The organism is Pokkaliibacter sp. MBI-7 (genome assembly GCF_029846635.1).
GTDB lineage: Bacteria > Pseudomonadota > Gammaproteobacteria > Pseudomonadales > Balneatricaceae > Pokkaliibacter.
Genome location: NZ_JARVTG010000001.1, coordinates 715001 through 772671, shown reverse-complemented (window position 1 = coordinate 772671; position 57671 = coordinate 715001). Strand labels below are relative to the sequence as shown.

Genomic DNA, 57671 nt, shown 5'->3' with positions numbered 1-57671 from the left:
CCAGCGCAGACGACAACGAAGCGAGCTTCAAATTCGCCTTTGCTGGTCTTGACGACATGGTTGCTGCCCACTTTCTCAATATCGATAACTTCTGCGCCCAGCATCAGTTCGATATTTTTGCCTTCAATTTTCTTGACTTCGCTGACGAACGATTCTGACAGAGCCTGATAATCTGCAGCAGAATAAGCGTCGACAGTGCCGGTAGCGACGATTTCGTCTTTACGCAGTTCGCCGTTGATCATGGCAACGTTGGGTTCAATCTTGGCGATGTCTTCTTTTTCCAGCAGTTCCATTTTGGGGAACAGCTCTTTGAACTCGGTGTAACGTTTGCGGATATAGTCGCATTCCGTCTTGCCAACACCCAGTACCATCTTGGGCATTTTGAAGATGATCTTGTCGCGCTCTTCAGCCGGGAGACGAGTCGCATAGTGAACGATCATGTCTGCAGTGCGCTTCACTGTTCGCGCTTTATCGACCGTATAGTTGGTTTCGATATCGCCGCAGTGAATGGTCTGGCTGTTGTTATGGCCGTGAGAGTTTACCTTCGCAATGCCATCGTATTTCTCGACCAGGCCGAGGCTGGTCAGATCGGTATACTTGGCCAGTTCATACAGCAGGGCAGTGCCGGATACACCGCCGCCGATGATAAGGACGTCAAACTTTTTATCAGGCATAATCGCTACACTTTATCGGTGGTCAGACTTATCGACCTCATGGGTGGTGAGGCCTCCTGCATGCGCTCTTGACGCAGGCGTGGTGTCCAGTAGGAATGCGTCATCAAACCTTAATACGGCTCTGGTATTCCGCTGGTTTTTTTGATGCGGCGCATTATAAAGTAAAGCCACTTTGATGCCCACTGAGTCCTTGGTCGTATGTCGACAATTTTTGTGGGAAACATCATGCTCCACAAACCTTCAGCAGCCATCAAACATATTGTTGTACTGACGGGCGCGGGTATTTCCGCTGAGTCAGGAATTCCTACCTTTCGCGCCGCAGATGGCTTATGGGAGAACGAGCCTGTAGAGCTGGTGGCGACTCCTCAGGGGTTTGCTCATGACCCTGCCCGCGTGCACCGGTTCTATAACGCCCGGCGTGCTCACCTGCAACGACCTGAAGTGCAACCAAATGTTGCGCATCTGGCATTGGCCAGACTGCAGCGTGAATTTCATGGAATAGTCACGCTTGTTACGCAGAACGTTGACAATTTGCATGAACGTGCGGGGTCACAACAGGTTCTTCATATGCACGGTGAGTTGAACTCGATTCGATGCGTGCACAGTGGACGACGATTCTTCTATACCAGCGACCTTGATACAGATAGTTGCTGTGCCTGTTGTCAGCGATCAGCTACGTTACGCCCCGATATTGTCTGGTTTGGCGAGATGCCAATGCATATGGATGACATCTATAACGCACTTGCACAGGCTGACCTTTTTGTCTCTATCGGGACTTCCGGGCATGTTTATCCGGCAGCGGGGTTTGTTGAGGAGGCCAGAGCGACGGGAGCCAGGACGCTGGAGCTGAATCTGGAGCCAAGCAAGAATCACCACGCTTTTGATGATGGAGCCTATGGGCCCGCATCGAGGGTAGTGCCAGACTGGGTTACTGCTGTCCTGCAGGCAGGCTGAGTGTTATTGCGTGAGTAGGGTCTCAGTCGTAAACGTATTCAGAGTTTCAGTTTCAAGTGACATACATATAAAGGGTGCAGAGGCACCAGATAGCAATTAGGAGACGCTATGTCGTGGGATTCTCCCTCCGTCAAATCTGGAATGGTGGAGTTGATAGTCAGTGATCTGCTGTCCGCCACTATTTTGAAAAAAGCCATGCTGCCGTTTGTGGTTGGCTTCGTTGTAGCACTGTGCGCACTGATGTGGGCCGGCCTGTTCGTGTTTAGCTGGGGCAGTGGCATGCTGACAGGGGGGGAGTCATCCGTGGATGGCCTCATTCAGCATGTACAGCAGTGGTTAGATGGCGTTCCTCTTATTGGTGTGGCGCTTGCGCTGGTGGCTAAAGCGATATTGGGGATGCTGTTTTCTTTTCTCGGCGTATTCATGCTGGGAGAGGGCATGATTCTTGTTGCTATGTTGATTACTGCCTTCCTGACTCCAGGCATTGTCAAACACATTCACAACAAGCACTACGCTGATGTCCCATTGCAGCAACACGGTGGTCTGGTCGAGTCGATAGTTAAGGTGCTGCTCAAAACCTGTGCTCTGGCCGCTGTAATGGTATTTTCCTTGCCAATACTGTGGATTCCGTTAATCAATATTGTCTGGTTCAAAGTCATTTTTTATGCCTATTTTCGTAGCCTGCTGGCGCAGGATGTGGGCGAAAATACGCTCGATGAGATGACGTTCAAACAGGTTAATCGCTGGTCAAACATGCCGCTGTTCTGGCTAAGTGCAGTGGCGTATTGCCTGAGCTTTCTGCCTTTTATCAACCTGTTCGTCCCGATAATAGGTGTGGTTGCGTTGACTCACCTCTTTCTGCAGCACGGCCAGCGTCATCGCTGGCAGGGTGATATGTTTGAGAATCTCCGCGATGGGCGTAGCGGTCCTCCAGCGGCGCGCTGACATCTTCTCAACTCTCTGATTTTGCTTGCCTTTACTGCATCATGGGGGCATTAATTCAGTGGTGGTATGTCGGCAGTGGACTGATGCCGGTCACTGTAGCTTTGTAATGCTGCCGACAGCTTAAGCCTGAAGACCGATCCGGTGGCTCGGTCATGTGTTTTTAAGGGGGCTATATGCTGGATAAAGTTGTTCAGAATAAAGTGGCTAAGGCAATTGTTACCCCTGAAGGTGACATGGATGTGCTCTCTCTGGCTGAGGTTCAGCGCCTGCAGGACATCAGTGATGGTGGCCTGCATAAAATCTTCCGTCAGTGCTGTCTGGCAGTCCTCAACTGCGGCAGTAACATGGATGACGCAGAGGAAGTGCTGAGCAGCTTTGCTGATTTTGATGTACACGTCGTTCAGCAATATCGTGGCTTGAAACTAGAAATTGATAACGCGCCCGCCAGTGCATTCGTTGACGGCGAAATGATTGTGGGGATCCGCGACAACCTGTTCTCGGTGCTGCGTGATATCGTTTATATCCATGGTGAATTGTTGGGTAACTGCGCCCTGGATCTCTCCAATTCTGAAGGTATCACCAACGCGGTATTCCACATTCTGCGCCATGCCAATGTGCTGCGTCCAAGGATCAAGCCTGACACGGTAGTGTGTTGGGGTGGTCATTCCATCAATAGTTATGAGTATCAGTACACCAAAAAGGTGGGGTATGAACTGGGCCTGCGCCACCTGAATATTTGTACCGGGTGTGGTCCGGGTGCGATGAAGGGGCCGATGAAAGGAGCAAACATTGCACATGCCAAGCAGCGTGTCAGTGATGGTCGTTACATCGGTATAACCGAGCCGGGCATTATTGCTGCCGAGTCCCCCAATCCTATCGTTAATCAGCTGGTTATCATGCCGGATATCGAAAAGCGTCTGGAGGCGTTTGTTCGTCTGGGGCACGGTATTATCGTGTTCCCGGGGGGGGTGGGAACAGCAGAGGAGATTCTTTATCTGCTTGGTATCCTGTTACATCCCCGCAATGCAGATCTGCCGTATCCGCTGGTGTTTACCGGTCCGGCAAGTGCTGCTTCTTATTTCGGTCTGATTGATGAGTTTATTGCTGAAACGCTCGGGGAGGAGGCTCGTTCTCGCTATCAGATCATCATTGATGATCCCGCTGCTGCAGCGCGGGCAATGAAACAGGGCATGGAAAAGGTCACCGCATTTCGCAAGCTGCATAGTGACGCATATCATTTCAACTGGGTGCTGCACGTTGATGATCATTTCCAGCAGCCATTTGAACCTTCCCACGAAAACATGGCCAGTCTGAATCTGCACCTGGGGCAGGAGCCCTGGAAGCTGGCTGCCAACCTGCGCAGGGCGATGTCTGGTATCGTTGCCGGTAATGTAAAGGCCAACGGAATTCAGGCTATCAAGCAGCATGGTCCTTATCACATCAGCGGTGACACCGGCTTGATGCAACGCCTTGATGCGTTGCTTGAAGCCTTTGTTGAAGAAAAACGCATGAAAATCAACGCGTCACGTTACGTCCCCTGTTATCGGGTAATCCGATAACTTCACAATGTGGAATAATTGCACGGCCATCCAGATAGCCGGACCAGTGTGGTCCGGCCTGGGTTCCATGTTTCTCTCCAGAGCCTGCCTGATATTTCTGTTCAATCTCTTCGCTTTAAGTTCGTGATTGGGTACTTAAGTACCTTGTTGCCAGGAATGGATTGGTCTTTTATTGATCCAATTCATTTCAAACTGTGTTCAAGCACGGGAGATAGTCATGGCAACTGCAATCGGTCGGGTTACATCCCTGGTGGGTCAGGTTACGGCGAAAGATGTCAATGGACAGGTTCGTACGTTAGCCTTGGGCGACACCATTTACGCTGATGATCAGGTACAGACCGGAGACGGCTCGTCTCTGGTTATTACCTTCGCGGATGGATCTCGTACCGCATTGGGTGCCAATGATGTAGCCCTGCTTGATAGTACTGTTTCTCCTTCCGGTGGTGATCAGGATGCGAGCCAGAATCCTGCTGATCTGGCTGCGGGAACAACACCCGAAAGTGCTACCAGTGTAGATGCGATCCAGCAAGCGATTCTGGCCGGTGTTGACCCGACTCAGGTGCTTGAAGCGACTGCCGCAGGTGGTGCTCCAGGTGCGGGTGGTGCAGGTCCCGACGGTGGTGGCTTCACTGTTGTAAGTATTGATCGTATCGGGCTGGAGTCAGAGCCCACAGCAGGTTTTGATACCACCGGGCCGACCAACGCTACGGCTGGTACTGAAGATGATGTTATTCCGCTGTTGCCGGTGTCTGTATCCATTTCTGGTCCTGATTCCGTCCAGGAATCGGACGGTACCGTCACCTTTACATTGACGCTGGATAACCCCAGCACCACTGACCTGACTATTGTTGTGCAGTTAGGTTCCTCTTCCGATACGGCGACCGGCGAAGGTGTAGACTACAGCCAGCCCGGCGTAACGACCGTCACCGTTGTAATCCCTGCTGGCAGTACAACCGGTACCTTCACTGTGCCCATCACCGATGACAACATCAGTGAAGGGGCTGAAACACTGACGGTCACCGTGATCTCTGTGGATGGCGGTGCGCAGATTTCTGATAACGGCAGCTTCACCACAAATATCGTCGATAACGACAACATCACCGTCTCTGTGACTGCGGTGCAACCACAGGCCACTGAACCTGCAGCTGATGGCAGCCAGACCAATGCAGTATTCACTATTGATCTGAGCAACCCAAGTGCTACAGATACCACCATGACTGTCAATGTGACGCCGAGTGGTACGAATGGCATTGAGCAGGGGGATGTTCAATCCATCACGGTCAACGTTAGCGGCACGGATTACACCCTGACCTGGGACAGTAATAGCGGCTCTTTCACTGGCAGTATTACAATCCCGGCTGGTACGACCAGTGCCGAGCTCACCATCGTTGCGGCGGATGACAATGTTTACGAAGGCGTGGAAGGCTACACTGTCAGCGTGACGGATGCGCAGACCAACGGCCAGTCCCTGAACGACGCCAGTGCTGACGGTACCATTGCCGATGAAGACGGTGATGTGCCTCAGGGCGGCGATATTCCCACCGTCTCGGTCACTGCCGTACAACCGCAGGCCACTGAACCTGCCGATGATGGCAGTCAGACCAATGCGGTATTCACTATTGATCTGAGCAATCCCAGCGAATACGCCACTACTATGACCGTCAGTGTTGCCCCCAGTGCGACCGACGGTATTGAGCAGAATGACGTACAGACCATTACGGTCAGCGTCGATGGCACCGACTACACCCTGACCTGGGACAGTAACGCTGGCGCCTTCACTGGCGATGTCACTCTTCCAGCGGGTACTACTACTGCTGAGCTCACCATCGTTGCGGCAGATGACAATGTTTACGAAGGCGTTGAAGGTTTCACTGTCAGCGTGACGGATGCGCAGACCAACGGCCAGTCCCTGAACGACGCCAGTGCTGACGGTACCATTGCCGATGAAGATGGTGATGTGCCTCAGGGCGGCGATATTCCCACCGTCTCGGTCACTGCCGTACAACCGCAGGCCACCGAACCGGCGGCCGATGGCAGCCAGACCAATGCCGTGTTCAGCATTGACCTGAGCAACCCCAGCGAATACGCCACTACTATGACCGTCAGTGTTGCCCCCAGTGCGACCGACGGTATTGAGCAGAATGACGTACAGACCATTACGGTCAGCGTCGATGGCACCGACTACACCCTGACCTGGGACAGTAACGCTGGCGCCTTCACTGGCGATGTCACTCTTCCAGCGGGTACTACTACTGCTGAGCTCACCATCGTTGCGGCAGATGACAATGTTTACGAAGGCGTTGAAGGTTTCACTGTCAGCGTGACGGATGCGCAGACCAACGGCCAGTCCCTGAACGACGCCAGTGCTGACGGTACCATTGCCGATGAAGATGGTGATGTGCCTCAGGGCGGCGATATTCCCACCGTCTCGGTCACTGCCGTACAACCGCAGGCCACCGAACCGGCGGCCGATGGCAGCCAGACCAATGCCGTGTTCAGCATTGACCTGAGCAACCCCAGCGAATACGCCACTACTATGACCGTCAGTGTTGCCCCCAGTGCGACCGACGGTATTGAGCAGAATGACGTACAGACCATTACGGTCAGCGTCGATGGCACCGACTACACCCTGACCTGGGACAGTAACGCTGGCGCCTTCACTGGCGATGTCACTCTTCCAGCGGGTACTACTACTGCTGAACTCACCATCGTTGCGGCGGATGACAGTATTTACGAAGGCGTGGAAGGCTTCACTGTCAGCGTGACGGATGCCCAGACCAACGGCCAGTCGCTGAACGATGCCAGTGCTGACGGTACCATTGCCGATGAAGACGGTGATGTGCCTCAGGGCGGCGATATTCCCACCGTCTCGGTCACTGCCGTACAACCGCAGGCCACTGAACCTGCCGATGATGGCAGCCAGACCAATGCCGTGTTCAGCATTGACCTGAGCAACCCCAGCGAATACGCCACTACTATGACCGTCAGTGTTGCCCCCAGTGCGACCGACGGTATTGAGCAGAATGACGTACAGACCATTACGGTCAGCGTCGATGGCACCGACTACACCCTGACCTGGGACAGCAGTGCCGGCGCCTACACCGGCGACGTCACCTTCGCGGCGGGCACCACCAGTGCCGCACTGACCCTGGTGGCGGCCGATGACGCCACCTACGAAGGCGTGGAAGGCTTCACCGTCAGCGTCAGCAACGCCCAGACCAACGGTCAGGCGCTGAACGACGCCAGTGCCGACGGCTCCATTGCCGACGACCGGGCACCGGATCAGCCGCCGAGCGAGCCGCCCTATGGCGACCTGCCCAGCGTCAGCGTCACCGCCGTGGTGGCGCAGGCCACCGAACCGGCGGCCGATGGCAGCCAGACCAATGCCGTGTTCAGCATTGACCTGAGCAACCCCAGCGAATACGCCACCACCATGACCGTCAGCGTGGCCCCGGGCAGCAGCGGCAACCCCATCGAAGAAGGCGATGTGCAGACCATCACGGTCAGCGTCGATGGCACCGACTACACCCTGACCTGGGACAGCAGTGCCGGCGCCTACACCGGCGACGTCACCTTCGCGGCGGGCACCACCAGTGCCGCACTGACCCTGGTGGCGGCCGATGACGCCACCTACGAAGGCGTGGAAGGCTTCACCGTCAGCGTCAGCAACGCCCAGACCAACGGTCAGGCGCTGAACGACGCCAGTGCCGACGGCTCCATTGCCGACGACCGGGCGCCCGATCAGCCGCCGAGCGAGCCGCCCTATGGCGACCTGCCCAGCGTCAGCGTCACCGCCGTGGTGGCGCAGGCCACCGAACCGGCGGCCGATGGCAGCCAGACCAATGCCGTGTTCAGCATTGACCTGAGCAACCCCAGCGAATACGCCACCACCATGACCGTCAGCGTGGCCCCGGGCAGCAGCGGCAACCCCATCGAAGAAGGCGATGTGCAGACCATCACGGTCAGCGTCGATGGCACCGACTACACCCTGACCTGGGACAGCAGTGCCGGCGCCTACACCGGCGACGTCACCTTCGCGGCGGGCACCACCAGTGCCGCACTGACCCTGGTGGCGGCCGATGACGCCACCTACGAAGGCGTGGAAGGCTTCACCGTCAGCGTCAGCAACGCCCAGACCAACGGTCAGGCGCTGAACGACGCCAGTGCCGACGGCTCCATTGCCGACGACCGGGCGCCCGATCAGCCGCCGAGCGAGCCGCCCTATGGCGACCTGCCCAGCGTCAGCGTCACCGCCGTGGTGGCGCAGGCCACCGAACCGGCGGCCGATGGCAGCCAGACCAATGCCGTGTTCAGCATTGACCTGAGCAACCCCAGCGAATACGCCACCACCATGACCGTCAGCGTGGCCCCGGGCAGCAGCGGCAACCCCATCGAAGAAGGCGATGTGCAGACCATCACGGTCAGCGTCGATGGCACCGACTACACCCTGACCTGGGACAGCAGTGCCGGCGCCTACACCGGCGACGTCACCTTCGCGGCGGGCACCACCAGTGCCGCACTGACCCTGGTGGCGGCCGATGACGCCACCTACGAAGGCGTGGAAGGCTTCACCGTCAGCGTCAGCAACGCCCAGACCAACGGTCAGGCGCTGAACGACGCCAGTGCCGACGGCTCCATTGCCGACGACCGGGCGCCCGATCAGCCGCCGAGCGAGCCGCCCTATGGCGACCTGCCCAGCGTCAGCGTCACCGCCGTGGTGGCGCAGGCCACCGAACCGGCGGCCGATGGCAGCCAGACCAATGCCGTGTTCAGCATTGACCTGAGCAACCCCAGCGAATACGCCACCACCATGACCGTCAGCGTGGCCCCGGGCAGCAGCGGCAACCCCATCGAAGAAGGCGATGTGCAGACCATCACGGTCAGCGTCGATGGCACCGACTACACCCTGACCTGGGACAGCAGTGCCGGCGCCTACACCGGCGACGTCACCTTCGCGGCGGGCACCACCAGTGCCGCACTGACCCTGGTGGCGGCCGATGACGCCACCTACGAAGGCGTGGAAGGCTTCACCGTCAGCGTCAGCAACGCCCAGACCAACGGTCAGGCGCTGAACGACGCCAGTGCCGACGGCTCCATTGCCGACGACCGGGCGCCCGATCAGCCGCCGAGCGAGCCGCCCTATGGCGACCTGCCCAGCGTCAGCGTCACCGCCGTGGTGGCGCAGGCCACCGAACCGGCGGCCGATGGCAGCCAGACCAATGCCGTGTTCAGCATTGACCTGAGCAACCCCAGCGAATACGCCACCACCATGACCGTCAGCGTGGCCCCGGGCAGCAGCGGCAACCCCATCGAAGAAGGCGATGTGCAGACCATCACGGTCAGCGTTGATGGCACCGACTACACCCTGACCTGGGACAGCAGTGCCGGCGCCTACACCGGCGACGTCACCTTCGCGGCGGGCACCACCAGTGCCGCACTGACCCTGGTGGCGGCCGATGACGCCACCTACGAAGGCGTGGAAGGCTTCACCGTCAGCGTCAGCAACGCCCAGACCAACGGTCAGGCGCTGAACGACGCCAGTGCCGACGGCTCCATTGCCGACGACCGGGCACCGGATCAGCCGCCGAGCGAGCCGCCCTATGGCGACCTGCCCAGCGTCAGCGTCACCGCCGTGGTGGCGCAGGCCACCGAACCGGCGGCCGATGGCAGCCAGACCAATGCCGTGTTCAGCATTGACCTGAGCAACCCCAGCGAATACGCCACCACCATGACCGTCAGCGTGGCCCCGGGCAGCAGCGGCAACCCCATCGAAGAAGGCGATGTGCAGACCATCACGGTCAGCGTCGATGGCACCGACTACACCCTGACCTGGGACAGCAGTGCCGGCGCCTACACCGGCGACGTCACCTTCGCGGCGGGCACCACCAGTGCCGCACTGACCCTGGTGGCGGCCGATGACGCCACCTACGAAGGCGTGGAAGGCTTCACCGTCAGCGTCAGCAACGCCCAGACCAACGGTCAGGCGCTGAACGACGCCAGTGCCGACGGCTCCATTGCCGACGACCGGGCGCCCGATCAGCCGCCGAGCGAGCCGCCCTATGGCGACCTGCCCAGCGTCAGCGTCACCGCCGTGGTGGCGCAGGCCACCGAACCGGCGGCCGATGGCAGCCAGACCAATGCCGTGTTCAGCATTGACCTGAGCAACCCCAGCGAATACGCCACCACCATGACCGTCAGCGTGGCCCCGGGCAGCAGCGGCAACCCCATCGAAGAAGGCGATGTGCAGACCATCACGGTCAGCGTCGATGGCACCGACTACACCCTGACCTGGGACAGCAGTGCCGGCGCCTACACCGGCGACGTCACCTTCGCGGCGGGCACCACCAGTGCCGCACTGACCCTGGTGGCGGCCGATGACGCCACCTACGAAGGCGTGGAAGGCTTCACCGTCAGCGTCAGCAACGCCCAGACCAACGGTCAGGCGCTGAACGACGCCAGTGCCGACGGCTCCATTGCCGACGACCGGGCGCCCGATCAGCCGCCGAGCGAGCCGCCCTATGGCGACCTGCCCAGCGTCAGCGTCACCGCCGTGGTGGCGCAGGCCACCGAACCTGCCGATGATGGCAGTCAGACCAATGCGGTATTCACTATTGATCTGAGCAACCCCAGCGAATACGCCACTACTATGACCGTCAGTGTTGCCCCCAGTGCGACCGACGGTATTGAGCAGAATGACGTACAGACCATTACGGTCAGCGTCGATGGCACCGACTACACCCTGACCTGGGACAGCAGTGCCGGCGCCTACACCGGCGACGTCACCTTCGCGGCGGGCACCACCAGTGCCGCACTGACCCTGGTGGCGGCCGATGACGCCACCTACGAAGGCGTGGAAGGCTTCACCGTCAGCGTCAGCAACGCCCAGACCAACGGTCAGGCGCTGAACGACGCCAGTGCCGACGGCTCCATTGCCGACGACCGGGCGCCCGATCAGCCGCCGAGCGAGCCGCCCTATGGCGACCTGCCCAGCGTCAGCGTCACCGCCGTGGTGGCGCAGGCCACCGAACCGGCGGCCGATGGCAGCCAGACCAATGCCGTGTTCAGCATTGACCTGAGCAACCCCAGCGAATACGCCACCACCATGACCGTCAGCGTGGCCCCGGGCAGCAGCGGCAACCCCATCGAAGAAGGCGATGTGCAGACCATCACGGTCAGCGTTGATGGCACCGACTACACCCTGACCTGGGACAGCAGTGCCGGCGCCTACACCGGCGACGTCACCTTCGCGGCGGGCACCACCAGTGCCGCACTGACCCTGGTGGCGGCCGATGACGCCACCTACGAAGGCGTGGAAGGCTTCACCGTCAGCGTCAGCAACGCCCAGACCAACGGTCAGGCGCTGAACGACGCCAGTGCCGACGGCTCCATTGCCGACGACCGGGCGCCCGATCAGCCGCCGAGCGAGCCGCCCTATGGCGACCTGCCCAGCGTCAGCGTCACCGCCGTGGTGGCGCAGGCCACCGAACCGGCGGCCGATGGCAGCCAGACCAATGCCGTGTTCAGCATTGACCTGAGCAACCCCAGCGAATACGCCACCACCATGACCGTCAGCGTGGCCCCGGGCAGCAGCGGCAACCCCATCGAAGAAGGCGATGTGCAGACCATCACGGTCAGCGTCGATGGCACCGACTACACCCTGACCTGGGACAGCAGTGCCGGCGCCTACACCGGCGACGTCACCTTCGCGGCGGGCACCACCAGTGCCGCACTGACCCTGGTGGCGGCCGATGACGCCACCTACGAAGGCGTGGAAGGCTTCACCGTCAGCGTCAGCAACGCCCAGACCAACGGTCAGGCGCTGAACGACGCCAGTGCCGACGGCTCCATTGCCGACGACCGGGCGCCCGATCAGCCGCCGAGCGAGCCGCCCTATGGCGACCTGCCCAGCGTCAGCGTCACCGCCGTGGTGGCGCAGGCCACCGAACCGGCGGCCGATGGCAGCCAGACCAATGCCGTGTTCAGCATTGACCTGAGCAACCCCAGCGAATACGCCACCACCATGACCGTCAGCGTGGCCCCGGGCAGCAGCGGCAACCCCATCGAAGAAGGCGATGTGCAGACCATCACGGTCAGCGTCGATGGCACCGACTACACCCTGACCTGGGACAGCAGTGCCGGCGCCTACACCGGCGACGTCACCTTCGCGGCGGGCACCACCAGTGCCGCACTGACCCTGGTGGCGGCCGATGACGCCACCTACGAAGGCGTGGAAGGCTTCACCGTCAGCGTCAGCAACGCCCAGACCAACGGTCAGGCGCTGAACGACGCCAGTGCCGACGGCTCCATTGCCGACGACCGGGCGCCCGATCAGCCGCCGAGCGAGCCGCCCTATGGCGACCTGCCCAGCGTCAGCGTCACCGCCGTGGTGGCGCAGGCCACCGAACCTGCCGATGATGGCAGTCAGACCAATGCGGTATTCACTATTGATCTGAGCAACCCCAGCGAATACGCCACTACTATGACCGTCAGTGTTGCCCCCAGTGCGACCGACGGTATTGAGCAGAATGACGTACAGACCATTACGGTCAGCGTCGATGGCACCGACTACACCCTGACCTGGGACAGCAGTGCCGGCGCCTACACCGGCGACGTCACCTTCGCGGCGGGCACCACCAGTGCCGCACTGACCCTGGTGGCGGCCGATGACGCCACCTACGAAGGCGTGGAAGGCTTCACCGTCAGCGTCAGCAACGCCCAGACCAACGGTCAGGCGCTGAACGACGCCAGTGCCGACGGCTCCATTGCCGACGACCGGGCGCCCGATCAGCCGCCGAGCGAGCCGCCCTATGGCGACCTGCCCAGCGTCAGCGTCACCGCCGTGGTGGCGCAGGCCACCGAACCGGCGGCCGATGGCAGCCAGACCAATGCCGTGTTCAGCATTGACCTGAGCAACCCCAGCGAATACGCCACCACCATGACCGTCAGCGTGGCCCCGGGCAGCAGCGGCAACCCCATCGAAGAAGGCGATGTGCAGACCATCACGGTCAGCGTCGATGGCACCGACTACACCCTGACCTGGGACAGCAGTGCCGGCGCCTACACCGGCGACGTCACCTTCGCGGCGGGCACCACCAGTGCCGCACTGACCCTGGTGGCGGCCGATGACGCCACCTACGAAGGCGTGGAAGGCTTCACCGTCAGCGTCAGCAACGCCCAGACCAACGGTCAGGCGCTGAACGACGCCAGTGCCGACGGCTCCATTGCCGACGACCGGGCGCCCGATCAGCCGCCGAGCGAGCCGCCCTATGGCGACCTGCCCAGCGTCAGCGTCACCGCCGTGGTGGCGCAGGCCACCGAACCGGCGGCCGATGGCAGCCAGACCAATGCCGTGTTCAGCATTGACCTGAGCAACCCCAGCGAATACGCCACCACCATGACCGTCAGCGTGGCCCCGGGCAGCAGCGGCAACCCCATCGAAGAAGGCGATGTGCAGACCATCACGGTCAGCGTTGATGGCACCGACTACACCCTGACCTGGGACAGCAGTGCCGGCGCCTACACCGGCGACGTCACCTTCGCGGCGGGCACCACCAGTGCCGCACTGACCCTGGTGGCGGCCGATGACGCCACCTACGAAGGCGTGGAAGGCTTCACCGTCAGCGTCAGCAACGCCCAGACCAACGGTCAGGCGCTGAACGACGCCAGTGCCGACGGCTCCATTGCCGACGACCGGGCACCGGATCAGCCGCCGAGCGAGCCGCCCTATGGCGACCTGCCCAGCGTCAGCGTCACCGCCGTGGTGGCGCAGGCCACCGAACCGGCGGCCGATGGCAGCCAGACCAATGCCGTGTTCAGCATTGACCTGAGCAACCCCAGCGAATACGCCACCACCATGACCGTCAGCGTGGCCCCGGGCAGCAGCGGCAACCCCATCGAAGAAGGCGATGTGCAGACCATCACGGTCAGCGTCGATGGCACCGACTACACCCTGACCTGGGACAGCAGTGCCGGCGCCTACACCGGCGACGTCACCTTCGCGGCGGGCACCACCAGTGCCGCACTGACCCTGGTGGCGGCCGATGACGCCACCTACGAAGGCGTGGAAGGCTTCACCGTCAGCGTCAGCAACGCCCAGACCAACGGTCAGGCGCTGAACGACGCCAGTGCCGACGGCTCCATTGCCGACGACCGGGCGCCCGATCAGCCGCCGAGCGAGCCGCCCTATGGCGACCTGCCCAGCGTCAGCGTCACCGCCGTGGTGGCGCAGGCCACCGAACCGGCGGCCGATGGCAGCCAGACCAATGCCGTGTTCAGCATTGACCTGAGCAACCCCAGCGAATACGCCACCACCATGACCGTCAGCGTGGCCCCGGGCAGCAGCGGCAACCCCATCGAAGAAGGCGATGTGCAGACCATCACGGTCAGCGTCGATGGCACCGACTACACCCTGACCTGGGACAGCAGTGCCGGCGCCTACACCGGCGACGTCACCTTCGCGGCGGGCACCACCAGTGCCGCACTGACCCTGGTGGCGGCCGATGACGCCACCTACGAAGGCGTGGAAGGCTTCACCGTCAGCGTCAGCAACGCCCAGACCAACGGTCAGGCGCTGAACGACGCCAGTGCCGACGGCTCCATTGCCGACGACCGGGCGCCCGATCAGCCGCCGAGCGAGCCGCCCTATGGCGACCTGCCCAGCGTCAGCGTCACCGCCGTGGTGGCGCAGGCCACCGAACCGGCGGCCGATGGCAGCCAGACCAATGCCGTGTTCAGCATTGACCTGAGCAACCCCAGCGAATACGCCACCACCATGACCGTCAGCGTGGCCCCGGGCAGCAGCGGCAACCCCATCGAAGAAGGCGATGTGCAGACCATCACGGTCAGCGTCGATGGCACCGACTACACCCTGACCTGGGACAGCAGTGCCGGCGCCTACACCGGCGACGTCACCTTCGCGGCGGGCACCACCAGTGCCGCACTGACCCTGGTGGCGGCCGATGACGCCACCTACGAAGGCGTGGAAGGCTTCACCGTCAGCGTCAGCAACGCCCAGACCAACGGTCAGGCGCTGAACGACGCCAGTGCCGACGGCTCCATTGCCGACGACCGGGCGCCCGATCAGCCGCCGAGCGAGCCGCCCTATGGCGACCTGCCCAGCGTCAGCGTCACCGCCGTGGTGGCGCAGGCCACCGAACCGGCGGCCGATGGCAGCCAGACCAATGCCGTGTTCAGCATTGACCTGAGCAACCCCAGCGAATACGCCACCACCATGACCGTCAGCGTGGCCCCGGGCAGCAGCGGCAACCCCATCGAAGAAGGCGATGTGCAGACCATCACGGTCAGCGTCGATGGCACCGACTACACCCTGACCTGGGACAGCAGTGCCGGCGCCTACACCGGCGACGTCACCTTCGCGGCGGGCACCACCAGTGCCGCACTGACCCTGGTGGCGGCCGATGACGCCACCTACGAAGGCGTGGAAGGCTTCACCGTCAGCGTCAGCAACGCCCAGACCAACGGTCAGGCGCTGAACGACGCCAGTGCCGACGGCTCCATTGCCGACGACCGGGCGCCCGATCAGCCGCCGAGCGAGCCGCCCTATGGCGACCTGCCCAGCGTCAGCGTCACCGCCGTGGTGGCGCAGGCCACCGAACCGGCGGCCGATGGCAGCCAGACCAATGCCGTGTTCAGCATTGACCTGAGCAACCCCAGCGAATACGCCACCACCATGACCGTCAGCGTGGCCCCGGGCAGCAGCGGCAACCCCATCGAAGAAGGCGATGTGCAGACCATCACGGTCAGCGTTGATGGCACCGACTACACCCTGACCTGGGACAGCAGTGCCGGCGCCTACACCGGCGACGTCACCTTCGCGGCGGGCACCACCAGTGCCGAACTGACCCTGGTGGCGGCCGATGACGCCACCTACGAAGGCGTGGAAGGCTTCACCGTCAGCGTCAGCAACGCCCAGACCAACGGTCAGGCGCTGAACGACGCCAGTGCCGACGGCTCCATTGCCGACGACCGGGCACCGGATCAGCCGCCGAGCGAGCCGCCCTATGGCGACCTGCCCAGCGTCAGCGTCACCGCCGTGGTGGCGCAGGCCACCGAACCGGCGGCCGATGGCAGCCAGACCAATGCCGTGTTCAGCATTGACCTGAGCAACCCCAGCGAATACGCCACCACCATGACCGTCAGCGTGGCCCCGGGCAGCAGCGGCAACCCCATCGAAGAAGGCGATGTGCAGACCATCACGGTCAGCGTTGATGGCACCGACTACACCCTGACCTGGGACAGCAGTGCCGGCGCCTACACCGGCGACGTCACCTTCGCGGCGGGCACCACCAGTGCCGCACTGACCCTGGTGGCGGCCGATGACGCCACCTACGAAGGCGTGGAAGGCTTCACCGTCAGCGTCAGCAACGCCCAGACCAACGGTCAGGCGCTGAACGACGCCAGTGCCGACGGCTCCATTGCCGACGACCGGGCGCCCGATCAGCCGCCGAGCGAGCCGCCCTATGGCGACCTGCCCAGCGTCAGCGTCACCGCCGTGGTGGCGCAGGCCACCGAACCGGCGGCCGATGGCAGCCAGACCAATGCCGTGTTCAGCATTGACCTGAGCAACCCCAGCGAATACGCCACCACCATGACCGTCAGCGTGGCCCCGGGCAGCAGCGGCAACCCCATCGAAGAAGGCGATGTGCAGACCATCACGGTCAGCGTCGATGGCACCGACTACACCCTGACCTGGGACAGCAGTGCCGGCGCCTACACCGGCGACGTCACCTTCGCGGCGGGCACCACCAGTGCCGCACTGACCCTGGTGGCGGCCGATGACGCCACCTACGAAGGCGTGGAAGGCTTCACCGTCAGCGTCAGCAACGCCCAGACCAACGGTCAGGCGCTGAACGACGCCAGTGCCGACGGCTCCATTGCCGACGACCGGGCGCCCGATCAGCCGCCGAGCGAGCCGCCCTATGGCGACCTGCCCAGCGTCAGCGTCACCGCCGTGGTGGCGCAGGCCACCGAACCGGCGGCCGATGGCAGCCAGACCAATGCCGTGTTCAGCATTGACCTGAGCAACCCCAGCGAATACGCCACCACCATGACCGTCAGCGTGGCCCCGGGCAGCAGCGGCAACCCCATCGAAGAAGGCGATGTGCAGACCATCACGGTCAGCGTCGATGGCACCGACTACACCCTGACCTGGGACAGCAGTGCCGGCGCCTACACCGGCGACGTCACCTTCGCGGCGGGCACCACCAGTGCCGCACTGACCCTGGTGGCGGCCGATGACGCCACCTACGAAGGCGTGGAAGGCTTCACCGTCAGCGTCAGCAACGCCCAGACCAACGGTCAGGCGCTGAACGACGCCAGTGCCGACGGCTCCATTGCCGACGACCGGGCGCCCGATCAGCCGCCGAGCGAGCCGCCCTATGGCGACCTGCCCAGCGTCAGCGTCACCGCCGTGGTGGCGCAGGCCACCGAACCTGCCGATGATGGCAGTCAGACCAATGCGGTATTCACTATTGATCTGAGCAACCCCAGCGAATACGCCACTACTATGACCGTCAGTGTTGCCCCCAGTGCGACCGACGGTATTGAGCAGAATGACGTACAGACCATTACGGTCAGCGTCGATGGCACCGACTACACCCTGACCTGGGACAGCAGTGCCGGCGCCTACACCGGCGACGTCACCTTCGCGGCGGGCACCACCAGTGCCGCACTGACCCTGGTGGCGGCCGATGACGCCACCTACGAAGGCGTGGAAGGCTTCACCGTCAGCGTCAGCAACGCCCAGACCAACGGTCAGGCGCTGAACGACGCCAGTGCCGACGGCTCCATTGCCGACGACCGGGCGCCCGATCAGCCGCCGAGCGAGCCGCCCTATGGCGACCTGCCCAGCGTCAGCGTCACCGCCGTGGTGGCGCAGGCCACCGAACCGGCGGCCGATGGCAGCCAGACCAATGCCGTGTTCAGCATTGACCTGAGCAACCCCAGCGAATACGCCACCACCATGACCGTCAGCGTGGCCCCGGGCAGCAGCGGCAACCCCATCGAAGAAGGCGATGTGCAGACCATCACGGTCAGCGTCGATGGCACCGACTACACCCTGACCTGGGACAGCAGTGCCGGCGCCTACACCGGCGACGTCACCTTCGCGGCGGGCACCACCAGTGCCGCACTGACCCTGGTGGCGGCCGATGACGCCACCTACGAAGGCGTGGAAGGCTTCACCGTCAGCGTCAGCAACGCCCAGACCAACGGTCAGGCGCTGAACGACGCCAGTGCCGACGGCTCCATTGCCGACGACCGGGCGCCCGATCAGCCGCCGAGCGAGCCGCCCTATGGCGACCTGCCCAGCGTCAGCGTCACCGCCGTGGTGGCGCAGGCCACCGAACCGGCGGCCGATGGCAGCCAGACCAATGCCGTGTTCAGCATTGACCTGAGCAACCCCAGCGAATACGCCACCACCATGACCGTCAGCGTGGCCCCGGGCAGCAGCGGCAACCCCATCGAAGAAGGCGATGTGCAGACCATCACGGTCAGCGTTGATGGCACCGACTACACCCTGACCTGGGACAGCAGTGCCGGCGCCTACACCGGCGACGTCACCTTCGCGGCGGGCACCACCAGTGCCGAACTGACCCTGGTGGCGGCCGATGATGACACCTACGAGAACATTGAGAGTTTTGTAGTCAATGTCACCAATGCCCAGACCAATGGCGAAGCACTCAATGATGCCAGCGCAGACGGTTCCATCGCTGATGAAGATGGTGATGAGCCAGGAGATCACGAAGGGGATGTGCCGGTACTGGATGTTGCTGCTGTAGTCGACACAGCGGTCGAAGGTGGGCAGGATGCCAGCTTCACGGTCACTCTGAGTAACCCGAGTGAGTACGAAACCACCATGACTATCAGTGTGGCTCCTGGGTCGACTGATCCGATTGAGGAGGGTGATGTTCAGACCATTACGGTGGATGTGAACGGAACGGATACCATACTGGTCTGGGACAGCAGTCTTGGCGCATTTACTGGTGATATCACCATGGCTGCGGGGCAAACAGAGGCAACCCTTACTTTAGTGGCTGCGGATGATGATCTGTATGAGAAGTTGGAGAACTTCGTTGTTACCGCGAGCAATGCCCAGACCAATGGCCAGGCTATTAACAGTGATAGCGCTGATGGCAAGATTCGCAGCAATGACATGCCAATGTTGGTCGCAGCTGCAGCAATCGTCTCCGAAGAGGGGCTGGTCGATGGTATCAAGGACAATGTCGGTAATGTCGACACGACCGACAGCGCTGAGGACTCTGGCAACGTTGGCCTTGCTAATGCCAGTGTTGCCGACTTTACATTCAGCCTGAGCGCTCCTACTGATACCCTGACGTCTGATGGTACTGCGCTGAGCTGGAGCCTCTCTGGTGATGGCCATACGCTCACGGGCAGTGCTAACGGTGCTGATATCGTTGTAGTGACTATCGATGACAACGGCGACTACGACGTCAAACTGACGGGGCACCTTGATCACGCGGATACAACCAGTGAAGACAACCTGTCATTCAATGTGGGGGTCGCGGCTACGGATGGCACTGCAACAGCCAACTCCACTATCACTGTAACCGTAGAGGATGACTCGCCCGTCGCTACTGCCCATCAGCTGACCGCGTCTGTCACTACTGGTGATGTCAATCTCATGATCGTGTTGGATATGTCGTTGAGTATGAACGACGATCCGGGCGTGGCGGGTTATGCCAGTACCCTTGCACTGGCCAAGGCTGCCATCAATGATCTTCTGACTTATTACGGTGAAAATGCCAATAACGTCAAAGTCTCCATTGTGACCTTTGATTCTGACTCGCAGCAGCAGGGAACGGCATGGATGGATCTGTTGACGGCCAAGTCAATTGTGGACGGGTTAACGGCAGAAGGCGGTACTGACTATGATGCTGCTATTGCGGCTTTACAGTCTCTGGTGAACTCGAATACGAGTGGCATGATTGAGGGTGCCAGCAACATTCTCTACTTCATCTCTGATGGTGTGCCGAACGAGGACAACGGTACCGGATCGCTTGGTCTGGATGCTACTGAGCAAGCTGCATGGCAGACCTTCCTCGCCGACAACAGCATTACGGCTTATGCCATTGGGCTGGGCAGTGCCGCAAGCAGTGATTATCTGGATGCCATTTCTTATGACGGTGCGACGGCAACAGATAGCAGTGCCATCATCGTCACTGACCTGTCACAGCTTTCTGGCGTGCTTCAGTCTACTGTTGTAGTGGAAACGGCCACCGGAACAACTGATGGCTCTGGTTTTGGTGCAGACGGTGGTCATATTCAGTCGATCGGGTATGACGGTGTCACCTACACTTATGATGTTGCGACTAATGCTGTGACAACCAGTGACGGCAGTGATGTTGATTTCGATACTGCTACGACGACACTTTCAATCGATACGGAGCACGGTACGCTGGTGGTCAATCTGGTCAGCGGTAGCTACTCCTATACCCCAGACAGTGAGCAGGATGCGCTGCAATCTCAGGAAAACTTCACCTACACCCTGATCGACAATGATGGCGATACGTCCAGCTCTACCCTTACAGTCACTATCAACGCCAACCAGTCTGAGCTCTATGTGGGTGATAATGACGACAATACTAAAACGTCTACCTTAGGCAGCGATGTATTGATTGGCGATGTTGCCGGGGTTGTCGTCACTCCGGGAGAAGCGCCAAACTATAACGTATCCCTGATACTTGATATTTCAGGAAGTATGGTGGGGGATCGCCTGACAAATCTAAAAGAGGCGGTAAATACTCTGCTGTCGCAGCTAGCGGATTTTGAAGGCACCATCAATCTGCAAATTGTCGCATTCAACGGTAGCGCAACAACTGTCTATAGCATTGATGGCTTTGATTCGAACGAATTGTCGGATGCTCAGACTGCAGTGAGTGCGCTGACGGCTGATGGTACTACCAACTATGAGGCTGCGTTCAATGCAGCCAGTGATTGGTTCAGTACAGAAACAAGTGCTGGCTATGACAGTGGGGCCGACTACAGCAATATCTCCTTCTTCCTGTCTGATGGTGAGCCACGAAGTTACTATGACGACAGTGGTAAGTTGCAATATAGCGACAGTGTTGGCTACACCGAAGGCTTGGAGGCCTATAACAATCTTGTCAGCAATAATCAGGTTACTGTCAGTGCCATTGGTCTAAATATTGACCCTGACAGCACGTTTGGTCAGCAACTGACCAATTTTGATAGTGATGGTAACCCTGATTACGTTGAAGATTCTGCGGATGCTGATGCTTTGACAGCTGCACTGCAGGGGGCTTTGGATGATCTGACTGAAGTACCATTAGGTAATGACACCCTGGTTGGTACCGCCGGTAATGACGTCATCTTCGGTGATACCGTCAACTCCGACAGTCTCAGTTGGGATGGTTATGCGGCGGGTACTCATGACGGACTTGGTTACACAGGCCTGCTTGAGTATCTGACCCAGCTCAACGGAGGTACTACACCTACTGATGCCGAGATCCGTAACTACATCATCAACAATGCTGATGCGCTAAATGATGACACTGATACTCGTGGTGGCAATGACATCCTGATTGGCGGTGATGGCGATGATCTGATCTTCGGCCAGGGCGGCGATGATCAGATCACCGGTGGAGCAGGGGATGACATCATGCATGGTGGCCAGGGACAAGACACCTTCATATGGCTATCGGGAGATCAGGGCGCTGTCGGAGATCCTGCCAGCGACGTGGTTGCTGACTTCCACATCGCAACCAGTAGCTCGGATAGCAATGCTGATGTACTGGATCTGTCGGATATGCTGCCAGATACATCAGGACAGGATCTAAGCAACTACCTGCACTTTGAGACAGACTCCAGTAGCGGCTCTACCGACACTGTTCTCTATGTCAGTACATCTGGTCAGTTTACTTCGGGTGATCACAGTCAGGCTGATCAGGTCATTACCCTTAAAGGTGTTGATCTGTCATCTTCAGGCAGCAGCGATACTGAGATCATCAATAATCTGATCAACAGTCATCAGCTGGTGGTGGATCACAGCTAACGTGTGATGTAAGTCCAAACAAAAAGCCCATGCTCTGCATGGGCTTTTTTGTGCCTGCCGGAAACATAAAGCAGTCAGACTCGTTCTTTATATTTGGAGGCGAATAGTGGGATCGGTGTACTACACTTCAAAATCATAGGGACTTCTTAAGTTTTTATTCAGAGTTCCGTTAACTCATTTTGTAATCATGTGTTTACTTGTTTTATTGACACTGTTTGTGTTGCAAATGAACGCATTGTTTTCTAGTCTAGCGATGCTGTTTATTTATTAATTCAAATGTAAATAAAAGTAATTGAGAGTAATTATATGTTGTTGGATGAGCGTGAAGTAGTCGCTAATATGGCCAGCACTGACCCGTTGCTCGAGTGTCTGATGATATTTTGTCGTCTGCTTGGCGTATCTAAGTCAAAAGACCAGCTTATTGCAGGCCTGCCTATGGAGGGAAACCGCATAGGTATCAACCTGCTTCCACGTGCTGCGGCCCGAGCAGGGCTGGCATGCAAGATCATGCAAGGTGATCTTGGTCAGATTAGTCAGTTGGTGCAACCGACGCTATTGCTCACTCAGGATAATTCAGCCTGTATTTTGGTAAGAAAGACCGCCGAGGAGGCTATCTTACTTTTTCCGGAAGATCCGCAAATGGAAGTTGTTGTTCCACTTGCTGAATTGCAAAAAAGTTATGCTGGCTATTATGTTTTACTTAAAAAGGAATACCGGTCTGATAAGGGAAATAGGGAAATACATCAAGTAAAGGCCGATCATTGGTTTTGGGGAACGATCAAAAGATACAAGCCTATTTATCGTGACGTTCTGATCGGTAGCCTGTTTATAAATTTACTCGCGTTAGTCAGCCCACTGTTCACTATGAACGTTTATGACCGGGTTGTTCCCAATCAGGCATTTGATACGCTTTGGGTGCTGGCTTTGGGGGTCGGTATTGCCTACAGCATGGACTTCATACTGAAGAGTGTGAGAGCGCATTTTCTGGAGGTGACCGGAAAGAAGATTGATGTTGTGCTGTCCTCCAAATTGTTCGAGCACACACTCAATTTGAAAATGAAGGCGAAGCCTCATTCTGTCGGGAGCTATGCTTCCAATTTGCGCGAGTTTGACTCCGTCCGAAATTTCTTTACCTCTGCTTCACTGGTTACCCTTATAGACTTCCCCTTCTCGATTATTGCCGTGCTGACGATTGGCTGGATCGCGCCAATGATGATGATAGTTCCTGCGGTCGCGATGCCATTGGTGTTTGCCTATGGTTACTTTGCCCGTCTGCCGATTATGGCAGCGATGGAGCACGTCTACAGTTCCGGCTCGCAGAAAAACTCAGTTCTGGTGGAAACCCTGACCGGCCTTGAGACAGTGCGTATTCTCGGAGCGGAGTCCTGGGCGCAGCGGAAATGGGAGCAGGCAGTGGCTCACTCCAGTAACTGGGGAATCAAGGCGAAAGCGTGGACATCATCGGTCTTCCATGTTTCCGCTATCATTCAGCAGCTGGCTTCGATTGCCACCGTTGTGTTGGGTGTTTATCTGATTTCTGATCAAAATATGACCATGGGTGGGTTGATTGCCAGTGTAATTCTGACTTCTCGGGCGATTAACCCCATGGCTCAGGCTGCAGGTTTGGCAGCAAACTTTCAGCAAACCAAACTATCTCTTAATGGTCTCGAGGAAATTATGCAGAGGCCGGTCGAGAATGATCCAGAAAGAGAGTTTGTGGAACGCTCGCATTTTGACGGTGATGTGGAGTTTATTGACGTCTCCTTCAAATACCCGACTCAAGAATACAATGCACTGGAAAAGGTCAACTTAAAGATTCGTAAAGGCGAAAAAGTCGCCATTATCGGAAAGATCGGCTCAGGGAAGTCCACAATCGGAAAACTGATCATGGGTCTTTATGATCCAATTGAAGGGTCTGTCCGCATGGATGGAATTGACCTGAAACAGGTCAGTATCGCTGATATTCGGCGAAATGTCGGATATGTGCCACAAGACATTATTCTCTTTTCCGGCTCGCTGAAAGAGAACCTGCTTATTGGCTCACCTTTTGCTACCGATGAACAGTTAATCAGTGCATCGGTCTTAGCCGGGGTGTCCGATTTTGCCAATCACCATCCCAAAGGATTTGACATGGCTGTCGGTGAGCGGGGTGAGGGGCTATCTGGCGGGCAGCGTCAGTGCATTGGGCTGGCGAGAGCGTTAATCAATGATCCTCAGGTCCTTATTCTGGATGAGCCAACCAATTCTATGGATTCCAGTACAGAGGAGCGCTTCAAAAAGCATATCAGTGTACTGCTGGAAAATAAGACGTTGGTGCTGGTAACTCACAAATCTACATTGTTGCCATTGGTGGACCGGGTAATTGTGTTGCATCAGGGCAAAGTAGTGGCTGACGGACCCAAAGAAGCTGTACTGGAGGCGCTGAAAAACGGGCGCCTCAAGGTGGGTTGAGAACATGATATTTACATCTGCAGGTAAGAAAGAGCAGCACTTGGAGTTTGCTTCGGATCTGGCTGAGGCTCTGCGTAATCAGGATATTGAGCGCGGAAAATGGCTTTACTGGAGCGTGATTCTGCTGATTGTGCTGGCCATCACCTGGGCGTATTTCGCCAAGCTGGACGAAATAACCCGGGGTAATGCCAAAGTCATTCCATCTAACCAGTTGCAAACAGTGCAGAACCTTGAAGGGGGAATTGTCTCCGAAATTCTGGTCAAGGAAGGGCAGCATGTTTCAACGGGCGATGTACTGGTGAAGATTGATGCGACTCGCTTCAATGCCAGCTTCATGGAAAACCAGCAAAAGAAAAACTCGCTGGAAGCCAAAATTGCCCGCCTGCAGGCTGAAACTGAAGGAAAGCCCTTTGTCCCTAAAGGAAGTGATGATTTCTGGAGAGAAGAAGACAATTTTTATCAGATTCGTCAGCGTTCACAGCAAGAACAGCTGAGTACGCTGCAATATCAGGTTAAACAACGCGAGCGCGAACTGGAGGAGGCTCAGACCAAGCTGGGTCAGTTGAAGCGTAGTTATGGCCTGATCATGAAGGAGCTAAATATTACACGTCCTCTCGCTAAGCAAGGGGTGGTGTCTGAGGTGGAGTTAATTCGTCTGGAACGTGACGCGAACGATGCCAAAGGGCAGATGGATGCTTTAAGTGTCTCTATCCCGCGTCTCACTGCGGCACTAAATGAGAACAAGCAAAAGATTGCTGAGCTCAATGTCGGTTTCCAGCGAGATGCTCAGAAAGACCTCAATGATGCGCTGACGGACTATCGGAGCCTGGCTGAAATGGGAGGGGCCTTAAAAGATCAGGTGACACGAACTACGGTTCGGGCTCCGGTGGACGGAATTGTTCAGCGTATCTTGGTGAATACCGTTGGCGGTGTCGTGCAGCCAGGTATGGATATCATCGAGGTCGTGCCGACCAAAGACACGTTGTTGATTGAAGCCAAAATCAAACCTCGCGACATTGCCTATTTGCATCCTGACCAGAAAGCCATGGTGCGCTTCACAGCCTATGACTTTTCTACTTATGGCGGTCTTGAAGCGGAGCTGGTCAACATCAGCCCTGATACCGTGCTGGATGATGTCGACCATGAATACTATTACATAGTGAGATTGCGAACGCTGAAAAGCCATTTGGGGGATGCTAATTCCCCCCTGCCAATCATTCCTGGCATGACTGCTACAGTGGATATTATGACGGGCAAAAAGTCTGTCCTGGACTATTTACTCAAGCCGGTCTATCGGGCTAAAGAGACAGCGTTAAGAGAACGATAAGAATGGATATTCTTTTCAGCCGTAATGACTCCCTTTGCCAGCGTGTTAAACAGGCTCTTCATCCTTACGATGTATGGTTGGTGGAAACGCTAGGCGAATTCAAACCTGATGTGATCTGGTTACATCATCATGGTGAGGATGGGTTAGACAAACGTGTAGCTAATCTGAAAGACGTGGTGCCTGATACTGCGATTGTGGTGTTGAGCAATGTGCCCGGGAATAAAGAGGGTATGTCAGTCATTATGGCAGGCGCTCAGGGTTACATGAACAGTTTTGCCCGCCCCGACGTATTCAGGCTGGTCAGAGATACGGTGGTGTCTGGCCATGTTTGGTTAGGGCAGTCACTTATGCTGGCTCTTGTGGCTCAGCTGGGCAATGTGGCCGGTATTGGCAATACGTTGAAAGAGCAGGGGCTTAATTCACGTGAAGAAGAGTTGTTGCGTTGTCTGTCGGTCGGATTGAACAATCAACAAATAGCAGAGCAGCTCTCTTTGTCAGAGCAAACAATAAAAAATCAGCTTAGTGCTTTATATAAAAAGTATGGCGTGAAAGATCGGCTATCCTTAGTTTTGGCAGTCAACAATATGCAAAGGGAAGCTGAATACAAAAGATATGGGGAGGACGCTTAAGGTGAAGACTACAAAGCCATTTACACTGACATTGCTTGCTACATCACTGTTGATGATGGCGAGCGCAAGCCAGGCAAAAACGTTACAAGAAGTCATTAAGGAAAATATCTACACCAGCCCCTATGTGGAGCAGGCCAAGTATCAGCAACGTTCTGATGCTTCCGCAATCGATGAGGCACGTGCTGGCTATTTTCCTAAGGTCGATGTGAGTTTTGGCTCTGGACGTGAGCACACCTATTACACCAATGGTGTGAAGGTTGATAAAACCCTTAACCGTCGTGAAGGTGCGTTAACCGTTACACAAATGCTGTTCGATGGCTTTCAGACCCGCTCGGAAGTGGCGCGTGAAACGGCAGCAGCGGATGCATCAGCCTGGAAGCTGTCGAGTGAGACAGATCGTGTGGCTCTGGAGATCGCCCGGGCTTACCTGAATGTTTATCGCCGGACACAGTTGATGCGCCTGGCTGAAGAGAATCTCGCCAAACACCAGAATATCTACGAGCAGATTCGCCAGCGCAGCCAGTCCGGGGTTGCCTCACAGGCAGAACTGGCACAGGCCGAGAGCCGTTTGTCATTGGCTCAGGCCAATACGGTCTCTGCACGTAATAACCTGAGTGACGTCAAAGCGACCTATCAGCAGATCGTTGGCCAGCCTTCGGATGACGATGTAACCTTCCCCGACTTCGATGGTGCCTGGTTGCCTCCAAGTGTTGATGATGCGGTAACTCGTGCCATTGATAACAACTACGTTCTGAAGTCGGCCACATCGGATATTGATGAAGCCCAGGCACAGATCCGGTCACGCGAAAGTGCCTATCTACCACGTGTGACAGTTGAGCTGGGACGTACCTGGAACAACAACATTGATGGTATCGAAGGTAAGGATTCTGATTATCAGGCGATGCTGAAAGTTAACTACAACCTGTTCAACGGTGGTGCTGATAAGGCTCGTCATATGGAGAGCGTTGAACAACTGGGCAAGGCCAAGGCGATTCGTGATCAGACCTATCGTGAAGTGGTAGAAAGCATGCAGCTTTCCTGGTCTGCCTATGAATGGCTGTCGCAGCAGGTTCCTCATTATCAGGATCAGGTGAAGGCTGCTGATCAGACACGTGAGCTTTACAAGCAGCAATTCAATCTGGGGCAGCGTTCGTTGCTGGACCTGCTTGACTCTGAAAACGAGCTGTTTGAAGCACGTAACTCACTGGTGAATGCTCAGTCTGATATGCGTCTGGCACAGTATCGTATTCTTGCTGCATCCAGCTCACTGATGACCAGTGTGGAGAGCCCTGATGCAGCACCGCAACAGGCCGCTACTGAAACAGCTCAGCCTGAAGACTCGGTACAGGGCAGTGTTGACCACAGCATGGATCAGGGTGATCAGGAAGTGCTGGCGTCTGTTGAAGGATGGCGTCAGGCATGGCAATCCAGAGATGTCGATGCCTACCTGTCTCACTACGCCAGTAACTTTGCACCTGAGAAAGGCAGTTATGCTGCATGGGAAAAAGATCGCCGCTCTAAGTTGGCCTACCCACAGTGGATTGAGCTGACGATTGGCGAGCCTCAGGTTTCTATGGTCGATGGCAAGGCGATTGTACGTTTTGATCAGCACTATAAGGCCAATCACTTCGAGGATAACGTGGTGAAAGAGCTGACCATGGAACAGGAAAATGGTGAGTGGAAGATTGTAGAGGAACGTAGTATCTAATCTCCGCTGCATCGGAAAATGATGTTAAAAATGGCGCTTCGGCGTCATTTTTATTTTCTGCCATGCACCAGGGATCAATTATTGGAGAGTGCTATGCAGTGCGGTGATGGCCTTGAGGCGTCTTGAGAGCCAGGTCTTCTTTCTGGCTGGTGCCGTCACCGAAATAGCGTTGCAGGTTGTATACCTGCTGCCGTAGTTCTGCCTGTTTGATGAGCAGTCTGGGGCTATCCCATTGTGCCAGCAGGAGCTCAAGTGTCAGAGGGAGCAGCGATAGGCAGCGCTGGCGAAAGTCAGAAGGTCTGCCATAGTCGATAATGGCATCAATCAGGCCGTCATGTACCTGAAGCAAGTAGTCTTCCTGTCCTTGTTCGTCCTGAGTGAGTCCAAACAGGTGTGCCAGAGTCCTTGTTGCTTCGACATAGGCGTCAGGTACTTCCAGCGCTGATGAGGTGTAGTCTTTGTCAAAGAACAAGCGTTCCGCAGCATGATGAGCCTGAGTGTAGTGAGTCATCGCCTGAAAGTAGTCAGCGGCTATATATGCCTGGCGTCCTGCTTGAATGTGGTAGAGATAAATACCTTCGTCGGCTTTACTGGCAGACATATCCTGTTCTCCTTTCACTGCAATGTGCTCCTGATTAAGGACGAATCTGCAGCCGCAAGAAAAACAAAATAATGAAAATAGTTCTCAATATCAAACTGGCTTCTCGCTACCACAGAAGTGTGGCAGCGAGGAGGGCGTTAGCCTGTTCAGCCTGGATTAGATAGCCCACATCAGAGCCAAAGGAATAATCACCAGACTGGCAATATTCCCTAACATGACGATTGAAGCGACCTTGGCGGGTTCCTGCCTGAATTGTTCTGCCAGCATGTAGTTCAGTACTGCAGGTGGAAGTGCTGCAAAAACGATCAGATAGGCCCACTGTGCTGCAGGCAGTGGCCATAAGGTTTGTACGATCCAGGCGAGCAGCAGACCGGATGCAGGGCATGCTATTGCCCCTAGCACGCCTACATGCCAATCCTTCAGGTTGATATGGGTTAGCCGGATGCCAAGGGTGAATAGCATTAACGGAATGGATATCTGCCCTATCATGTCGAGTGGCGTATAAAGCCATTGAGGCAAGTGTAAGCCACTAAAACTCAGGGCCAGGCCCAGCAGCGTTGCCAGTGTAATGGGCATACGTAACAGTTGCCTGGGTGAGGTTCGGTGATCAAGCATGTAGATGCCCACCGTGAAATGCAGCAGCATCTCAACGATGAAGAGCACAACTGCTGCTGGCAGAGCCTTGTCTCCGAAAGCGAAAACCAGCAACGGTATACCCATATTGCCAGTATTGTTGAACATCATCGGAGGCAGAAAGGTTTTCAGCGAAACTCCCGGGAGCCTGCACAGTGGCAGCAGTACCAGGCCTGAGCCGAGCACAATCACAGCTGCCATTATGGCCAGCTGTGAGTAGTCGGTCAGCTGGAAGTTTTTGCCAGCAAGTACGCTGATCAATAGGGCAGGAACGAAGAGCTCCATATTGATCTGATTAGCAACACTGACGTCGGGACGGCGCAGACGGCCATAAATGCTACCAATCAGCACAACGGCGACCACTGGAAATACGGTCAGGAATATCCTTTCTAACATAAGCGTTTCACTTCCGGAGAGAGCATGTCAGGTGCCTGAATGCTCTCTTTGTTCATTGGTGAACGTCTTGCCCTCCATGGATGCATCGTTCAATCCAACAACCGAAAAGCAAAGCAATGAAGGCCTGTGCAACAAATGCAGCAAGCAGACCCGGATTCCTTTCACGCTGTGAGTTCAGCCTTCTGTTGTAGCTTGGCTGCAGCGGTCGAGCAAGTAGACGATGGACTTGTAATCGACACCACTGTGATGCGAGAGGCCAATTTCGCAAGTCCGGCTGGTAGAGAAGCCTTCCTGACAATTCGCTGGTACCTGTCGTTTCAACGCGCGCAATGCCGATGCATTCAACTCTGGCGTGGAAAAGCCTTTGTCACCTGCGAAGCCACAGCAGGTAATGTCATCAGGTATCACCACTTCCGTGGCGCAGCGCTTCATGATTTTGACCAGGCGCTCTGCCAGCCCCTGTCGTACCGTGCTGCAGGTGATGTGCAGCATGACCGGCTCATCGACAGGAGTAATGCTCAGGTTATCGAGCACATGACTGTCAATAAAAGCAACGGGATCATGGAGTTGTAAGCGCACATCCAGCTGTTCGCCGAGGCGCAGGGAGCATGGGCTGGTATCGCAGTAGATAGGCCACGCACCATTGTCAGTAGCTTTGAGTAGCGCAGCATTTACCTCTCTGCGCTTCTGATCGGCCTGTTCAAATAATCCCTTGCTCTGGAACGGCATGCCGCAACACAGACTATCCAGCCCGTCTGGATAGATGACTTCAAACCCTGCTTTCTGTAGCAGACGTTCAGTCATGGCGACCAGAGACTCCGTTTCCAGACTGCCTTCGGCTGGGCCCATGACGCGTGATGCACAGCTGGGCAGGTAGATTACTCTGGGCTTGTCACTTGTGCTCTGTGTTGGGTAGTGATGTTTGGGGGCTGCTGTCGGCATGGCTGGAGTCCAGAAGCCTACACTGTTGTGAGAAAGCTTGCGTACCCCCTGCGTTAATCTGGTCATGGCTGCCGTGCCCAGTACTTTGTGAGTAGCGTGGGCCGTTGCCAGAGTGAAGCGGGTGGCCGTAGTAATGGCTGCAAAATGATTGGCTATCCATGTACCTCGTGGGGCAAGACGCTGGCTTTGCTGTGACCGGATTTGGCGGGTCAGATCGCCGGTATTGATGCCAACCGGGCAGGCGGTGGAGCAAAGTCCGCAGGCGGCACAGGTGCCGGTACCCTGATAATGATAATCCTGTTGTAGTGCTTCCAGTCGTTGGGGGTCTTCACCTGAACGCTGCAAACGTGCAATTTCACGCCAGATTACAATCCTTTGTCTTGGGGTGAGAGTGAGCGCCCGAGAAGGGCAGGTAGGTTCACAAAAGCCGCATTCGATACAGGTATCCACCAGAGTGTCAGCGGCAGGCAGGGGCTTGAGGTTTTGCAGGTGAATCTGAGGATCACGATTCAGCAGGACGCCAGGGTTGAGCAAATTGTCGGGGTCAAACAGCTCCTTGATTTCCCACATCAGCTGATAACCATCTGCTCCCCATTCCTTTTCAACATAGGGAGCCATATTCCGGCCAGTACCGTGTTCCGCTTTCAGTGAGCCGTCGTATTTATCGACGACCAGTTTGGCGACGTCATCCATCAGGCCTTCATAGCGTTGAATTTCCTCAGTGGTATCAAAGCCCTGAGTGAAGACGAAGTGCAGATTACCTTCCAGCGCATGGCCAAAAATAATGGCTTCATGATAGTCCCACTTATCAAACAGCTGATGAAGATCTCTCACGGCCTCTGCCAGCCGCAGTACAGGAAAAGCGACATCTTCAATGATGACAGTGGTACCCGTTTTTCGCACGGCGCCTACCGCCGGGAACATCCCCTTGCGAATCCCCCAATACTGGCCAGTCACTTTTGGATCAGTGCTGAAAGAAGGGGGAATGATTGGGGACAAACCAGCTTCATCCAATATAGTGGCTACTGCTTGCAACTGGCTTTCAAGTTGCTCTGCGCTGCTGGCACGGCATTCAACAAGCAGTGCTGCAGCATCATCTGGCAGGGTACGCACATAGTCCGGCATGCCCGGTTTGTCTTGCACTGAGCGCAAGCTTGGGCGGTCCATCATTTCCACTGCAGCGACGGGAGCTGTCTTCAGTGCGGCTACAGCCCGGCAAGTCGTATCCAGTGCCGCGAAGAACAGCAGTCCTGAGGCCTTGTGGGCATGCTCCTCGATCGTGTGATAGGTGATTTCACTGATAAAACCCAGTGTACCCTCAGAGCCAATCATCAGGTGTTGGAGGATGTCGAAAGGGTCAGTGAAGTCAATCAGTGCGTTCAGCGCATAGCCAGTGGTGTTTTTCAGCCGGTACTTATGGCGAATGCGCTCGGCGAGCATTGTGTTGGCACGAGCCTGGTGACCCAGGCTTTCCAGTGCGCCCAGCAAACTCCCGTGGCTGTGTCTGAACGTGTCGCGAGATTCCTGATCGCTGGTGTCCAGCTGAGTTCCATCCGCCAGAATCACCTTCATGCTTTTTAATGTGTTATAGGAGTTCTGTGCCGTCCCACAGCACATACCACTGGAGTTGTTAGCGGCTATTCCGCCAATCATTGCCGCATTAATGGAGGCGGGATCCGGGCCGATCTTGCGTTGAAACGGAGCCAGGTATTTGTTGGCCTGTGCACCAATGACACCGGGCTCCAGGCTAATGGCATGTGCCCCATCATGAATATGGTATCCCTGCCAGTTGCCAGCCAGCTGGATGAGAATCGAGTCTGTGATCGCCTGGCCTGACAGGCTGGTACCGGCTGTGCGAAAGGTTACGGGAAGGTTGTGCTGGCGTGCTTTGTGGAGGATGGAGGATATTTGCGCTGAGGTTTTGGGACGCAGTACCAGCTGTGGAATCAGACGGTAAAAGCTGGCGTCTGTTCCATACGCGAGCAGGCGCAAGGGATCATCTATGATGCTGTCTGCAGTCAGGATGCCATCCATCTCGCTGGCAAAGGCACGGTACTCAGGTTTCATGGCTAATCACTTTATTTGTTGTTAGCAACCTCTCCCACGAAGAATGCGGAGAGCAGGCAATACAGGATGGCTTTATTGGTATTACCAATTAGCCATTGTGGATGCTGGAAGCATAGGTGCTTCAGATGATTCCTGTCAATTTAGCCGATGGCATTAGCTTTCATGTCGATGTGAGTAAGTGTCTAAAGCATGAAGATTTTAAAGGGTATATTGGTAAGACCTTTTTATTGTATGCTCTTTCGTCACTCAGGCCGCTCAATCTTACTGATGAGTGTCATGAGTACGATGAGTTTCCAAAGGCTATCAGTGCTGGACTTTTATGGTCCTGAAGCTGTACGAATGCTTTTTAGTATCAATACTTATCCCCAATAACAAGGCGAGTCGGCGCAAGTCATGGCTTACGAACGTGTAAAACAACCCAAACTCTCGGATGTGATCATGACTCAGCTGGAGTCAATGATTCTTGAGGGAACTCTCAAGCCGGGTCAGAAGTTGCCACCCGAGCGGGAACTTGCCAAACAGTTTGAAGTTTCACGGCCTTCTCTTCGTGAAGCTGTGCAAAAGCTGGTGGCTAAAGGCCTTTTGTTCAGTCGGCAAGGTGGGGGGACTTACGTTGCCGAAGCCGTTGGAGAGTCATTCTCTGATCCACTGATTGAGTTATTCGCCGCTCATCCTGAAGCTCAGTACGATCTGCTGGAGTTCCGTCATGCGCTGGAAGGCGTGTCTGCATACTATGCAGCCATCCGTAGTACAGAAGCTGATCGTGAAAACCTGAGACGGAAATACGAATGGCTGCAGCAGTGTCATGAGCGGAAGGCGTTTGAGCGAGAGGTAGCTGCGGATGTGGATTTCCATCTCGCTATCGCTGAGGCTGCTCACAACATGGTGCTTTTACACACTATGAGGTCGCTCTTCTCACTGCTGCAGAAGAATATTTTTGGCAACTTGAGCCAGATCTATCCTAAAACTGACTATCGCAAACAGATTCACAATCAGCATGCAGTATTACTGGACGCCATCTGCAGAGGTAATCCAGAGGAGGCCAGGCGTGCAGCGCACACTCATCTGGCTTACGTTGAGGAGGTACTGCTGGAGTTTGGTAAGGAAAAAACACGTTTACTCAGAGCAATGCGACGCTCTGAATTGTCATGATCTGGGATGCGTGATGTTTTGCCGGAACGGGCTGTAGCTTTCTGCCCAGGCCCAGCAGATGTTTTATTACACCTATCGCTCCCGATTAACTGGAGTCGGGGTCGAACAACGGTATCGCTGAGTTTTGTAGTCGTTGAAGGTGAGTGACGGTTTTTCCTCTGATGTGGATCACGTCACTAGCGTTCACCTCACTGTAACTCAGTAGATTTATGTTGTGTGCTTTTGTAGTATTACTACAAAAATAATAACAACCAGCCTGTTGCAATGCACAATGGGATAAGGCTTGTGTAGGAAAAATACACAAGTGCGGGTACAAAAAGAATTCAATATGGGGAATTCACAGTGCAAGACTTTATCGAAGATAAGGATCCTATCGAGACTCGTGAGTGGCTAGAAGCCCTTGAGTCGGTTGCTAAAAATGAAGGCGGTGAGCGTGCAACTTACCTGTTGCGACGCCTTGGCAGCCACGCACGCGAGATGGGGGTAGATGGGTTCGGCAGTCTCAACACTCCCTACATCAACACTATCAAACCCAAAGATGAAGCACGTATGCCTGGCGACCTGTTCATGGAACGTCGTATTCGTTCTTTGATTCGCTGGAACGCTCTGGCCATGGTCATGCGCGCCAACGACAATGACGAAGGCTTGGGTGGTCACATCTCTTCATTCTCATCCTCAGCCACTCTGTACGATGTCGGCTTCAACTACTTCTTCCGCGGACCAGAAGGTGAGCAGGAAGCGGATATGGTGTTCTTCCAGGGGCACATCTCTCCCGGTATTTACGCCCGCGCTTATCTGGAAGGTCGTCTGACTGAAGAGCAGCTGGACAACTTCCGTCGCGAAGTGGATGGCAATGGTCTGTCTTCATACCCCCACCCTTGGTTGATGCCCGATTTCTGGCAGTTCCCGACCGTATCTATGGGCTTGGGTCCCATTCAGGCCATCTATCAGGCGCACATCATGCGCTACCTGTCAGCGCGTGACATGGTCAAGCGCGGCGATCGAAAAGTATGGTGTTTCCTGGGTGACGGTGAGTGTGACGAGCCAGAAAGCCTGGGTGCCATTTCTCTGGCAGGCCGTGAGAAGCTGGAAAACCTTATCTTCGTTATCAACTGTAACCTGCAGCGTCTGGACGGCCCGGTGCGTGGCAACGGCAAGATTGTGCAGGAACTGGAAGGTATCTTCCGTGGCGCCGGCTGGAACGTTATCAAGGTGCTTTGGGGACGTCACTGGGATCCGTTGCTGGAGCGTGACGAGCAGGGTCTGCTGCAGAAGCGCATGGACGAAGTCGTCGATGGTGAGCTGCAGAACTACAAGGCTAACGGCGGTGCTTACACCCGCGAGCATTTCTTTGGCAAATACCCGGATCTGAAAGATCTGGTGAAAGATCTGTCTGATCAGGACATCATGAACCTGAACCGTGGTGGTCATGACCCCTACAAGGTGTACGCTGCGTATCACGCTGCAGTCAACCACAAAGGTCAGCCAACCGTGATTCTGGCGCAGACCGTTAAAGGTTACGGTACCGGTCAGTCTGGTGAAGCGAAAAACGATACTCACTCACTGAAAAAAGTGAAGGTTGACGATCTCAAAGCCTTCCGTGACCGTTTTAATATCCCGCTGTCTGATGATCAGCTGGAATCTGTTCCTTACTACCGCCCCGCGCCTGATAGCGCTGAGCTGAAGTATATGTTCGAGCGTCGTAAGTCTCTGGGCGGCATGTATCCTGCCCGTCGTAAAGACTTCACTGCGCTGGAAACCCCGCAACTGGACTTCCTTGGCAGCCAGCTGAAAGGCACCGGTGATCGCGAAATCTCCAGCACCATGGCGTTTGTGCGTATTCTTTCCACGCTGGTGAAGGATAAGAATATCGGTGCCCGTATTGTGCCCATCGTGCCTGATGAAGCGCGTACTTTCGGTATGGAAGGCATGTTCCGTCAGCTGGGTATCTACAGCTCCGCTGGTCAGCGTTATGTGCCTCATGACCGTGACCAGATCATGTTCTACAAGGAGTCAAAAGACGGCCAGATTCTCGAGGAAGGCATTAACGAGCCAGGTGCCATGTCCGCATGGATTGCCTGTGCAACCGCTTACTCCAACAGTAACTGCCCGCTGATTCCGTTCTATGTGTATTACTCCATGTTCGGCTTCCAGCGTATTGGTGACCTGGCGTGGGCTGCCGGTGACATGCAGGCGCGTGGCTTCCTGATTGGTGCCACTTCAGGTCGTACTACCCTGAACGGAGAAGGCTTGCAGCACCAGGATGGTCATAGCCATCTGGTCGCCAGCACCATCCCGAACTGCGTAACGTACGATCCTACCTACAGCTACGAGCTGGCCGTGATCATTCAGGACGGTATCCGTCGCATGTATCACGAGAAGGAAAACAAGTTCTACTACATCACTACCATGAACGAAGCCTACCAGCATCCTGACATGCCTGCCGGTGCTGAAGAGGGCATCATCAAGGGTATGTATCTGCTTGAAGAGGCGAATCCTTCCAGCAAGCTGAGTGTTCAGCTGATGGGCTCGGGCACCATCCTCAATGAAGTGCGTGAAGCAGCCAAACTGCTGCGTGAAAACTTCAATGTCGATGCCAATATCTGGAGCGCTACCAGTATGAACGAGCTGCGCCGCGACGCGCTGGACTGTTCACGCTGGAACCTGCTGCACCCTGAATCAGAGCCTCGTGTTCCATATGTGACCGAGTGCCTGAACAAGTTCAATGGCCCGGTAATCGCCTCTACTGACTACATGAAACTGTACTCTGATCAGTTACGTGAGTTCGTTCCACATCGCTTTAAAGTACTGGGTACTGATGGTTTCGGCCGTTCTGATACCCGTAAGAAACTCCGTCACTTCTTTGAGGTTGACCGTTACTTTGTTGCCATTGCTGCTCTTAAAGCTCTGGCGGAAGAAGGCAGCATCGACGTCAGCGAAGTATCACGTGCCATCAAGCTGTTCGGTATCAATCCCGACAAGTTGAACCCGGTAACGGTTTAACGCTAGCACTTGAAACGGATGAGAGGTGATCAACGTGAGTACTGAAATCATTAAAGTGCCTGACATCGGTGGTGGTGAAGCCGATGTCATTGAGGTCTGTGTCAAGGCTGGCGACAGCATCAACGAAGGTGATTCCCTGATCGTTCTGGAGACCGACAAGGCCTCCATGGAAGTGCCTGCACCCAAAGGTGGGGTGGTGAAGTCCATCATCATCAAAGAAGGTGACAAGGCTTCCGAAGGTCTGGATATCCTTGAGCTTGAACTGGAAGGTGCATCAGCACCCGTGACATCCGCGCCCGCTCCGGCGGCTGAGCCGGTTGCCGCAGCTCCATCCCCTGCACCCGTTGCCGCACCTGCGGCGGCCAGTGGTGGTGAAGAGCAGGTTACTGTCCCGGATATCGGTGGTGCTACCGGTGTTGACGTCATTGAGGTGGTGGTCAAGGTAGGTCAGGAGATTGCTGAAGGCGATTCTCTGATCGTGCTGGAAACCGACAAGGCGTCCATGGAAGTTCCTTCACCCAAGAGCGGTGTGGTGAAAAGCATTGCTGTTGCTGAAGGTGGCAAGGTTTCCGAGGGTGATCTGATTCTGGTCCTGGAAGTTGCAGCAGGTCCTGCGCAGCCTACTCCGATCGAGTCGTCTTCTGTTACCGCTCCTGCGGCAGTACCCGCAGCTCCAGCAGCACCAGTTGCCGCTCCGGTGGCGGGTGGTGTTGAGGCCGTTAAGGTACCTGATATCGGTGGTGCGACCGGCGTAGATGTCATTGAAATCTGCGTCAAGGCCGGTGACACCATTGCAGAAGGTGACTCGCTGATCGTGCTGGAAACTGACAAGGCATCAATGGAAGTACCTGCGCCAAAAGGTGGCGTGGTCAAATCCGTTGCCCTGAAAGAAGGTAGCAAGGTCTCGGAAGGTGATCTGATTCTTGAGCTTGAAGTGGCCGGCGCTGTTGCTGTTGCCGCTCCTGCGCCAGTTCAGGCTGCTGCGCCAGTCGCACCTGCTGCTCCTGCTCCTGCTCCTGCTGCTAAACCCGCTGCTGCCCCGGCGGCTGCAACAGGTGAAGCAGGTAAGAACGTTCATGCAGGTCCTGCTGTGCGTGCTCTGGCGCGAGAGTTTGGTGTTGATCTTGGTAAGGTGACGCCAACGGGCCCACGTGGTCGCATCCTGAAAGAAGATATCCAGACTTACGTCAAGCAGGAGCTGGCCAAGCCCAAGGCGGCTGCCGCTCCCGCAGCCACCATGTCTGGATCGGGGATTCCTCAGGTACCGGCAATCGACTTCAGCCAGTGGGGTGAAGTGGATATCCAGCCAATGAGCAAGATCCACAAGGTGACCGCTTTCAACATGAGTCGCGCATGGCTGAATGTGCCACACGTGACTCAGTTTGATGATGCCGATATCACTGAGCTGGAAACCTTCCGTAAGGAAGTCAAAGCCGAGGCTGAGAAGGCTGGTGTCAAGTTGACTCCGTTGCCCTTTATCATCAAGGCCTGTGCTATTGCACTGCGCAACCATCCGAAGTTCAACGCTTCTCTGCACGCAGACGGCGAGAACATTGTGTACAAGAAGTATGTACACATCGGTATGGCAGTAGACACCCCCAACGGTCTGGTAGTCCCGGTTATCCGTGATGCCGACAAGAAGAGTGTCTATGAGCTGTCGCGCGAAGCCAACGAGCTGGCCAAGAAGGCGCAGGAGAAGAAACTCAAGCCTGCAGAAATGCAGGGTGCGTGCTTTACCATCTCCAGCCTCGGTGGTATCGGTGGTATCGGCTTTACTCCTATCGTTAACACCCCTGAGGTGGCGATCCTTGGTGTATCTCGTGCCGATATCAAACCGCGCTGGAATGGTAAAGAGTTTGAGCCTCGCACCATGCTGCCGTTGTGTCTGTCCTATGACCACCGCGCCATCAATGGTGGTGATGCTGGCCGCTTCCTGACCTATATGGCTCAGCTGCTGGCTGACGTTCGCCGTATGCTGCTCTGAACGGACTTCGGGTAGCCTTTTCTGCCCCATAGTTTGTACCCTTAAAGGCCACTGTTCGCAGTGGCCTTTTTTGCTTCTGTTGCATATGTCCACAGCGATATTTTGCTGTCGTACGATCAGGCTGTGTGCTGCGGATACCAACGATTTTTAAATGTGATCGGGAGGGTCTGGTGTTATATCAACAGGTTGCAGAACAGTTAGCTGAGCATATCCGCACAGGCGTATTCGCTGAGGGTGAACGGATCCCTTCTATTCGTAAATTGCATCAACAATGGGGTGTCAGTCAGAGCACTGCTCTGGCGGCATTGAGTGCGCTGGAAGCGCAGGGCCTGATCGAGGCGCGCCCACGCTCTGGTTTTTATGTGAAGGCTTTACCAGAGCGTCTGCAGGTTGAAGAGCATGTGCCAGCCCCCGTGGCGGTTTCTCGCCACCAGTTGATCAATCATGTACTCAATCAGTCTCGCCAGCCTGGCCTGATGCATCTGGGTGCCGCGGTGCCTGAGGCGGCGTTCCTGCCTCAGGAGATCCTCAGGCGAATCTCAAATCGTTGCTTGCGTGAACAGCCGGGTCTGATTACCGACTATGCCTTTCCTCCGGGCAATAAGACCCTGCGACAGCAAATCGCTGTACGTATGCAGGCTGCGGGGTGTTCAGTATCTGCCAGCGAGCTATTGATCACTCAGGGTTGCCAAGAGGCGCTCAGCCTTTGCTTGCGCGTGCTGGCGCAGCCGGGTGATCTGATCGCTATCGAGTCGCCTGCCTATCATGGATTATTGCAGGCTCTGGAGGCGCTCGGCCTGCAGGCTCTGGAAATACCCTGTGATCCGGCCAGAGGTATGGACCTGGAAGCCCTGGCTGCGGCGATTCGGGAGTGGCCAGTCAAAGCCTGCGTGGTTTCCGCCAACTTTTCCAACCCAACCGGCAGTCTGATGCCTGATGAGCATAAACAGCGCCTGGTCAGAATGCTGAGCGAGGCTCAGATTCCGCTGGTGGAGGATGATACCTATGCAGATCTGCATTATGGCAGGCGTCAACCGCATCCGCTGAAAGCCTGGGATCGCGAAGGTAACGTGCTTTACTGCAGCGCTTTCTCCAAGACTATTGCACCGGGGTTCAGGGTTGGCTGGGTCGCGGGAGGTCGTTATCACCAGCAGCTGCAGCAGTTGCTGACAGTGACAACCATGGCAAGCCATGCCTTGTCACAGCAGGTGATGGCGGAGTATCTGCACAGTGGCGACTATGAGCGGCATCTGCGCAAGGTTCGTCGTCAGTATCGGCAGCAATTACATAATCTGGTCGATGCCTTGCATGCCTCTGGCTTGCCTGTGGCCTGGTCACTCCCTCAGGGAGGGTTTTTGTTGTGGCTGATTTTACCTGCCGAGGTGGATGCACTCGCGGTGTATGAGCAGATGTTGCAGAAGGGAATCAGCGTGATGCCCGGCAGCCTGTTCTCGGCGTCCGAGCGTTTTCGCCACTGTATGCGTATCAGTATTGCGGTCAGTCAGCCAGACTGGTCACTGCTGGTATCAGCATTGCGAGGCAGTCTGACTGATTGAACCGAAAGGATCAGGTCCAGTCCAGAATCACTTTGCCAGACTGGCCAGAGGCCATGGCTGCAAAGCCCTGCTCGAAATCAGCCACCTTGTAATGGTGGGTGATCATTGGACTAAGGTCCAGTCCACTTTGGAGCATGGCAACCATCTTGTACCAGGTCTCGAACATTTCGCGGCCATAGATCCCCTTGATGATCAGGCCTTTGAAAATAACCTGATTCCAGTCAATGGCTGTCTCCCCGGAGGGAATGCCCAGCATGGCAATCTTGCCACCATGATTCATGCTCGACAGCATGCTGCGAAATGCGGCAGGTACGCCTGACATCTCCAGACCCACATCAAAGCCTTCGGTCATATGCAGATCATGCATGACATCCTGCAGAGAGGTTGTCGCGACATTGACTGCACGCGTCGCCCCCATTTTCTCAGCCAGTTGCAGGCGATACTCATTGACGTCGGTAATGACCACATGACGGGCGCCGACATGGCGGCAGATCGCCGCAGCCATGATGCCAATGGGGCCTGCTCCGGTGATCAGCACATCTTCCCCGACCAGATCGAAGGACAGTGCAGTGTGTGCAGCGTTGCCAAAAGGGTCGAGAATGGCGGCAATGTCATCGGGAATGTTATCTGGCAGCTTGAAGGCATTATCTGCCGGAAGGACCAGATAGTCGGCAAAGGCACCTGGGCGGTTGACGCCGACACCGATGGTCTCTCGGCAGAGGTGACGCTTGCCTGCGCGGCAGTTGCGGCAGTGCCCGCAGGTAATATGACCTTCACCGGAAACCCGATCCCCCAGCTTGAATCCGCGTACATCGCTACCCATCGCAGCGACTTCGCCGACATACTCGTGGCCGACATGCATGGGGACAGGGATGGTCTTCTGTGCCCATTCATCCCAGTTCCAGATGTGCATATCTGTGCCACAGATGGCAGTTTTGCGAATGCGGATCAACAGGTCGTTGTTACCGTATTCAGGCACATCACTCTCGTGTGCCCATAGTCCTTTCTCAGGATGAAGTTTGGCCAGTGTACGCATGGAGATCATTCCCGAAGCGATATTGTTGTTTCTGTTAAATGATAGCGAGGGCTTGGCCGACGCGGATGAACGCTGCCAGCGCTGTATCCAGATCTTCCTTGCTTAGTGCTGCTGACATCTGAGTGCGAATACGCGCCTGACCCTGGGGTACGACAGGATAGGAGAAGCCCACTACATAGATGCCTTCTTTTAGTAGTTCATCAGCCATGGTTTTGGCCAGTGTTGCATCACCGAGCATGACAGGAATGATGGGATGCTCACCTGCGACTAGTTTGAATCCGGCCTTCTCCAGACCCTGACGGAAGTACTGGCTGTTTTCGGTCAGCTGCTGACGCAGGGTAGCAGATTGATCCAGTAGCTCCAGTGCTGCAATAGATGCTGCAGTGATCATTGGCGCCAGACTATTGGAAAACAGATAAGGCCGTGAGCGCTGACGCAGCAGGTCAATCACTTCCTGACGGGCACTGATATACCCGCCAGAGGCGCCGCCCAGCGCCTTGCCCAGTGTGCCTGTCAAAATATCGACGCGGCCCATCACCTTGCAATACTCATGGGTACCACGGCCGTGCTCGCCCATAAAGCCTACGGCATGGGAGTCATCCACCATGACCAGCGCACCGTATTTATCCGCCAGATCACAGATGGCAGACAGATTGGCGATGATGCCATCCATGGAGAATACGCCATCGGTGGCGATCAGTTTGAAACGACAGCCCTCGGCTGCCTGTAGCTGCCGCTCCAGGTCGGCCATATCGTTGTTGGCATAGCGGAAGCGCTGGGCTTTGCACAGACGGACACCGTCGATAATGCTGGCATGATTGAGAGCGTCGGAGATGATGGCATCTTCAGCGCCCAGCAGGGTCTCGAACAGACCGCCGTTGGCATCAAAGCAGGAGGAGTAAAGGATTGTGTCCTGCATACCCAGAAACTGGCTCAGCGCTGTTTCCAGCTGGCGGTGTAATGTATGAGTACCGCAGATGAATCGTACTGAGGCCATGCCATAGCCATAGTCATCCAGCGCACGTTTGGCCGCATCTACCAGCGCTGGATGATTAGCCAGCCCCAGGTAGTTGTTGGCGCAGAGGTTGATGACTTCTCGGCCATCCTGAGTCGATACACGTGCCTGCTGAGCGGATTGAATCAGGCGCTCATGCTTGTACAGGCCCGCACTTTCGATGTCTGCCAGCGTCTTGTGCAAATGGGAGTAGAAATCCGGTTGCATGGCCGTCTCCATTGAACAGTCGAGGGATCAGGCACTGTCCGCAGATAAAAATGATCGGGAGACAGCTACCTTCAAAGTAAGTACGAGCACTGTAGAATGTCGATCTGTTATTGAGTAGATGCAGTTTTTCAATAAAACTGCATAGCAGTTGTGCGGGAATCCACCGCTGACCCAAGCAAATATGAACTACCTAACGTTCGGGGAGAGGAAAATAGGCTCAGCCTATCAGAACCTTTAGAAAGCTTAATGAGAATGAATCTTGTCTTCTGGTTAACCAGCCGCTATCTTGTTAACCACGGTTAACTTTTTGGACGGTCATCATGATTCATGCAATGTCTGATCAGACTGTGCGTGTACAGGCCCAGCGTGTGCTCTCTGGTCACGGCACAAGTCTTGTGCGGCGCTTTCTTCCTTTTATGGGGCCAGCAATGATTGCCGCTGTGGCCTATATCGACCCGGGCAACTTCGCCACCAACATTGAGGCAGGCTCGCGTTATGGGTATACCCTGCTGTGGGTGGTGCTATGGGCCAACCTGATGGCAATGCTGATCCAGACCATGTCGGCACGGCTTGGCTTGGCAACAGGCAAGAATCTGGCAGAAGTGATTCGTGATCGCTATCCGCGCCCGGTGGTGTGGCTGTTTTGGGTGCAGGCGGAGTTGATCGCTATTGCGACGGATCTCGCTGAATTTCTGGGCGCGGCGCTGGCCTTTAATCTGCTGTTCGGCATGTCGATGCTGGAAGGAGCGCTGCTGACCGGGGCGATTACCTATGCGGTGCTGTACATGCAGCGCTATGGGTTCCGCACCATGGAGATGATCATTGGTGCCATGATTCTGGCCGTATCAGCGGGCTTCCTGCTGGAAATTCTGCTGGGCAAGCCACCGGCAGAGCCCATCATCAAAGGGTTGCTGCTGCCTTCTTTCCCGGATAGCTATTCCATTTTTCTGGCGGCTGGGATTCTTGGTGCAACGGTGATGCCGCATGTGATCTATTTGCACTCGGCATTGTCGCAAAACCGTATCAAGGTAACGGCTGACAGTGATCGTAGCCGCATCATGAAGTACTACCGCATGGACGTCATCATCGGTATGGCGCTGGCCGGACTGATCAACATGGCTATGCTGGCTTTGGCGGCAACCGTGTTCTTCAGTAATGGCGAAACGACAATTGCGTCCATCGAGGAAAGTTATAAGTTGCTGTCGCCTCTGATGGGGCACGATGCTGCCAGCATGATCTTTGGCTTGACGCTGCTGTTTGCTGGCCTGTCTTCATCGATTGTTGGCACCATGTCGGGGCAGGTTGTGATGCAGGGATTTGTAAACTTCACTATTCCGCTGTGGTTGCGACGCCTGATTACCATGGCACCTGCCATCGTCGTGATCCTGATGGGATTGCCAGAGCAGCAGGTTCTGGTGGTCAGCCAGGTCGTATTGAGTTTTGGTATCCCCTTTGCGGTGGTGCCATTGCTGTTCTTTACCGCCAACCGTCAGTTGATGGGGAATCTGGCGAACCATCGCTGGGTCAATATCGCAGGAGGAATCGTCGCAACGATCATTATTGCCCTCAACCTCTACGTTCTGGTGTTCGAGCTGATGTAAGCATCTGTTGTCGCAGCAGCTATACTGACGAGTCATCGAGAGTAAAAGCGCCTTCTTTGGAAGGCGCTTTTGTTTTAAGGTGTCAGGTCCGTGAACAGATGATTGGCAACCGTCATTGCTGGAGCCGTAGCGGTACCGATGACAGGTAGCAGGAAGAACATGACAGAACCACATCGTTATGCCCCGTTTGAGCGGGTGCGCCAGGACCACCAGAGGGAGTTGGTGGAAGACTATGTCGAAGAGATCGCGTACCTCCACCAGCTGCACGGTGAGGCCCGCGCCAGTGATCTGGCTGAGCGTCTCGGCGTGACCGCAGCAGCTGTTTCTAAAGTGGTCACCAAACTCAAACGTGACGGTTTTGTCGAGGCCCGCCCTTACCGTGGCATATTTCTGACTGAAGAAGGTCAGGAGCTGGCGGTGAAGGTTGCCGAGCGCCATCAAGTGGTGCTGTCGATGCTGATGGCACTGGGCGTGTCAGAAGAAGCCGCGCATGCTGACTCTGAAGGGATTGAGCATCACTGCAGTGATGAAACAGTGGCTGCCATGCGCCGCTTTCTCGATTCCCTCGCCAGCTGATTTTTCCTCTGTATTATCTTTTGCTGGTTGGGCTACTAATACTTACTAGTAGTTGTCCAACCAGAACAGTCCAGCCCAAATAAGCGGTAGCAGCATCAGGAAGAACGGTGCCTGTGCCCGCCATATCTGCTTACTACGTATCCCATATCGTAACGCCAGCATCAGGTTCATGCCCGACAAAGGGCTGGAACCCGAACCCATTGCCCATGAACTCAGAAACATGAAGCCCAGCATGTTCGGGTTCGGTTGTAGCGGCAGCAGTATGGGGCTCAAGACCGCGACGCTGATCATGGCATGAACACCAGACCATGCCATGATCAGGATAAAAGGGAACAAGATACTGGCTTCCAATGCGCCAAAATGGTGCAAGGGTAAGCTGAATCCGGTTTGCTGGGTAATCAGCGTCAAGCCAACGCTCAGCACCCCGGCGGCCAGAAAGAGTGCCAGTTCTCCCCCCATGCGCCCCAGTCCGGCACTGACGTGCTGCGTTATTACAGGGAAACAGCGAGCGCGCTGTCTAATGCCGCTCAACGCCAGTGCTACGCTCGGTGCAAGGATGGTAATCAGCAAAGTTACGGACAGCTGCGGACTCCATTGATGTGCAGCGATCACCAGGGCGGCAAGGCCAACGGGAAGCGACAACCCCTGTCGGTTCAGGGGGTAGCCCTGAAAATTTGCTGCATCCTGGCGCAAGTGCCACCAGCTCAGTATCAATGCACATACTGCGATGACAGCACCCACTGGAAATACCTGAGCAAAGGACATCCCGGGGGCAGACAACAGCGAAACGTTCATGGCCACAAAGAAAGGTGACCACAGTGCAGCAAAGGTGAAGCCACGGCCGATTACCAGCACCTGTTTCAGCGTGAGCTGACTGTTGCGAGCCATGCGGTCGCCCATGATCGCAAGGATGGAGAGGTTGAGTACGGCACCCAGCAGATGTGCCGCCGCCAGTGTAGAACCAATGGCACGGCGGCCACTGGGCAGCGCTTCCTCACTGTGGCTGGCCAGTAGGCGCAGGAAACTGACCGCTACCAGCATGCAAAGCAGTGGTACGTAATTACCCAGCAGGCTGCTCCAGGGGATGCTGGCGCCAAGACCTGCAGAAATAACCACGCAGACTACACCGATTGTCATTAATATCAGGCATTGTTGGCGATTAACGGGTGGCAACGCTGGCCAGACCAGTAGCAACGCCAGCCATGCCGCAATACTGGGAATCAGGCTCTCGCTGCTGGTCAGATGTTGTAGTAGAAAGGTGACGAGCATGATGACGAGACTGAACCCGGTCAAACCAGAGCGATGACGCGATATCAGAGAAAACAGGAATTGTATTTGCATGACTGCAGGGTGTGTCAGGAGGAAAGGGGGATGACCATTAAAGCACGTTCAATCCTCGCCATGACAGCAGGCTCATGCTGAATAACAGCGTTCCGGAGCAGTCATCAGATGTTCCGTGGTTTCATTCTTTGCGTCAGCGATGACGCTTGCGCGATCTGCCCGGTCGATAAGGAAATGTCAGAATGACAATACGTGTAGCCATCCAGCACAAGACATCCTACAAGTTTGACCGCCATGTGGGGGTGGGGCCTCATGTGTTGCGCCTCCGCCCAGCCAGTCATAGCCGTACCAAGATTCATGGCTACTCGCTGAAGGTCAAACCGGAGTCGCATTTCATCAACTGGCAGCAGGACCCTTACGGCAACTTTCTGGCCCGTCTGGTATTCCCGGAAACAACCACCGAGCTGAGCTTTGAGGTTGAAGTGGTTGCCGATATGACAGTCATCAACCCCTTCGACTTCTTTATCGAAGAATACGCTGAAACCTTCCCGTTCCATTATGACAAGCAGCTGCACAAGGAGCTGATGCCCTATCTCGAGGTCACTGAAACGGGCCCTCGTCTGACGGCCTGGATGGAGCGGCAACTGCCCAGAGAGGAGATGTCGACTATTGACTATCTGGTGCATGTCAATCGTGTGCTGCAGGAGGACATCGGCTATGGCATTCGTCTGGAGCCGGGCATCCAGAGTTGTGAAGAGACCCTGGCGCTGTCGAAGGGTTCCTGTCGGGATACGGCCTGGTTACTGGTACAGATTCTGCGTCACAAGGGGCTGGCTGCTCGTTTTGCTTCCGGTTATCTGGTGCAGCTGACATCGGATGTCAAAGCGCTGGATGGTCCTTCAGGCCCGGAGTCGGACTTTACCGATTTGCATGCCTGGTGTGAGGTATTTGTACCCGGCGCGGGTTGGGTAGGGCTTGATCCCACCTCCGGCTTGCTGGCGGGAGAGGGGCATATCCCACTGGCTTGTACGCCCGATCCTGTCTCTGCCGCACCCATCACCGGTTTTACCGACAAATGTGAGGTGGAGTTTGACTACAGCAACGTGGTCACTCGTATCCATGAAGATCCTCGCGTTACCAAGCCTTATACCGATCATCAGTGGGAATCGATTCTAGCGTTGGGTAATGCCGTGGATCAGGAGCTGCTGGACGGTGATGTGCGCCTGACCATGGGCGGTGAGCCTACTTTCGTTTCCATTGATGACATGGATTCTCCACAGTGGAATACCGAGGCACTGGGGGAGGATAAGCTGCGACTGGCCAAGGATCTGCTGCTGCGCCTGCGCAATCGTTTTGCGCCGGGCGGTTTGCTGCACTACGGGCAGGGCAAGTGGTACCCGGGAGAAGAGATTCCCCGATGGGCACTGGGCTGCTTCTGGCGCACGGATGGACAGGCACTATGGCAGGACCCGCAATGGCTGGCGCGCGTGGACAAAAATTATGGTCTGAAGACTACTGATGCTGAGCGATTCGTGCAGCAGCTTTGTCAGAATCTGGGGGTGCGTTCAGATTTTGTGCTGCCGGGCTACGAAGACGCGCTTTATTACCTCTGGCGTGAGCAATCGTTGCCAGACAACATCGATCCGACCAATGCGGATTTGTCTGATGATATGGAGCGTCGCCGCCTGGCACGCCTGCTGTCCGAGCAGGGGCTGAACAACCCCACCGGTTACGTGTTGCCTTTGGCATGGAATTATTTTGAACAAAGCTGGCGCTCCAGTGACTGGCAGCTGCGGGCAGGGCGCCTGACGCTGGTGCCCGGTGATTCACCCATGGGGCTGCGTCTGCCTCTTGGGTCTTTACCACATATAGAAGAAGAGGAACGCGAGCTGGAGCCCGAGGTTGATCCTTTCGCTCCCAAGCCAGAGTTACTGCCCCCCGGCGGCACCTTGTATGCCCAGACTCATGTGGCGGCAGGGCAGAGTAGCTTCGCTGCGAATAAGTCGCCCCTGAAAATCACCCGCGATGTTGCACGGACCGCTCTGTGCGTTGAAGTGCGAAATGGTCGTCTGTATCTGTTCTTACCGCCGATGCAGCATCTGGAGCATTTCGTCGGCCTGATTGAAGCCATTGAACTTAGCGCCGCCGAGCTGAAGCTGCCTGTCGTTCTCGAAGGCTATGAGCCTCCCCGTGACTTCCGGCTGCAGAAGTTGCTGGTAACGCCTGACCCCGGTGTTATCGAGGTGAATATACATCCGGCCAAGAGCTGGCAGGAGCTGGTAGACAACACCACCTCACTGTATGAAGAGGCGCATCAGTGCCGTCTGGGAACTGAGAAATTCATGCTGGACGGCCTGCATTCAGGGACTGGCGGCGGTAATCACATCACATTGGGAGGTGCGACACCGGCAGACAGCCCGCTACTGCGTCGCCCAGACCTGTTGCGTAGTCTGGTCACTTACTGGCAACACCACCCTGGTTTGTCCTATCTGTTCTCTGGCAAGTTTATTGGGCCAACCAGTCAGGCTCCCCGTGTAGATGAAGGGCGGGATGAGTTGCTCTATGAGCTGGAGGTGGCCTTCAAGGAAATGCCCGAGGGGCTATGTGACAAACCCTGGCTGATCGACCGCCTGATGCGTAACCTGCTGGTGGACATTACCGGTAACACGCACCGCTCCGAATTCTGCATCGACAAACTCTATGCTCCCGGATCATCTACCGGGCGTTTGGGGCTGCTGGAATTTCGTGGGTTTGAAATGCCTCCGCATAGCCGTATGGCGTTGGTGCAGGTGCTGCTGTTGCGCTGTCTGGTGGCGCGCTTCTGGCAGAAACCCTATACCGGTAAACTGATTCGCTGGGGCACTCAGCTGCATGACCGATTTATGCTGCCACATTATGTGTGGTCGGATATTCGTGATGTGGTTGCTGATCTCAATCAGCATGGCTATCCCTTCCAGCTTGACTGGCTGGCGCCCTTCGAGGAGTTCCGCTTCCCTCATTACGGCAATGTGCAGGTGGATGATATCAATCTGGAGTTGCGCTGGGCGGTGGAGCCATGGCATGTGCTGGGTGAAGAGATCAGCAGCTTCGGCACCGCCCGTTATGTAGACTCAACCGTCGAGCGATTGCAGGTGAAGGTGCGCGGTGTTACTGGTGAGCGTTATGTGGTGGCCTGTAATGGGCGACGTGTGCCTCTGCGCGAAACCGGACGTCACGGTGAACTGGTGGCGGGGGTACGCTATCGGGCATGGCAGGCACCTTCGGCATTGCATCCCACGATTGGGGTACATACACCGCTGACCTTTGACATTATCGATACCTGGAACGGCCGTTCGATCGGTGGCTGTACCTATCACGTATCCCATCCGGGCGGGCGCAACTATGACACCTTCCCGGTGAATGCCAACGAAGCCGAAGCGCGCAGGGTCAATCGTTACTGGGATCACGGACATACTCAGGGCCCCATTACACCGCCGCCGGCGCTGGGTGGTTTACGGCAATTCTATGCCAGTGAACATCCGCCCCGTCCTATGGCGCCCCCCGCGGAAGAAACTACCTACGAGTATCCCTTTACCTTGGATTTGCGTCGCAAGCCAGATTAAGGGCTCCTCACATATAGTGAGGTAACAGTTGAAAAGAACTAAGCCCGCTTCCTCTTATCGGTTCAGATAATAGGCAGCGGGCTTGATTATTTACTGGGGCGGATCCGTTTTCTGGCGGCAACAAGCGGATGCTTTCAGGAGCTGTGTTTGTCAGGCGCCCTCAGTCCGCAGGCGATGACTGCCTTTTCTTCAAGATGCCAAGGGTTCGTTGATGGCGTTGCATTACTCTTCTGGCTGGTTTGGCTCAAAGCGTTTAGCGGCATGATGCAATGCCCCACTGAGCTTATCGACCTGATGTGTTATCTGCTGCAACTCTTCATGTACCGCATTGGCAATGGCCGATTCGATTAGCCATTGCAGTTCCAGCATGTGTTTCTGACCGATATGGGTCGCAGCGCTGGCACTGATGATACGGCTGAATGATTCCACAACCCGCTGGGCGTGCTCCTTGGGTGGGTGGTTCATGTTGGTGTCTCCTGCTGTTCGGGTAACAGATCTGCCGGAATGGGAAGATCTTCCTCGCTGGGATAATCCTCGCTGGCTTCGCCTTCCATATTTTCGTGATCCTGAACTTCGCAGGCGCGGCCCACAATCAGAGGGTCGGCGGGCTGGACGATGTCGAGATCTTTTCCGGGGTAATCCAACTGACTGAGGATAAAGCGCATGGCGTTGATGCGTGCTCGTTTCTTGTCATCTGATTTGACGACCGTCCAGGGAGCATCGGCCGTGTCGGTGTAGAAGAACATGGCCTCTTTAGCTTCCGTATAGGCATCCCACTTATTCAGCGATGACAGGTCAATGGGGCTGAGCTTCCACTGTTTCAGAGGGTCATGGCGACGGTCTTCAAAGCGCTTCAGTTGCTCCTTGCGGCTGACCGAGAACCACAGCTTGAACAGCCGGATACCACTGCGCACCCACATGCGCTCCAGCTCTGGCGCTTCACGCATAAATTCCAGATATTCGAGGGGGGTACAGAAGCCCATCACTCGTTCCACCCCCGCACGGTTGTACCAGGAGCGGTCAAACAGTACGACTTCACCTGCCGTAGGAAGGTGATGTACATAGCGTTGAAAATACCACTGGCCACGTTCCACTTCATTGGGCTTTTCCAGGGCGACCACTCGCGCGCCCCTGGGGTTGAGATGCTCCATGAAACGCTTGATGGTCCCTCCCTTGCCAGCGGCATCACGCCCTTCAAACAAGATGATCACGCGCTGGCCCGTTTCCTTGGCCCAGCTCTGCATTTTCAGCAGCTCGATTTGCAGCAACTGCTTGGTATGTTCGTACTCGCGGGTGGTCATCTCCTTTGCATAGGGATACTTGTCGTTCACCACCTTGCGGTTAGCCTTTTTCCTGAACTCCTTGGTTCCGTGATCGATGGCCAGCTCGGCTTTTTCTCTGGCAGGATGATGAGGCCTGGTATCGGCAGTGGATTTTTCATCTTGTTGTTTGGACATACAGCCTCCTTTTGCTTGAGTCTAGTCAATCCTTCGCGTACTGGCTTTGCAGTAGGTCAAAAGCAGAGTGCGATCATGCCGAGCCGTATTGGGTCATGAAACGAGCCATGACCTCTTCATGGGCCGGGCAGTTCATACCAAGCTGCTGTGATTTACGCAGGATATAGCCGGTAATGGCAGCGATCTCGGTTGGTTTGTTGTTAAGCACGTCCTGGCGCATGGATGAAATATTGGCTGCGGTACGTTCAGCAATGCTCCTGACCAGCGGCCAGAGGCCATCTGCGGGGAGTGGGATAGCCAGTCGATACATGATGGTAGTCAGCTCAGCGCACAGTGTCTGCATCAGTGCGAGCGCCTCAGCATTCCGCAGCAGTTCGCCATTCCTGCAGTTATAGAGCACGGTCAGAGGATTGATAGTGCTGTTGACGGCAAGTTTGTGCCAGAGGCGAACCTGCATATCGTCACACCATTGAGCTTCCCAGGCAGAGGAAAGCAGCGGTGTCATCATCTGTGGTGCTGTGCTCGGTTGCCAGGTGCCCCAATAGCATTGTCCCCAGCCTGAATGGACCACATGATCAGCGCGAGTACGGTAGGCACCGTGTGAGATGGTCCCGAGAATAAGTGGGTTGTCGGGGGAGGTCCGCATCATCCACTCATGCATGCCCATGCCGTTCTGCAATAGCAACAAGGTGGTCTGGGGCGTGATGTAAGGCAGTAAAGGCGCCAGTGCACGCTCGGTTGCGTAGGCCTTAGTGCAGATCAGCAGATGGTCGAGGGGGGTCTTAAGCTCTGCAGCACACAGGAGTTGTACTGCAACCTTCTGGCGCTGTTGCTGATACTGGTAGTCAAGTTGTTCAGCCTGCCAGTCAGCGCGGCGTGCAGGGGAGCTCAGAATTAATTGGGGGCGGATGTCATGCTCAGCCAGCAGACGTGCCATCAGGCAGCCTACTGAGCCGGCGCCTAGAATGTGCCATTGCGTCACAGGTGTCTTCCTTTGCGATACCGGGGTGTTTCAGTAGAATGCCCGGCAACGAATGAACGAGGGATTATTATGCCGTCTTTTGATGTGGTCTCCGAACTGGATAAACACGAACTGTCCAATGCTCTGGACCAGGCCAACCGTGAAATCACCACGCGTTATGATTTCAAGGGTGTGGATGCTTCCTTTGAGTTGAAGGAAGAAGTCATCACCATGGTTGCCGAAGCTGAGTTCCAGTTGCAGCAGATGCTGGAAATCCTGCGTGGCAAGCTGGTCAATCGCAAGATTGATGTGCGTTGTCTGGAGGAAGGTGAGGTCGAAACGGCCAACCTGCGTTGCCGTCAACCTGTCACCGTCAAACAGGGCGTTGATCAGGCGCTGGCGAAAAAGATCGTCAAGATGATCAAGGATGCCAAGCTGAAGGTGCAGGCTCAAATTCAGGGCGAGCAGGTACGTGTAACGGGCAAAAAGCGTGATGATCTGCAGGAAGTGATCGCACTGCTGCGCGCTGCTCCGGATATTGAACTGCCGCTGCAGTTCACCAACTTCCGCGATTGATGGCTGTTTTCCACCGCTGACATCCAGTCTGCGCGATCAGGGCGATGTGTGTTCACGTCGCCGTATTGTCTTTGGTCTTGGCATAAGGCATTACTCCACCTTACATGATGTGTCTGGTACAAAAAGTGCCTCACGTTCAGGTGTAGCTGTTTTATCCGGCAACTTAAAAAGGATCTGGAGTATGCCAAGTCCCGCTTTCTGGCAGTCAATCTTTAATCGTCGTACGTTGATCTGTGTTTTTACTGGCTTTGCCTCGGGTATGCCTCTTTATGTGCTGTTTCAGTTGCTACCGGCCTTTCTGAGCAAGCAGGGAGTGAGTATCAAGGAGATTGGGCTGTTTGCGCTGGTGACCTTCCCCTACACCTGGAAATTCATCTGGTCACCGCTGATGGATCGCTTTACACCGTTGCCGTTGGGGCGTCGGCGCAGCTGGATGTTACTGACACAGATGGCACTACTGGTGTCAATTGCAACACTTGGCTTTCTTGATGCAACCCGGTCCATTGGTATGGTCGCGTTTGTCGCGTGGCTGGTGGCTTTTTTCAGTGCCAGTCAGGACATCGTGCTGGATGCCTATCGGCGTGAATTGCTGCCGGATAGTGAACTGGGCTGGGGTAACTCGGTACATGTACAGGCCTACCGTATTTCCGGCCTGGTGCCAGGAGCGCTGGGTCTGATTCTGGCGGATCATTTACCCTGGCAGCAGGTCTTTCCGATCATTGCGGCTTTTATGCTGATAGGTGTGGCAATGACGCTGTTCGTCCATGAGCCACTGGCGCAACTATCGGCTCCCGCAACATTGCGATCGGCCATCGTTGAGCCTTTCCGTGAGTTTGTTTCCCGCAATAACTGGCGTATGGCGCTGATGATCCTGAGCTTCATGTTTCTCTATAAGCTTGGCGATAGTATGGCCACCGCACTGTCTACTCCGTTTTATATCGACCTGGGCTTTTCCTTGAGTGAAATAGGGGTAGTTGCCAAGACCTCTGCACTGTGGGCATCCATTGTAGGAGGCGTGCTGGGTGGCCTCTGGATGATCAGGATTGGTATCAATCGTGCTTTGTGGCTATTTGGTATTGTTCAGGTTGTCACCATTTTAGGTTTCGCCTGGCTGGCGGTGGCCGGTGCTAACCTCTGGCTGCTGGCCATTGTGATCAGCTTGGAGTACCTGGGAGTAGGGTTGGGGACGGCTGCTTTTACTGCCTTTATTGCCCGAGAGACCAGTATGGCATTTGCGGCCACGCAATTTGCGCTGTTTACGGCACTGTCGGCATTGCCCCGTACCTTCGCCAACGCCACCACGGGCTATATTGTTGACGCGATAGGGTGGACTCATTTCTATCTGCTGTGCGCAGTACTGGCTTTGCCTGGAATGCTTCTGTTGATCAAGATTGCTCCCTGGCCGCGCTCAGTGGGGCAGATGGCCGTCGATCGGTAACAGGTACCGTTGTATCGGAACAGAGCAAGCATCGGCGTGCTCTGTTCGATGGATTGATTTGTGGCTTCCTGTAGTGATTACAGGCGCAAGCCTCCATCCATCTCAATCACGCGGCCTGTGAAGTAGTCGTTTTCCAGAATATAGGCTGCTGTCATCGCAATCTCGTCAGGCTGGCCCAGACGACCGGCCGGGATCATCGCCTCGATTTTCTGTAAGGCTTCGGGTTTCATGCTGGTCACCATTTCTGTGGCGATAAAGCCGGGTGCGATTGCGCCAACGCGAATGCCATATCGTGCCAGCTCTTTTGCCCAGGTCACCGTCATGGCAACAATGCCCGCCTTGGCGGCTGCATAGTTCGTCTGGCCCATATTACCTGCACGAGAAATGCTGGAAATATTGACGATACAGCCACCAGTGCCTTGTTCAACCATGATGGCAGCGGCTTCGCGACCACACAGAAAACACCCGGTCAGGTTCACATCGATTACGCTTTGCCACTGTTGCAGTGACATCTTCTGCACGACTTTTCCTTCCTTGGCCTTGATAAATAACGCATCTCTAGTAATACCGGCGTTATTGATCAGTGCATCCAGACTGCCGAAGTCTCTGGCGATTGACTGAAAGGTTGCTTCAACCTCCGCTTCTTCAGCGACATTGATGGCATAGGTTTGCACCTCTGCACCCAACTTTTCGCAGCTGTCACTGGCTGTGCGCAGGCGCTCTGCATTCATGTCTATAAGGGCCAGTCGTGCTCCTTTGGCAGCAACGTTATAAGCCATTGCCAGGCCAAGTCCCTGGGCGCCACCGGTGATGGCGACTGTCTTGCCTTTGAGGTCCATATCTCTCTCCTACATGGAATGTCGCCATGCCAGACGGCAACTGGGGAATACGATTACAAGTCCGATGTTAACCGGTGTTGGTTTGTGCATTGCACCACGAAGAGCATGGGCGAAAGGCGAGAATCAGGCAATAGACATAGGTCACGAGGTAGAAGCTGGAAGGAATGATCAGAACGCATATTTATCAAAGCCAGACAAAGTGTCGCTTTTTTGTGAAGGGCAGTTTAACTTCCTCTGCCTGGCATCCATCTCTCATGTATATCCAGTAGCAGCAGAGTCGTTGCCACTGTCTGTTTTGTAACAATCGTGGGTATTGTCTATGCGCTTTCTATTTCCGTTGCTGATCATCATTCCCATGGTGGAGTTGGCATTGCTCATCAAGGTAGGACAGACGATAGGGGTATTCAGTACCCTTTTGCTGGTGATCGGAACCGCCCTGTTGGGTAGCTATATTTTGCGTAAGCAAGGGGCTGCAGCTCTCTGGCGAGCACAGGAAAAAATGCGCCGTGGAGAGCTTCCTGCCAAGGAAATGGTAGAAGGACTTTGTATCGGCTTGGGTGGCGTGTTGCTACTTACTCCAGGGGTGATGACTGACGTGATTGGGCTGCTCTGCCTGCTGCCTGCTACGCGAGCTGCTGTCATTCGTTGGGCTGCAAAGCACGTAAAAGTAGCTGGAGCAGGGCAGGGCTTTTCACCTTTTGGTGGGTTTGATCAGCGAGGTTTTGATGAAACTCATACGCCGCAGGGCGAGACCGTATTTGTCGCGGAAAATGACAAGCGTCAGGGTGAGCAGAGTACGGCGCCGCACAGACCCATCACTCTGGACGGTGAGTTCGAACGTAAGGAGTGACGCGTTATTTCCTGTTCACGCATACGTCAAAAAATATTTAAAAAAAATCTTGATTGGGTGTTGAAAAGCAATGTGCTGGCCCCATCTTGGGAGTCACGAATAAAAGGCTCCGGCTTTGCCGGTAATTCAACACTAAGACTTAATAAGTGTCTGGGAGATTAGTAAGCATGAACATTCGTCCCTTGCATGATCGTGTGGTTGTTCGCCGCAAAGAAGAAGAAACCAAATCTGCTGGCGGCATCGTTCTGCCTGGTAGTGCTGCGGAAAAACCAAATCAGGGCGAAGTTGTTGCGGTTGGCCCTGGTCGTCGTTTGGAAAATGGTGAAGTACAAGCACTAGACGTCAAAGTAGGTGACGTTGTGCTGTTCGGACCATACAGCAACACCATCAAAGTGAATGGTGAAGAACTGTTGATCCTGAAAGAAAGCGAAGTCTACGCAGTCGTTGAGAAGTAATTGCGACCGCTTTCGTACTAACTGTTTCCAATCAAGTGAAATTAGGATTCTGAGATTATGGCAGCTAAAGAAGTAAAATTTGGTCAGTCAGCTCGTGCCAAAATGCAGGCCGGCGTCAATATTCTGGCTGATGCAGTAAAAGTAACTCTGGGCCCTAAAGGCCGTAACGTTGTGCTGGAAAAGTCCTTCGGCGCTCCTACCGTAACTAAAGACGGTGTTTCTGTTGCCAAAGAAATCGAACTGAAAGACAAGTTCGAAAACATGGGCGCACAGATGGTCAAGGAAGTCGCTTCTCAGGCGAACGACAACGCTGGTGACGGTACTACTACTGCAACCGTTCTGGCTCAGGCTATCGTTAACGAAGGTCTGAAATCTGTTGCCGCTGGCATGAATCCAATGGATCTGAAGCGCGGTATCGATAAGGCAACTGTTGCTGTTGTTGAAGAGCTGAAAAAACTGGCCAAGCCTTGCACTGATACCAAAGCTATTGCTCAGGTTGGTACCATCTCCGCAAACGGTGACGAATCAATCGGTGAAATCATCGCCCGCGCGATGGAAAAAGTAGGTAAAGAGGGTGTTATCACCGTCGAAGAGGGCAACAGCTTCGAAAACGAGCTGGATGTTGTAGAAGGTATGCAGTTTGATCGTGGCTACCTGTCTCCCTACTTCATCAACAACCAGGAAAATATGTCTGCAGAGCTGGAAAGCCCCTTTATTCTGCTGGTAGACAAAAAGATCTCCAATATCCGCGATCTGCTGCCCGTACTGGAAGGTGTTGCCAAGGCTGGTAAACCTCTGCTGATCATCGCTGAAGATGTGGAAGGCGAAGCGCTGGCAACTCTGGTTGTCAACAACATGCGCGGTATCATTAAAGTTGCAGCTGCTAAGGCTCCAGGCTTTGGTGATCGTCGTAAAGCAATGCTGCAGGATATCGCCATTCTGACTGGTGGTACTGTGATCTCTGAGGAAGTGGGTCTGTCCCTGGATACCACTACTCTGGAGCACCTGGGTACAGCTAAGCGCGTTACCCTGACCAAAGAAGAAACCACCATCGTTGATGGTGCTGGTGTGGCAGACGATATCAAGGCACGTGTTGAGCAGATCCGTCGCGAAATCGAAAACTCAACTAGCGACTACGACAAAG

General features: G+C 55.7%; 32 protein-coding genes (2 of these 32 running past the window's edge). 21 read left to right on the top strand and 11 right to left on the bottom strand.

Features of this window, described 5'->3' with window-relative positions; translation table 11 throughout:
* A protein-coding gene (locus QCD60_RS03395; protein WP_279782410.1) for an FAD-dependent oxidoreductase crosses the window boundary here: on the bottom strand, nucleotides 1-674 show its beginning. 721 nt of this gene lie to the left of the window's left edge; the window shows 674 of its 1395 coding nt (coding positions 1-674); the start codon lies at nucleotides 672-674; its stop codon lies off the left edge, out of view.
* A 225-nt stretch (nucleotides 675-899) separates the two neighbouring features.
* Here QCD60_RS03395 and cobB point away from each other — a divergent pair, with 225 nt between their 5' ends.
* The 8 genes from cobB (at nucleotide 900) to QCD60_RS03355 (ending at nucleotide 28299) form a co-directional block, all read left to right on the top strand.
* Nucleotides 900-1628, top strand: a complete 729-nt coding sequence (gene cobB / locus QCD60_RS03390; RefSeq protein WP_279782408.1) for a Sir2 family NAD+-dependent deacetylase — start codon at nucleotides 900-902, stop codon at nucleotides 1626-1628.
* A 108-nt stretch (nucleotides 1629-1736) separates the two neighbouring features.
* Nucleotides 1737-2573, top strand: coding sequence for an EI24 domain-containing protein (locus QCD60_RS03385; RefSeq protein ID WP_279782406.1), 837 nt, complete (start codon nucleotides 1737-1739; stop codon nucleotides 2571-2573).
* A gap of 173 nt (nucleotides 2574-2746) precedes the next feature.
* Nucleotides 2747-4132 carry a nucleotide 5'-monophosphate nucleosidase PpnN gene (gene ppnN / locus QCD60_RS03380; protein ID WP_279782404.1) on the top strand — a complete coding sequence of 462 codons (1386 nt, stop codon included), beginning with the start codon at nucleotides 2747-2749 and terminating at the stop codon, nucleotides 4130-4132.
* Between the two features lie 217 nt (nucleotides 4133-4349).
* Entirely contained in the window at nucleotides 4350-22184 is a 17835-nt protein-coding gene (locus tag QCD60_RS03375) for a Calx-beta domain-containing protein (protein ID WP_279782402.1), read from the top strand.
* Between the two features lie 306 nt (nucleotides 22185-22490).
* Nucleotides 22491-24635: a type I secretion system permease/ATPase gene (locus tag QCD60_RS03370; protein ID WP_279782400.1), complete on the top strand. Its 2145-nt coding sequence runs from the start codon at nucleotides 22491-22493 to the stop codon at nucleotides 24633-24635.
* Nucleotides 24636-24639: 4 nt separating this feature from the next.
* The gene (locus tag QCD60_RS03365; RefSeq protein ID WP_279782398.1) at nucleotides 24640-25962 is read left to right on the top strand and encodes an HlyD family type I secretion periplasmic adaptor subunit; all 1323 of its coding nucleotides are present in this window, start codon (nucleotides 24640-24642) and stop codon (nucleotides 25960-25962) included.
* A gap of 2 nt (nucleotides 25963-25964) precedes the next feature.
* On the top strand, nucleotides 25965-26591 hold the full coding sequence (locus QCD60_RS03360) for a response regulator transcription factor (protein ID WP_279782396.1): 627 nt from the start codon (nucleotides 25965-25967) through the stop codon (nucleotides 26589-26591).
* A gap of 1 nt (nucleotide 26592) precedes the next feature.
* Nucleotides 26593-28299 (top strand): TolC family outer membrane protein, encoded by a 1707-nt coding sequence (locus QCD60_RS03355; RefSeq protein WP_279782394.1) that lies wholly within the window; start codon nucleotides 26593-26595, stop codon nucleotides 28297-28299.
* Nucleotides 28300-28390: 91 nt separating this feature from the next.
* On the opposite strand, the gene QCD60_RS03350 is transcribed toward QCD60_RS03355, so the two are convergent.
* The 3 genes from QCD60_RS03350 to QCD60_RS03340 all read right to left on the bottom strand — a co-directional run bounded on the left by QCD60_RS03350 (nucleotide 28391) and on the right by QCD60_RS03340 (nucleotide 32938).
* Nucleotides 28391-28900, bottom strand: a complete 510-nt coding sequence (locus QCD60_RS03350) for a hypothetical protein (protein WP_279782392.1) — start codon at nucleotides 28898-28900, stop codon at nucleotides 28391-28393.
* 156 nt (nucleotides 28901-29056) lie between these two features.
* Nucleotides 29057-29929 (bottom strand): AEC family transporter, encoded by an 873-nt coding sequence (locus QCD60_RS03345; protein ID WP_279782390.1) that lies wholly within the window; start codon nucleotides 29927-29929, stop codon nucleotides 29057-29059.
* A gap of 174 nt (nucleotides 29930-30103) precedes the next feature.
* On the bottom strand, nucleotides 30104-32938 hold the full coding sequence (locus QCD60_RS03340; RefSeq protein ID WP_279782388.1) for an FAD-binding and (Fe-S)-binding domain-containing protein: 2835 nt from the start codon (nucleotides 32936-32938) through the stop codon (nucleotides 30104-30106).
* A gap of 125 nt (nucleotides 32939-33063) precedes the next feature.
* Between QCD60_RS03340 and QCD60_RS03335 the strand changes: the two genes are divergently transcribed.
* The 5 genes from QCD60_RS03335 (at nucleotide 33064) to QCD60_RS03315 (ending at nucleotide 40633) form a co-directional block, all read left to right on the top strand.
* Nucleotides 33064-33267 (top strand): hypothetical protein, encoded by a 204-nt coding sequence (locus QCD60_RS03335; protein WP_279782386.1) that lies wholly within the window; start codon nucleotides 33064-33066, stop codon nucleotides 33265-33267.
* A 64-nt stretch (nucleotides 33268-33331) separates the two neighbouring features.
* A complete protein-coding gene (pdhR, locus tag QCD60_RS03330) occupies nucleotides 33332-34090 on the top strand; it encodes a pyruvate dehydrogenase complex transcriptional repressor PdhR (protein ID WP_279782384.1) in 759 nt (252 codons plus the stop codon).
* A 342-nt stretch (nucleotides 34091-34432) separates the two neighbouring features.
* Complete coding sequence (gene aceE, locus QCD60_RS03325) at nucleotides 34433-37093, top strand: pyruvate dehydrogenase (acetyl-transferring), homodimeric type (RefSeq protein WP_104152974.1); 2661 nt, start codon at nucleotides 34433-34435, stop codon at nucleotides 37091-37093.
* 34 nt (nucleotides 37094-37127) lie between these two features.
* On the top strand, nucleotides 37128-39077 hold the full coding sequence (gene aceF, locus QCD60_RS03320) for a dihydrolipoyllysine-residue acetyltransferase (RefSeq protein WP_279782380.1): 1950 nt from the start codon (nucleotides 37128-37130) through the stop codon (nucleotides 39075-39077).
* Between the two features lie 170 nt (nucleotides 39078-39247).
* A complete protein-coding gene (locus QCD60_RS03315; RefSeq protein WP_279782378.1) occupies nucleotides 39248-40633 on the top strand; it encodes a PLP-dependent aminotransferase family protein in 1386 nt (461 codons plus the stop codon).
* Between the two features lie 10 nt (nucleotides 40634-40643).
* Here the strand turns inward: QCD60_RS03315 and tdh are convergent, their stop codons facing one another.
* Both tdh and QCD60_RS03305 read right to left on the bottom strand, forming a co-directional pair.
* Nucleotides 40644-41669: an L-threonine 3-dehydrogenase gene (gene tdh, locus QCD60_RS03310; protein ID WP_110188887.1), complete on the bottom strand. Its 1026-nt coding sequence runs from the start codon at nucleotides 41667-41669 to the stop codon at nucleotides 40644-40646.
* A gap of 34 nt (nucleotides 41670-41703) precedes the next feature.
* Nucleotides 41704-42891 (bottom strand): glycine C-acetyltransferase, encoded by a 1188-nt coding sequence (locus QCD60_RS03305; protein ID WP_279782375.1) that lies wholly within the window; start codon nucleotides 42889-42891, stop codon nucleotides 41704-41706.
* A 332-nt stretch (nucleotides 42892-43223) separates the two neighbouring features.
* Between QCD60_RS03305 and QCD60_RS03300 the strand changes: the two genes are divergently transcribed.
* Both QCD60_RS03300 and mntR read left to right on the top strand, forming a co-directional pair.
* Complete coding sequence (locus QCD60_RS03300) at nucleotides 43224-44492, top strand: Nramp family divalent metal transporter (RefSeq protein ID WP_279782373.1); 1269 nt, start codon at nucleotides 43224-43226, stop codon at nucleotides 44490-44492.
* Between the two features lie 159 nt (nucleotides 44493-44651).
* On the top strand, nucleotides 44652-45068 hold the full coding sequence (gene mntR / locus QCD60_RS03295; protein WP_104152969.1) for a manganese-binding transcriptional regulator MntR: 417 nt from the start codon (nucleotides 44652-44654) through the stop codon (nucleotides 45066-45068).
* A 45-nt stretch (nucleotides 45069-45113) separates the two neighbouring features.
* Here the strand turns inward: mntR and QCD60_RS03290 are convergent, their stop codons facing one another.
* A complete protein-coding gene (locus QCD60_RS03290; protein ID WP_279782370.1) occupies nucleotides 45114-46409 on the bottom strand; it encodes a hypothetical protein in 1296 nt (431 codons plus the stop codon).
* A 182-nt stretch (nucleotides 46410-46591) separates the two neighbouring features.
* Between QCD60_RS03290 and QCD60_RS03285 the strand changes: the two genes are divergently transcribed.
* The gene (locus QCD60_RS03285) at nucleotides 46592-49951 is read left to right on the top strand and encodes a transglutaminase family protein (RefSeq protein ID WP_279782369.1); all 3360 of its coding nucleotides are present in this window, start codon (nucleotides 46592-46594) and stop codon (nucleotides 49949-49951) included.
* Between the two features lie 222 nt (nucleotides 49952-50173).
* Here QCD60_RS03285 and QCD60_RS03280 read toward each other — a convergent pair whose 3' ends face one another.
* The 3 genes from QCD60_RS03280 to QCD60_RS03270 all read right to left on the bottom strand — a co-directional run bounded on the left by QCD60_RS03280 (nucleotide 50174) and on the right by QCD60_RS03270 (nucleotide 52390).
* Nucleotides 50174-50416 (bottom strand): phosphatase, encoded by a 243-nt coding sequence (locus QCD60_RS03280; RefSeq protein ID WP_110188881.1) that lies wholly within the window; start codon nucleotides 50414-50416, stop codon nucleotides 50174-50176.
* Nucleotides 50413-51408 (bottom strand): polyphosphate kinase 2, encoded by a 996-nt coding sequence (gene ppk2 / locus QCD60_RS03275; RefSeq protein WP_279782364.1) that lies wholly within the window; start codon nucleotides 51406-51408, stop codon nucleotides 50413-50415. The genes QCD60_RS03280 and ppk2 overlap by 4 nt, the downstream gene beginning before the upstream one ends.
* 73 nt (nucleotides 51409-51481) lie before the next feature.
* The gene (locus tag QCD60_RS03270) at nucleotides 51482-52390 is read right to left on the bottom strand and encodes a 2-dehydropantoate 2-reductase (RefSeq protein WP_279782362.1); all 909 of its coding nucleotides are present in this window, start codon (nucleotides 52388-52390) and stop codon (nucleotides 51482-51484) included.
* 69 nt (nucleotides 52391-52459) lie between these two features.
* Here QCD60_RS03270 and QCD60_RS03265 point away from each other — a divergent pair, with 69 nt between their 5' ends.
* On the top strand, nucleotides 52460-52945 hold the full coding sequence (locus QCD60_RS03265; protein WP_104152964.1) for a YajQ family cyclic di-GMP-binding protein: 486 nt from the start codon (nucleotides 52460-52462) through the stop codon (nucleotides 52943-52945).
* Nucleotides 52946-53126: 181 nt separating this feature from the next.
* Entirely contained in the window at nucleotides 53127-54383 is a 1257-nt protein-coding gene (locus QCD60_RS03260) for an AmpG family muropeptide MFS transporter (protein WP_279782359.1), read from the top strand.
* Between the two features lie 77 nt (nucleotides 54384-54460).
* On the opposite strand, the gene QCD60_RS03255 is transcribed toward QCD60_RS03260, so the two are convergent.
* On the bottom strand, nucleotides 54461-55222 hold the full coding sequence (locus tag QCD60_RS03255) for an SDR family oxidoreductase (protein ID WP_279782357.1): 762 nt from the start codon (nucleotides 55220-55222) through the stop codon (nucleotides 54461-54463).
* Nucleotides 55223-55541: 319 nt separating this feature from the next.
* Between QCD60_RS03255 and QCD60_RS03250 the strand changes: the two genes are divergently transcribed.
* From QCD60_RS03250 to groL, 3 genes are all read left to right on the top strand, one after another.
* The gene (locus tag QCD60_RS03250) at nucleotides 55542-56072 is read left to right on the top strand and encodes an FxsA family protein (RefSeq protein ID WP_279787873.1); all 531 of its coding nucleotides are present in this window, start codon (nucleotides 55542-55544) and stop codon (nucleotides 56070-56072) included.
* Nucleotides 56073-56239: 167 nt separating this feature from the next.
* A complete protein-coding gene (locus tag QCD60_RS03245) occupies nucleotides 56240-56527 on the top strand; it encodes a co-chaperone GroES (RefSeq protein WP_104152960.1) in 288 nt (95 codons plus the stop codon).
* Between the two features lie 57 nt (nucleotides 56528-56584).
* Nucleotides 56585-57671, top strand: partial view of a chaperonin GroEL gene (groL, locus tag QCD60_RS03240; RefSeq protein WP_104152959.1) — the 5' portion only. The gene runs 554 nt beyond the window's last position; 1087 of the gene's 1641 nt are visible here — the first part of the coding sequence; the start codon lies at nucleotides 56585-56587; the stop codon falls past the right edge of the window.

Excerpts from the sequence above, each read along its gene's own strand:
- cobB (WP_279782408.1), top strand. The coding sequence starts at position 900 with ATGCTCCACAAACCTTCAGCAGCCATCAAACATATTGTTGTACTGACG.
- QCD60_RS03385 (WP_279782406.1), top strand. The coding sequence starts at position 1,737 with ATGTCGTGGGATTCTCCCTCCGTCAAATCTGGAATGGTGGAGTTGATA.
- ppnN (WP_279782404.1), top strand. The coding sequence starts at position 2,747 with ATGCTGGATAAAGTTGTTCAGAATAAAGTGGCTAAGGCAATTGTTACC.
- QCD60_RS03375 (WP_279782402.1), top strand. The coding sequence starts at position 4,350 with ATGGCAACTGCAATCGGTCGGGTTACATCCCTGGTGGGTCAGGTTACG.
- QCD60_RS03370 (WP_279782400.1), top strand. The coding sequence starts at position 22,491 with ATGTTGTTGGATGAGCGTGAAGTAGTCGCTAATATGGCCAGCACTGAC.
- QCD60_RS03365 (WP_279782398.1), top strand. The coding sequence starts at position 24,640 with ATGATATTTACATCTGCAGGTAAGAAAGAGCAGCACTTGGAGTTTGCT.
- QCD60_RS03360 (WP_279782396.1), top strand. The coding sequence starts at position 25,965 with ATGGATATTCTTTTCAGCCGTAATGACTCCCTTTGCCAGCGTGTTAAA.
- QCD60_RS03350 (WP_279782392.1), bottom strand. The coding sequence starts at position 28,900 with ATGTCTGCCAGTAAAGCCGACGAAGGTATTTATCTCTACCACATTCAA.
- QCD60_RS03345 (WP_279782390.1), bottom strand. The coding sequence starts at position 29,929 with ATGTTAGAAAGGATATTCCTGACCGTATTTCCAGTGGTCGCCGTTGTG.
- QCD60_RS03340 (WP_279782388.1), bottom strand. The coding sequence starts at position 32,938 with ATGAAACCTGAGTACCGTGCCTTTGCCAGCGAGATGGATGGCATCCTG.
- QCD60_RS03335 (WP_279782386.1), top strand. The coding sequence starts at position 33,064 with ATGATTCCTGTCAATTTAGCCGATGGCATTAGCTTTCATGTCGATGTG.
- pdhR (WP_279782384.1), top strand. The coding sequence starts at position 33,332 with ATGGCTTACGAACGTGTAAAACAACCCAAACTCTCGGATGTGATCATG.
- tdh (WP_110188887.1), bottom strand. The coding sequence starts at position 41,669 with ATGCGTACACTGGCCAAACTTCATCCTGAGAAAGGACTATGGGCACAC.
- QCD60_RS03305 (WP_279782375.1), bottom strand. The coding sequence starts at position 42,891 with ATGCAACCGGATTTCTACTCCCATTTGCACAAGACGCTGGCAGACATC.
- QCD60_RS03300 (WP_279782373.1), top strand. The coding sequence starts at position 43,224 with ATGTCTGATCAGACTGTGCGTGTACAGGCCCAGCGTGTGCTCTCTGGT.
- mntR (WP_104152969.1), top strand. The coding sequence starts at position 44,652 with ATGACAGAACCACATCGTTATGCCCCGTTTGAGCGGGTGCGCCAGGAC.
- QCD60_RS03290 (WP_279782370.1), bottom strand. The coding sequence starts at position 46,409 with ATGCAAATACAATTCCTGTTTTCTCTGATATCGCGTCATCGCTCTGGT.
- QCD60_RS03285 (WP_279782369.1), top strand. The coding sequence starts at position 46,592 with ATGACAATACGTGTAGCCATCCAGCACAAGACATCCTACAAGTTTGAC.
- QCD60_RS03280 (WP_110188881.1), bottom strand. The coding sequence starts at position 50,416 with ATGAACCACCCACCCAAGGAGCACGCCCAGCGGGTTGTGGAATCATTC.
- ppk2 (WP_279782364.1), bottom strand. The coding sequence starts at position 51,408 with ATGTCCAAACAACAAGATGAAAAATCCACTGCCGATACCAGGCCTCAT.
- QCD60_RS03265 (WP_104152964.1), top strand. The coding sequence starts at position 52,460 with ATGCCGTCTTTTGATGTGGTCTCCGAACTGGATAAACACGAACTGTCC.
- QCD60_RS03260 (WP_279782359.1), top strand. The coding sequence starts at position 53,127 with ATGCCAAGTCCCGCTTTCTGGCAGTCAATCTTTAATCGTCGTACGTTG.
- QCD60_RS03255 (WP_279782357.1), bottom strand. The coding sequence starts at position 55,222 with ATGGACCTCAAAGGCAAGACAGTCGCCATCACCGGTGGCGCCCAGGGA.
- QCD60_RS03250 (WP_279787873.1), top strand. The coding sequence starts at position 55,542 with ATGCGCTTTCTATTTCCGTTGCTGATCATCATTCCCATGGTGGAGTTG.
- QCD60_RS03245 (WP_104152960.1), top strand. The coding sequence starts at position 56,240 with ATGAACATTCGTCCCTTGCATGATCGTGTGGTTGTTCGCCGCAAAGAA.